Source organism: Paenibacillus woosongensis (genome assembly GCF_009725165.1).
In the GTDB taxonomy this organism is placed as follows: domain Bacteria; phylum Bacillota; class Bacilli; order Paenibacillales; family Paenibacillaceae; genus Fontibacillus; species Fontibacillus woosongensis.
Map to the genome: position 1 here is coordinate 1 of NZ_WNZW01000007.1, position 56489 is coordinate 56489.

Here is a 56489-nt window from a genome sequence, read left to right on the forward strand (position 1 = left end):
TTTTGAATCTGACGAGATCAGATTTGCATCTGACTCTATTATTTAGATTTCACTTGCGTGAAACCCGCTCACTCGTTGTTCAGTTTTCAAAGATCAACCTTGCTTTGCGTGTCGCCGTTGTTTCAGCAGCGACTCTTATAATATATCACATTCACCCGGATTAAGTCAACAAGTTTTTTTAAAAAACTTTTTAGGCTGTTGCCTGTATATGTTTATTCAAAACTTGCTGCCTTGAAGGGGCGAGATTTAATTTAACACAGATTATACAGAAGAGTCAATCTCTATTTATATTTATTTTATTGGAAATGAATGACTTCATAATTTGCTTGCTAAATACTTGATCTCACGGTCCTCGCCGCCGCATCCTTTCGGATCTCTTGTAATCTCTTTCGCTAAGGAATGGTGTACCAGCTTGCGCAGTATCATGGGAACTTCCTCACGGACATGAACTAGCTCGGGCAATTGCCTAAGCTCTTGAATGCTCCAACCCTCTTTACGGCTTGATAATATGCGAAGCAGCACCGCACAGCAGTCAGCCATTTTAGATATAATTGTGAACTCACAGGCCAGAAGCACCAGCTGAATGCGCTGCTCCAACGTCTCCTTATTATCCGTCAATTCGTCAAACAATTTATAAACGACGGAATTAAGCGGACGCACCTGTTCCCACACGCTATTCTCCGGCAGCATTCCCTGTTCGATCAATTCGATCCTAGCATAATGCTTCAAAGCCTGAAGAACATGATAATAAGCATCGAGGAAATCAAGATCCTGGGTATAACGCTTCGCTTCTATATACACTTTCAGAAACTTGGCAAATTCAATAAACTTGCGTTGTTCCTTCATATCCTCCCCAAAATCAATTATTTTCTTGCGCAATCGAGCCAATTCCCCTTCAACATCCCAAATAATTTCTCCATGTAAAAAACACTGTACAATTTCCCGGTTCTCACCGGTCATTACCCAGCGTTTTAAATCATTGTTACCGATATAGAGCAACTGGTATTGAATATCTCCGTTCGTGCAATGTTCAATTTCGATGCCAGCTTCATTTCGCCCTTCACATACCGTAATAACAACCAGTTCAAAATCGTATACTAGCGAACTGCGATGCTCCCCTTTGTCATGACGGTATCCGATAGCGCCTAAAGCTTGCCGGCCGACGCTGTCTTCATCAACCAATGAAAAAATAGTTGGTTCCACGATATCCCCCTACCTTGGCGTTACTCAACCAATTCGTTATAATATAGTTCTACGCTATATTAAAGTTTCCTGCTTTTTTTAAGGCAGCGTCCTAAAAAAAACATGAATTGAGGTTTGCTCAAATGTTCTTCAAGTCAAGCAAAATCAATGAATTCAGACTATGGGGCCTACTCCTTACTATGATGGGTATGGGGCTTATGGTCCTCGGAACAGCCGGCATCGTCTTCTGGGGACAATCCGGTAAAGTCATTGCCGGGATCGGCCTTGTCATCGGACTTATCGCCATGCTCGGAAGCTTGGCCATTTATTTCATCGCCGGGATGTTGTCCACCTCTGCCGTACAGCTGGAATGCCCGGAATGCCATAAATTAACCAAAATGCTGGGTAAAACGGATCGCTGCATGTTCTGCAAAACCATGCTAACGTTAGATCCAGAACGGGCAAACATCACAGCGGATCAATTGCAGCAACAAAAAGCTGCGGCACAATCAGCCGACTGATGATAACACAAAGAAAGGCGGGAACCTCCAAAGGTTCCCGCCTTTCTTTGTGTTAAACCTATTCCGCGATTTTGCTCAGCACGTCCCAGGCATCGCTCGATGCAAAACTCCGATTCCACGTTGCTATCCCTCCGAGCTGCAGCGACTTCGCTAATTCTACCCGGCGAGCCAGTGAATCTTTGTCTTCCAGCCAAATTCGCTGGAGAACTCCATTTTCCCGATACTCAACGTAATTCTGCCCGGTTTCTTCCGAAAACTCAGGCTTCAGGGACTTCTCCTTGATGATCTCCTGGGCTTTTTTCATGCCAATGGCTTTGGACTTTACCTTGGTTGCCCCTTCTTCTACGGTTTCAGTCCATACCCGCATATATAACGGAATGCCGAGAATCAGCTTGCTTGGGGGTACATCATCCTCATCGATAATCCGCGTCATCGATGAACGGACCCACGGCAAGGATGCTACAGAACCAGCAACCGGACTTGCCGCCCAATGTTCATCGTAAGCCATCACGATCAAATAGTCCGTAACCTTCGCCAAAGCCCTGCGATCTAAAAACGCAGACCACATTTCGCTATTCGACTTCGGAGTCACATCTATGGAAACAACCAATCCCTGCTCCTGCGCCAGCGGCCATAATTCCCTCATGAATTGGGTCAAATTGGCCCCGTCCTTCGTATAAACATTTTCATAATCGATATTAATGCCGTCTAAATCGTACAATTTTGCATAATGCAGCATTTGCAAGATCGTCGTTATGCGCCGTTCAAATGTGGATAAGGATTCTGACGTAATTTCAGGCTCGAAGCTGTTGCTGAACAACCCCCACACCTGCATACCCCGGCCGTGGGCCCATTTCACATAAGCTTGATCGGCCTTACTTTGCACATTTCCCTTGCCGTCCACAAGCGAGAACCAAGTCGGACTGACTACGTTCACGCCAGGCATTTCACCGATGGATGAAGGCTTTGGCGCTACGTTATATACGGCCTCCCATGTCAAATTGACGACTTTGGACTGCCATTTCTGCTTGGCCGGCGGAACCTCCTGCTCCTCTATGGGCGGAACTACTTTCTGCTCTTCCAGAGCGACATTTTTTTTCTTCACATATCCGGCATAGCCGTTATTCAGCTGGACATAATACCAGTTATCCGTCTCGTCCAAAATCCGCAGCTGCTCTCCCGGCTTCATCTCCGCTAAAATCGGGGTATGAATGCTATCGCTCTGCCTTAAAGCCACCGTGGCATCCTTCCTCCGGCTGGTACTGTGAACTTGAGCCATCCGTACCGTCTCCCCGGCCTGATATACCAGCACTGCACCGGAAACGGTATCTTCATGTACCTCGATGCCATATAACTCCTTCAGTAAATAGACCGGCAGGTATAAATTCCCTTCCTTTTCGACCGGAGCAAACAGCAGTTGAACCGGCTTGTTGTTGATTTTTCCGTTCATATCGTCCGTCTTCATCAATACAAGCTTGCGCTGCGTTGTCAAAATTACTGACTTCGTCTCTTCTTCATATCTTACATTGGGGTCAATTTCCGACTTAATCACGGAAAAAGGCAGCTTAAGTCCCTCCCCGCTATCCAAGGCGGGCAAATCCATCACTTCGCCTGCTACGAATATCGGCTTATCGAATTTTCCCTTCCAGTCTGGGTCGGCATGCTCCCAGCTCGGCAAAAGCTCAGACACGGCCCAATACGCCCCGGCCACAAACAGCACAAGCACGATGAACCACTTGAATCGGCCCCCGCGCTTACGCCTCATGCGAGCCGTTCTTCTATTCTTCAATCCTCAGTACCTCCATTAGCAAAAAATTAATAATTGCGATATAGCACCACCGTACGGGGCTAAAAAACAAAAACGTGAAGAATTCACGAAGGAATCCGTCACGTTCTTCCAAACCCGCAGGTCAAATGATTATTGTTTCCGGCAATCGCCGCAAACCCCGTAAAGTTCCAATCGGTGACCGTGCACCTGGAAGCCGGTCATCTCCTCGGCCTTTTGTTCCACATCCTCCAGCGAGGAGTAAGTGAAGTCTTTTATTTTTCCACACTTCTCACATATTACATGATAATGATTCGAGACGTCCGCGTCAAAACGGCTGGAGTTATCCCCGTAGGTCAGCTCCCGAACCATGCCAGCTTCTATAAACATCTTAAGATTATTATAAACTGTTGCCACGCTCATATTCGGAAAACGGGGCGCTAAAGCACGGTAGATTTCATCTGCCGTCGGATGGCCCATCGATTCCATAAGAAACGTTAAAATGGCATGACGCTGCGGCGTAATTCGAACCCCGCTCTGTTTCAATTGATCCAGAGCATGCTGTACCCGCGTAGTCATTATGTCCACCGCCTTTAAGAGGTCGTTTACAGTCCCTCTTCTTCTTCTTACAACTTTATTGTACTTTTACAATAATTCTTTTGTCAACGGAGTGCAGATTCATCGCTTATTCGCTGGTTCACATATAAATTACTGTTTCCTTCGACCTTGACCAAATATTCCCCGGAACCGACAATGCCATGGATGGTTTTATTATCAACGGCAAAAGGCAGCTCTGTTATAATATCGCCATATCCGCTCGAACCTTCCAGCGTGTAGCCTCCTTCCTCCGGAATGGTTATTGTCATTTCACCTACCGCACTGTACACATTCCAATCCCCTTCAATCTGCGGCGATTCAATCTGAATTTTGCCATTTAAGGACTCGGCTTTTAATGCCGCGGCAACGCCATGGATAACGATGTTTCCATTTTTCGTCACAACATGGATGTCGTCATCCACATTCATTAGTGCAATATTGCCGACTAGCGTGGACATCGACACCTGTCCCGTGATCATATTTCCCATCATGTTTCCGCCTTGAGTATCAACGCTGACATTGCCGAATATCCGGTACATTTCCGCATCGCCGTTTAGCGTCTTTGCCGTCACATCGCCATTGACGTCCCAAAGCTTCAAATCCCCGTTGCCCGTCTGCAGCTTGATTTGCTTCAAGGCACGAACCCCGCTCATTTTGATTTTACCGTTAGAAGTGCTTATATCGATATCCAAAAAACGGTTTTCTGGCAAAAATACAGTCATATTCATGCGAGGATGCCTTTTCCCAGATGCGCCGTAGACTTTATCCTTCACATTCAGGGTCAACGTCTTCCCTTCGGTTACCTGAAGCTCGGTTTCCTCCGCCACTAACTTGGCTTCCTCAGCCGGCAATTGATCCACCCATACCGTGCTCTCTATGCGAATCCCTTCAATTTCCGCTCTCCTGACGTCAATATTTCCATTAATGCCATTAAGGACAATCTGCTCCGTGCTTAAACCAATGGGGATTTCCAGTTGATCCTTGATCAGGGAGTAGCCTTCCTCTGCGCTGAAATCCGTGCCGGCCGCCGTTAAATCGAGACTGACCCTGTTCCATAAATGCATATAATGATCCTGCTGGGTTACCGCAAAAACGGAGAACGCCACAAACAGCGATAGCAAAAGCCCCTTGAGATCAACGCGAAGCAGCCGCAAAGGATAAGCGGTTCTTCGGCGATTCCACAGGAACACATAGATTTGCTCTAATCCGGCGACAACGAACAGCAGCGGCCACCATTTCAGCAAATGAAGCATAAAGTTACTTCCCGTGGTGACATCAACCAGAAGAATGATTCCTACCCCTATAAGCAGCAGTGAGGCGGTCATCCGACCGGTTCTAAACCTGCGGCGGCGGCCTTCCCGAACCATCAATGCCGCACCGCTTAGAATAAGCAGCACCGCTGCCGCATAACCCGCATTTGCCTGAATGACAGCAGCAAGCCATGGAGGCTTCTGGCTAAGCAGAAAAATCAGACCGCCGCCCGCCATCAGCAAAAGTCCCGACAGAATCCCTTTCCAAACATGCTCTTTTTCCCCGGCTGCCTCTTCTCTCTGAGTACTTTCGCTTCTTACCCTCGCATTGACGACATCCGTAGATTGCAGTACATCATAGATGCTATAGAAATACATCATAGGGATTAATATTCCAAGCAGGAACAGAAAAGGAATATTAATAGTCATGCGCACAGACGAGAAATAAATCAATGCCGAAGCATCCAGGATTAGAAAATATATAATAGCTATGCCGCGCCAGAACATTCTTAAATATAGGTGGCCCAGACCCGGAAGCAAAGCCGAGAGCATACAGGCCATGAATTTCCGCTTGAGGCGTCTAGGTCTGTAACGTCTGATCTTTCCCTTTGGCACGGATTTTTTGTTGTGCCGCGCTGTGTCGCTTGCGGTCATTTGATCCGGTGTCATATCCAACCTCCTCTTTTGACTAATAATAACCGATTTGGGCACTGTTCGTAACTTGGAAGGTACTGGCGTAGGCCTGGTACCTAACACTATGGGCTGGCCAGGGAAGCAAAAGAAACTCTCCTATAAAGAGGAGAGTTTCAGAGGTTCTAGCTGGTATATCGTTAATTCTACATTCGGTATCGCCATTAATGTGCCAGCGGCAACGAAGCCCTGCTGCTCATACAGCGAGACGGCCGGAGTGTTTAACTTGCCAGCCTTTACCTCAAATAGCGCCGTATTGGGATATTTTCCGATGACATGGCGCAATAATGATCTGCCTATGCCCTGCCGGAGATGCTGAGGGTGTACCATAAGTCGCGTAATCTCGACCGCCTCGTCCTTCTTAAAGGTAACAGCGATCGCACCGAAAACTTCACCCTCTGGGGTTACTTCCCCGTAGAAAGTATCAGGGCTGTTCCTCAAAGACTCAAAGGTGTCCGGAAGCGGGGGCAGATGCTTAACTCCTACCGCTTGCGCCTCAAGCCGGTACGCCGCATGCTGTAAGCTCCAAATTTGTTCTGCGATTTCCGGATCACGCAGCGATAGAAGTGTAATCATGCTTCCGTGCCCCCTTCTTCATTTAGACATGTAGGATCCGCACACCTCTAGCCTTTCAAAACGTCGACAAGCAGCTTATTAACAAGCCCTGGATTGGCCTTTCCTTTACTGCGCTTCATCACTTGACCTACAAGGAAGCCGATCGCTTTCTCTTTACCGGCCTTGTAATCCTCGACAGAAGCCGGATTGTCGGCAATGACTTCATTAACGATAGCCAAAATAGCTCCTTCGTCGCTAATTTGGACAAGCCCCTGCTCCTCGACGATTTGCTGAGGCAGCTTCCCGCTCTGCAGCATTTCTTTGAACACCGTTTTGGCGATCTTGGAGCTGATCGTTCCTTTCTCGATCAAGCCGATCATTTCGCCCAGACCTTGGCCAGTCAGCTTCACGTCGGACAGCTCTTGCCCGTTCGTATTCAAGTATCCGAGCAAATCGCCCATAATCCAGTTGGACACCGATTTGGCATCCTTCGTAAATTCTAGGCTGCTCTCGAACAAATCGGCCAGCGCTTTGGATGAGGTAATGACTTCTGCATCATAGCTAGGAAGGCCAAACTGCTCGGTATAACGCGCCTTACGGGCGTCTGGAAGCTCAGGAATGGATGCCCGGATGCGATCCTTCCATGCTTGGTCGATATAGAGCGTAACCAAATCCGGGTCCGGGAAGTAGCGGTAGTCATGCGCTTCTTCCTTGCCGCGCATAGAGAACGTCTTGCCCTGAGTTTCGTCCCAGCGCCGCGTCTCTTGAACAACCTCTCCGCCTTCATCCAATATTTCAGCCTGACGGTATTGTTCATATTCCAGTCCGCGCTGCACGCCGCGGAACGAGTTCATGTTCTTAAGTTCAGCCCGGGTGCCCAGTTCCTTCTGGCCTACCGGACGAAGGCTGATATTCGCATCACAGCGCATCGAGCCCTCTTCCATCTTTACGTCGGAGACGTCGCAGTACTGCATAATCGCACGCAGCTTCTCCAAATAAGCCTTCGCCTCCTCCGGCGAAGAAATATCCGGCTCAGAAACGATCTCCACCAGCGGAGTACCAACGCGGTTGAAGTCGACAAGCGAGGCATAACCTCCATCAATATGGGTCAGCTTGCCCGCGTCCTCCTCTAAATGGAGACGGGTAATGCCGATGCGCTTCGTCTTGCCGTCAACCTCAATGTCGATATATCCATTTTCCCCGATTGGCTGGTCGTATTGGGAAATTTGATAAGCCTTCGGGGAGTCGGGATAGAAATAATTCTTCCGGTCAAACTTGCTGACGTCCGCAATTTCGCAATTGAGAGCCATCGCAGCTTTCATCGCGTAATCCACAGCCTGGCGGTTAAGCACAGGCAGCACGCCGGGATGTCCAAGACATACCGGACATGTATGACTGTTAGGCGGAGCACCGAATTCAGTAGAGCAGCCGCAGAAAATTTTCGATTTCGTATGCAGCTCCACGTGCACTTCCAGCCCAATTACTGTTTCATATTTGGATGTTGACATATTGATCCTCCTGAACACTTTAGTGAAACAATCCTGCTATCCCTTACAACGCCGGGCGGCGCTTGTGATGGTCGCTATTAGCTTCAAAGGCGTGAGCAAGCCGCAATATCGTGCTTTCGTCGAATGCCTTGCCGATAAATTGCAGACCGATCGGAAGCCCGTCCGCAAAGCCGCATGGCACGCTCAGCGCTGGCACTCCGGCAAGACTGACCGGAATCGTCAATATATCATTCAAATACATCGTCAGCGGATCATCCACCTGGGAGCCTAACTGGAACGCTGTCGTTGGCGTCGTCGGTCCGACGATGACATCATATTTCTCAAAGGTCTGATCGAAATCACGCTTGATCAAAGTGCGCACTTTCTGTGCTTTTAAATAGTAAGCATCATAGTATCCGGAGCTAAGTGCGTAAGTTCCGAGCATAATACGCCGCTTCACCTCCGGCCCGAAACCTTGGCTGCGGGACTCGTGGTAAAGATCAAGCAGCCCGCCGGCATGGTCGGCCCTAACCCCGTAGCGTACGCCGTCAAAGCGCGACAGGTTCGAAGACGCCTCTGAAGAAGCCAGCAAATAATACGCAGCCACGGCATATTCGGTATGCGGAAGCGAAACTTCCTCCCACACGGCGCCCAGGCTTTCGAGCAGACGTAATGCCTCCATCACGGATGCCTTGATTTGCGGATCAACACCCTCCAGGTATTCCTTCGGCACGGCGATGCGAAGCCCGGCGATATCCCCGGTCAGCGCGCTGGCATAATTCGGAATATCCACCTGGGCCGATGTAGAATCCTTTGGATCGTATCCGGCGATCGCCTGCAGCAGATAAGCGGCGTCCTCCACATTTTTGGTAATCGGCCCGATCTGGTCGAGCGACGATGCAAAGGCCACCAGACCATATCTGGAGACGAGGCCATAGGTTGGCTTCAAGCCAACAACCCCGCAATACGAGGCCGGCTGGCGGATGGAGCCGCCGGTATCCGAGCCTAAAGCAAAATAAGCTTCGCCCGCAGCCACGGCAGCAGCTGAACCGCCGCTGGAGCCGCCCGGTACCCGATTCAAATCCCAAGGATTGCGTACCGGATGGAAGCTTGAATTCTCATTGGAGCCGCCCATTGCGAACTCGTCCATATTCAATTTGCCGATCATTACGGACTCTGCCTGCTTCAGCTTGGAAATCACCGTACCGTCGTAAACCGGATCGTAATTGGACAGGAATTGGCTTGCGCAGGTTGTACGCAGTCCCTCCGTCACCATATTGTCCTTCACGCCGATCGGCAGTCCGAACAGAAGCCCCAGATCCTCTCCACGAGCTAGTTTGTCATCCAGCCGCGCTGCTTCCGCGCGCGCGCCTGCTTCATTCAGCGTTAAATAAGCGCCGATCCGTTCCTCTCTTTCCCCGATCTTGGCAAAAGCTTCATTAACGAGGTCCGTAACCGATAACTCCTTGCTGCGGAGCTGGTTATGTATATCCTGTAAACGTAAATCAAAAAGCGTCACAACCGCTTCCTCCTTCCGTAATTTAGCAGCGTGTCCCTTGGGACAGCACATTTGTTGGCAGCACTTTCAAAGGCGCATGCCTCTTCGTCTGCAGAACTAAACCTGGGCATAAGCTCCGCTTACTCCAGAACGGCTGGCACCTTGAACTGCCCATCCTCTTCCTCAGGAGCATTGCGGAATACTTGCTCTTGCGTCAAGCTGTCCTGGACGACATCATCACGCATGACATTGCTGAGGCGCAGCACGTGAGTCGTCGGCTCGACGCCCTCCGTATCCAGCTCGTTCAGCTTCTCCGCATATTGTAAAATAGCGTTCAACTGTTCTGTGAACATATCCCGCTCTTCATCCGTTAAATTCAAACGGGCCAGCTTGGCCACATGTTCAACATCTTTAGTCTCGATGCTCATACTGTAATCCTCCTCGTACCTTCCCTGACGGGACTTGATTTGTCCATTCTAACATGTCCGCATAGATGATTAAAATTATATTGTAGATTATCCGACAATTCAATCGGTTAACGCGAAGCATGAATAAACTCAAACAGCGGCCGCAAAGCACAACAAAACTCAAAAAAGACCGGCATAGCCGGCCTTTTTCTCTAAATCCAAGCTCGCAAATTCACCTGTTTGATGAATTCCGCCTGAGACATAACTTCCTTTGTTGGTTCTTCTTGCTCCTCCGCTTGAGAATCTTCTCCATTGATGATCTGATGAAACAGCTTCTCGTTGTACGTAGCCAGTGCGTAGTCGATCAACGCTTCCTGGGTGGTGCGCTCTACTTCTTGCTCAATCAGCCGCTCTTCAGATTCCACATCCTGGGATGGGACAAAATAATTCCGCCCCGTCTTTGGAGACCGCACAACGTAATCAAACACATTGTCCGGATTACGGTCATAAGCAATAATATAGCCATATTCCCCAACAGGAAGATTCTGCTCAAAAGCATCGCCGACGATAACAACCTTCTCTCCCAATTGCAGCATCGTCTACCTCCCTGATATTTACTCTCAGTTATTTTACTATCCTACTAAAAATAAGCGAGATTGGTCAAGCGTTTCAAGGATTTAATAGACTTCCGCGGCAAATTGTGAAATTCAAGCTTCAGTCTCCTCTAAGATCAGGTATGGATTGCCGGCGCAGACTCCATACAGCACAAATTATGCAAAGAAGGCTTAGTAATGCGGTCACTATACTAGGGGAAATTGCCGGTTTAAGCGGCGAAGCCCCGAATGCGGCAGTCCCTTCCACGAGCAATCGGCCCGGACTCCAGGAAAACCAAGCGGGGGCTAGGCTATATCCTAGCGATAGCGCGCCCATGAGCAGCAGCGAAATCACGGCGGCTGCGCTGCCTCGCATTAAAGTGCTAAGCAGTACGGTCAAGGATACCGCAAACGTCAGCCACAGAATATAGAGCCCTCCGGCAATCAATCCCTGCCGCCAGGACACCGGACCAAGCAGCAGCACGGTATAATACCAGGAAGCCGCGTAACTTGCCGTAAAGGAGAGAAGCATCAGAGTCATCTGCCCAGCCCACTTCGCAGAAATGAAGGAAGCCGAGCTTACGGGCCGGACAAGCACCAAGGCAGCAGTTCCCCCGTAACGCTCGCCGGCTACAACCTGCATTCCGGCAATAACCAGAATAAGCACACCAATCGTGCTGTACTGTCCAAGCACGCCCGCCATTACCTCGGCAGATCCGGGAATCGGCAAGCCAGCAATCAGTTCCTCGGGCATGCTGCCTGAAGCAGCCAATATCTCCGGCAAGTAATACGAAGTGACCGGCTGCATGACGACGAGCAGCATCAGTACGACGGGAACCCACAGCAGCTGATAGCTGCGAGCCATGCCGAGCAGTTCCTTGCGATATATTAACCACGCCTGCCTCATGCTGTCACCACCTTCATGAACATCTCTTCCAGCGAGGTTGCTCCCGTTTCAAAGTTTAGCAAGGGAATATTCCGCGAAACGACTTCGCCCAAAATAAGACGTCTGGCATCCTCCATATTGTTGACCGTTAACTGGGCAGTGCTGCCTTGAATCTGCGCATTCTGGACAAACGGCCGGCTCCGGAGCGACTGGAGCCATTCATTTGCGGCATTATTCCGCTCTACCTGAATGATAAGCTGCGGTTTGCGATATTTATCGGCAAGCACCTGCAGCTCTCCATTCTCCACGATCTCTCCGTCCCGCATCATCATGATCCGGTCACAGACCTCCTCTGCGTCAGGCAGCACATGCGTCGAGAATAAGATTGTCGTCTCCGTCCGGAGCGACTGCAGCAAATTCATGACCTCGCGGCGACCGATCGGATCAAGCGCGGATACCGGCTCATCGAGCAGCAGCAGCTGCGGCTGATGGACCAGCGCCTGGGCCAAGCCAAGCCGCTGCTTCATTCCCCCGGAATATCCCGCGATCCGCCGTTTTGCCGCCTGGTGCAAACCGACCCGCTCCAGCACCGCGAGCGTCCGCTTCCGGGCATCTTGGCGGCTCAGACCGCTTAAGCCTGCTGCATACATTACGAATTCCTCCCCGGTCATCCAGCCGTAAAATGCAGGATGCTGCGGCAGGTATCCGATCAACGAGCGGTATTCCCCGCTGGAGTGCAGCCGTCCCTGAACGGCAATCCTTCCCTCGGACGGTGAGATCAATCCGGCAATCATGCGCATCGTCGTCGTCTTGCCGGCTCCGTTCGGCCCGAGCAGCGCGGTGCAGCTTCCGCGTTCCAGTTGAAAGGAAATCCCTTTGACCGGAATGCGCGAACCGAACTTCTTTGTCAATTGGTCAACTTGAAGAAATGACATCTAGGTCTCCTTCCTTCCGAGTATAAAATAAACGATGCTTCCGATCATATTTCCGAAAATAATGACCAGAGCCCAGATCCATTTTGTCCCCCGTACCGTTTGTGCCCTGAGCAGTGAAAGCAGGGCCGTAATCATTAGAATGAGCTGCAGCGCGATAACGGGTGCAAGCAAACCCCAATTGATATCGATATCCATATTTCTATTCCCCCGTATTCCTTTTGGCTTTGCGATAATCGCCCCACACGACAACAAGCAAATATACAATCAGCGGGCTGGGAAGATTGACAACCCCCCATAACCCCCAGAACCAGGCTTTTCTCCCCCGTTTGCGGGCATCGATAAACATCCACGTTCCTTGAACCAGCAGCAGCAGGGCAGATAACACGAACACCCACCACGGAGGCAGCGGCTCAGATGTAACGATTAACGACCAGTTCATTCCGCCCGCCCCCTTCTGGCTGGACGCAGCGCCACGGCAACCACTACCGCCGCGATGACTCCAAAGCCTTGAAGCAGCCCATAGATGACCGGCGTCGACAGCGCGAACAGAAACCCGCCGCTAATCATCAGCAGGGCGACGAGACAGAACAGCATTACTTCCCATCTTTTCATCCAGGTCATGGTGCGCCAGCGCTCTTTCACAATCAGCTCCCAAGATTCCGCTGAAGGCCCGCGCTTCTCGGGAACAACGCGGTCCAGCGTCTGCAAGTCCTTTAGCAGCTCATGAATAAGCTCGTCCTCGAACTCCCGGTCTTGTCCATTATGATTCATGGGGATTCAACTCCTTTCGCAATTCTCGCAATCCATAAGCGACTCGGGATTTGACCGTCCCTGCGGGAATATTCAGCATGCTTCCGATTTCATCATAGCTATATCCGTAATAATGCTTCAGCAGGATAGCGATCCGGTGCTCCGCAGACAGCCTGGAGAGCATCTCAAGCAAATCGCTCCATTCCTCCTGATTGGCCTCGAAATGCCATTTCAGCCGATCGGGTCGGCCTTCCTGCTCCAGCCACTGCCTTTCCCTCTTACGGCGGCGGGTCACATCGATGAACAACCGCGTCGCGATCGTCATCAGCCATGAGGAGAAAGCAGAGGTCCCATCGTATCTCTGTATATTTTCCATGCATTTCAGCATCGTGTCCTGGGTCAAATCCTCGGCCGTTTTAGGCTCCATGGTTACCTTCACCAAATATTTATACACATACGAATAATGATGTTGTATTAGTGAGGCGAGAGCGGCGGCATCTCCTTGTTTAGCACGTTTGATCCATTCCCTCTCCTGAGGCATCGCGTCACCCCTTTTGTCGATAACACCTATAATACGCCCAGGCGGCACAAATCGTTCAATCCTGACAATAAAAAAATGATTTCCAAAAAAATAGAGCTAAATGATGGTATACCGCACCTCTCATTCAGCTCCTCCGAGCATGGCTATTCATATCGTTCCTTGCGTATTTGCCTCAGCTTATGATGCCAAGGCTGGTTAATCAGCCCCGCAGCAATGACAACCTGGCGCCATGAACGGAAAATGTCGGATGCCGAAGACTCTGCTATCGCTATGTCCTCCTTATTCTTTCCCATTTCATAGCCAAAGCCTTCATCCGTAATATAGGATACACTGCGCTTCACCTTGCCCTCTCCTTCCTGATTCTGCCGGCTCGCCTGCTTCTCTGCATTGCTGCACAACCCGAAAAAGACAAAAAAAGAACGCAAACCGGGACTTATTCCACAGCTTGCGTGCTTCGCAAAGGTTACAAACATTTAATTAATATACATCCTAGCAAAGGAATGTAGTTTTGTCTAGTATTTTTGTACTTTTTGTAGCAAATTCTCACTAATTTGCGTCACCTGGTCAGGAAACGTACGGATTATTGGCTTTTTCGAACCCAATCGTCGTTTTTGGACCATGACCTGGATATACCGTCACCTCGTCCGGCAGACGGTACAGCTTGCCGCGGATGGAATTATACAGGTCGGCCTCCCGGCCTCCCGGCAAATCCGTGCGGCCTACGCTCATGCGAAACAGCACATCTCCGGAGAAAAGGTCGTTTCCGCACAGGAAGCTGACGCTTCCCGGAGAATGACCTGGCGTATGGAATACAGTAAACTCATGACCGATCAACTTCAGCTTCTGACCCTCGGCAAGCTCATACTCTGCGGCATCACTCTGGATGGGCGGCGATACCTCGGCCCAGCGAAGTGAACCGTTAAGCGCCGGCGTTGTGAGCCAATCGCTTTCCAGAGAATGCAGGTAAACGGGGCACTGCTTCAAGCGGCGAATCTCATCCACTCCGCCGATATGGTCGAAATGGGCGTGCGTTAGCAGAATCGCTTCGATTTCAAGCCCTTCAATTCTGCGGATCAAGGGAGCAGGATTCATTCCGGGATCGACAATAATCGCTTTCCCTTCCTCTTCCCCGCGAATTAAATAAGCGTTGGTCTCCAGCGGTCCCAGGGAGAATGTCTCGATGTTCAGCATTTTAAAATTTCGAGAGCAGCGCGCGCAGTTCAGATACGACCTTGCCGTTAACTCCCGCTCCTTCTTCGTATTTCACGGCCATTTCCTTGCGAACAACGGCGATTTTCTCCTCATAGTCCGCTGCTTCACGATCCGGGTTCTCCTGCTTGAAACGGATCATCAGCTCCTGTACGTCAGCCGGGCGCGGCCCCCAATGTCCATGCACATGCCCTTCCGCGTCCGCCACGATTACAATGGGAACGGCGCGGCCGCCCATGGTCAGAAAATGGTCCATGACGTCCTGATGCTCCTCCAGGATAAGGACTTCCGTAGGGATTCCCGCTGTCTCGAGTGCACGGATAATGACCGGGACGCTGCGAATGACATCGCCGCACCAGTCTGCCGCAAGAATTAGCACGCGGAGATCATCCCGTTTCTGCAAGCCTTCAAAAAACACGCGGTCATCCTCGTTCACCCATTTGAAGCCATCATAACCGGATTGGAACGCTTCTTGATTACGCTGCATTCCTTCCATGAATTGCTGCGGCGAAATGCCTTTGCCCAACTTAGCCTTTAAATTTACGCTCATATTACTTTTCTCCTTTCTTCTTGTTCGCTCCATACCATTTTACGATAAAATACCCGATCAAAAGCGCAAGAGCAACGAGCAGAATCGGCATGATGTACGGCCCGGCCTTCTCATCAATCGCTTGCCACTGTTCTCCCAGCACCATGCCTAAGTAGACAAACAATATCGACCAAGGAATGACGGCAAGCGTCGTCAGCCATAGAAACTTGCTTACGGGCATTTTAGCCATGCCTGCCGGAATAGAAATGGCGTGCCTAACCACCGGGATAAAGCGGGCGGTAAAAATAACGCCTGAGCCATACTTCAGAAACCATGCCTCGGATAAGTCGATATGTTTTTTTTGGATCAGAATGTACTTGCCATACCGTTCCAGAATCGGCCGGCCGCCATAGCGTCCAATCCAATATACGAACAACTGGGCGATGACGCCGCCGATAACGCCGAAGATGACTGCGCCGGTAAAGCTGATCCGCCCTGCATACACGAGATACCCCCCGTATGCCAGCACGATTTCACTTGGGATGACCTCGATCATGAGCCCCAGCATAATGCCGAAATACCCAAGCTGCTGTATCCACTCAAACAGTGCTCCGACTATATTTGACAACCATTCCAATACTCGTCCTCTCCTCAAAATCTTCTTAATACCAAGTCTATTCTATCATAGCCTGAGACATGCCTTCTAGTTGGGTCAAGTGCGGCGGCCCGGGCTTGCAAACCCTTAGTGTCCCGCCCGAATCGGGGCGCATATGCTGTAACAAAGGAGGCGATCATTCTGAACAAGCTGCATGGCAAGCACCAAACCGCCCTCCCGACGCCGCGCAAAATCCGCCGTGGATGCAGCAAAGAGCTGTACCGAACAATCAAACGGCTCGGTGTATACATTCCCGAGGATCTGCTCAAGGAAGGTGAAGCGCTGTACTATAAAAAGGTCATTGCCGACCTCCTCTGGATCGGCGAAAACAACAGCAACCGCAAGCTTCTGGCGGACTGGTGGGATAAGGAGGTCGGCCCCGAGCTCGCCGAGCTGTGGGGCCTGGATACCGAAGCGCTATGCAAGGCGTTCCGGGCTGCCTTCGGCGGCTAGCGATGAACGGGAGAGTAGCGAAGCACGTACTCTCCCAGCTCACGCCCCCGGTCTTTCGCTTCCGCCGTCACGGTAAAGCGCCGGTCATTGCGCAGGTTAGCGGTGCTCGTCAGCCGCCTGGCGAGCTCTTCGTACCGGACGTACAGCTTGTATCCAGCCGCGGCGGCAGCGGCAGCTTCCTGCGGGTGATGCTCCCGCAGCCTGCCGGCGAGGGAAGCAAGAGCGCTTAGCGCCTCCGTCTGCCTTTTCCGGCTGTAAGGATCGAGCTGCACGGCCTGCTTCCAGGCGGCAACGGCCCCCATCGGCTGCGAGGCCGAAAGCGCCTGCCCCAAGGCGGCCCACAGCTCGGGATCGGCCCGGTCATAGGCGAGCCCCTGCCGCAGTATGCCAGCCTGCGCTGCAGCACCGGACAGGCTGGCGAGGTGCAGCCGGGCCGAGGTCCGGGCAGGGTACAGCGATAGAGCCTGCTCTAACAGAACCGTGGCCTGCCCGATATTGCCCGAGGCGGCGGCCGCCAGCGCTTGCCGTTCGCGGGACAGGCTGACGGCCTGGCGCGCACCCGTCGCGCTCGCGAACAGAAGCAGCCCGGCCAGGGCGATAAGGGAGCCGCGGGGCAGCAAGCGCAGTTCTGACGGGCAGGCAGGCTGCGCAGCGCAGCCTGGCGTGCGGGTGATGCCAGCGGCGGCCATCCAAATGATGAGCAGCCACGTCAGGCCGTAGCTCATATCGAAGTCGGCCGCGCTATGCAGAAGCACCGCTAGGAAGGGCGGCAGCATTCTGCTGCGCGCACGGGCCAATGCAGCGCCGATCGCCCCAAGCCAGAGCAGTGTAATAGCCAGCCCGAGCAGCCCCGTATCCAGCGCGATGTTCAAATAGCCGCTATGCACTTCCTCCCCGACGTAAGGAGAACTCTGTATGCTCCGGAACGACGCTTCCCATGTCTTTCCCCCTTGTCCGAACCACGGCGAGAGAAGAAACAAGCTCCCTCCATCGCGATACATGTGGATACGGGCGGAAGCGGTCGCCAGCCGGCTTGACCGCTCAACCAGTCCCGGGCTCAGCGCTGCGCCAAGAAAGGCAGCTGTGAGCAGCATGCCGCCTGCTGGAAGAATACGGGGGCGATTTCGATATCCGTGTCCACGCTTATGTATATTTCCTTGCTTTTTGCGCCGTCCCAGGCCTGCCAAATACTTCGGCGCAACGATGGCCGCGCCTGCTGTGCCCCCGAGCAGAACCAGTCCGGGGAGCAGCGGCGGCGCAAGCGACGAGGCGGCCAATGGACCTGCGGCAAGCGCACCGCAAAGCAGCAGCAATCCGCTTTGCCCCGCAAAGCGGAGCCGGTCAGCAGGCCGCAGCCGGCACAGCCCGGCAATCCCCGCAGCAGCGGTCGCCAGGCTAGCTCCCCGCGACTCTGTCAACAGCAGGCATAGCACATAAATAAATGCGCTGCCTGAAACAATATACCCTCTCCAGCGGCACCCGCGGGTAAAGTCCGCCGTTCTCAGCCGGGCCAGGAGCATCAGGCGCTCCAGGAGAAAGACTCCCATCACCGCCCCGAAGACGTTCGGGTACTGCAGCAGTCCGCCTAACCGCGCGCCGCCTGCAGCAAGGTCCGTCTCATCCGTACGAAAAATGGCACCCGGGTACGGAAATAGCCCGTGAACCGATGCAAGCCCGGTTACGCCGAGCAACAAGCCGATGATACTCCAGCCTGCCCTAAGCAATTCCCTGCCATTGGAGCTTCTCGCAGCATAATAAGCTGATATTCCGAAGCAGCCGCAGAAACTCCACCCGAGCACTGCTTCCCCGGTGCTCTGCGCGGATAACGGGCCGGCAGCCAGATGTGCGGCATAAAGCAAAGCGATCATAAACGGAGCAGCGGCAAGCAAAGCAGCATGCCGCGACTCAATGGGATGATGCGCCATGGAGAACGAGCCGAACCGCTCCGCCTTTCTTCCGCCGCCTCTGATCAGCGCAGTAATGTCACGTCCCGTCCGCCGTCCCCTTGCCGCCCGTACCGCCACGATAATGGCCATTATGGCCGTCCCCCACGTCATCAGCCCCAGAGCCGTCATCGTATCCCTAAAATATAGTCCCTGGCTCATACAAGCAGCGCAACCCCCAGCGATGCAGGCGATTCCCGCCAGCACTCCGATTCTGTCCTTAACGGCTTCTTCTCCCTTCAGTCCGCCTGCATCCATACCGTCTTTGCCGCCCCCCTTCCCCATCGATGCCAAGCACTCTAATCTCGCCTGCGCCGTAATACAAAAAGGCCAACACCTCAAGTGTTGACCTTAGAAGACGGCTTCAAACCAGGAAAGCCGGGGTATGCCTGACTATATTTCCGGGCAGATTCTCAGCTGCCGGGCAGCAGTTCCCTGCAGGCTCTCTCCAGATAAGGATCGGCTTGTACAAAATCACGAAAAGCGGTGTATTCCCGCCACAGCCGCTCCGTATCGCCGCCAGACGACTTAACTGCCCGAATCAAAATATTCTTGGGCGTATGCTCCATATCGATGAATTCGAGCAGCTGCGTCTTATAACCGAGTATATCCAGCAGCTTGGCGCGAATGGCATCCGTCGCCAGCGCCGAGAAGCGCTCCTTCAGGATACCGTGCGACAGCAGCGGCTCAAGCACGGGGCTCTTGATCTGATTGAACAGCTCATGCTGGCAGCAAGGGACGGACAAGATCACCGACGCTCCCCAGCGCACCGCCTTCTCCAGCGCGGCATCCGTCGCCGTATCGCACGCATGTAAAGTGACGACCATATCCACTTGGCTGAGCTCGTCGTAATCCGCGATATCCCCTACGAGGAAGCGCAGCTGATCGTATTGCAAATTCTGGGCGAGCGTTCCGCAATGCTCGATGACGTCCGCCTTCAGGTCCAGCCCGACGATATTCAGCTCCCGTCGCTGCTGTACGGATAGATAGTGATATAGCGCAAACGTCAAATACGATTTGCCGCAGCCGAAATCGACGATCGTGAGCGGACGGTCTTCGGGTAGATGGGGAATAACATCCTGCACCATCTCCAGGAAACGATTGATCTGCCGGAACTTGTCGTATTTCTTGGCGTACACTTTTCCGTCCGGATTCATAATGCCCAGCTCAATTAGGAACGGTACTGGCGTCCCCTCCTCCAGAATGTACTGCTTCTGCCGATTATGCGTCAGTGCGCCGGGCTTCTTGGAAGGAGATTTCTTCAGGATCGATACTTTGTATTTTTTGCTGATCAGCACTTGATAATCGGCCTGTGGGGTACAGAGCAGCCCCTGCCGGAACCTGTTTTCGAACAGCTCCATGATCTTCGCCTCGAACAGCGGAGCTTCAATATTCTCATGGGTGACCTTATTGGCATAATGATACGCCAGCTGGTAATGAAGGCTCTTCTTCAATTCCACGGGTTTGACGACCACTTTGGTATAGCTGGCGTCTCCTGCCTTGCGTACCTGGCTGAGCGTAGCGGAGATCAAGGTGCCTTCTTCCGCCAGTTGATGAACAAGATTCCGCAAAGACTCCATAGTTAGACAACTCTCTTTCGCTTCTCAAATAATTGTTCCTCATCGCTAACTAAGCCATTTTACAAGCGATGGCGCAGTTCGGCAAGCCCCTCCTGGACTTCGGCTGCAGACAGACCGCCCTCCTCCAGTTGATCTGGAGCAACGCCAGCTAGGCGTTCGTAAAAAGCAATCCCTTCATGCACGTTCATTTCCTGCTGATCCAATAAGCGGTACAAAGCATTTTCGGCCAAATCATACCTGCCCTTGTCCTCAGCAAAGCCAAATACCATCCGCTCTGTATCCGGATCAAGGGGACAGCCCTTAAGCTTCGCCATAAGGCCGAATATTTCCTCGTCCAGCTGCCACAGAGATGGATCGGCGCCGTGCTGCCTGGCCTCAAGAAATAAATGGAGCGCCTTCAGCTGCCTCATCCTGCCTTCATCGGTTTTCCCGCTATCCAGGAGCAGATCGCCTTCCTCCCGCAGCAGCCGGGCCAATGTTTGCAGCCGATCCGCCTCGATAATTCCGCCGCTGCGGAATAATTCAGCGATATCCTTGGAAGATAGCGTTCCAAGCAGCAAAGAGTTCAGTCGAAAATGGTTCCGATACAGTTCATCCAGCTTTTGAAGAGCTTCGGGATGCTTCTTCTGCTGCTTCAAGCCAAAAATCGTCCCCAGCATCTCGGTCATTTCTTCGATGGCTCGGACGAGGTAATCTTTTCGTAACATGCAAAAGACTCCTTTCCTGCTCTAAATGGATAATATTCTATAGTATTTCAACCTGTATTTCCAGCGATCCCCCTCGAATGCAGAGTACGCAAATAAACCGGAGCCTGCTTAAGCAGACATCCGGTCGCTTGCTCCGATGCTCAGAGAGCCCGGAAGCCAGATCAGCTCTATTCCTTCACTTCATGGATTTGGCGCAGAAAATCGTTGATGACAACCGCCAGCTGTTCCGGGGCTTCGTACATGCTCATATGCCCGGCCCCTTTGATGACAGCCTTGGTGACATTACTGCCCTCAGTTGTGAATGTCCGCTCGATCGGAATAAGCCTGTCATCCTCTCCTGCGACTAACAGGACAGGCAAAGTCGTAGCCGACAGCACGTCGCGGCGATCGATCCGTTCGCGCATCGCAAGCGCGGCGCCCGACGCTCCCTGTGGAGGCGTCTTGTAGCCGATCTCCTTCACCCGATCCAAGGCCGTTTCATGCGAAGCAGCGTTCGCCGGAGCGAACAGGCCGGGCACGAGTCCGTCCACGAACGGCGTAATTCCTTCAGTGCCAATCACCGACACCGCCTGCAGCCTCTTCTCTTTAGCTTCCTCACTGTCTGGGTAAGCTGTCGAATGGATCAAGCCGAAGCCGTTCAAGCGGCCCGCATACCGCTGTGCCAGCGACAGCGTGACATAACCGCCCATCGAGTGGCCCAGCAGCGTATACCGGTCAACCGCTAAGTCCTTCAGCAGGCCGGCAACATCATCAGCCATCTGCTCTATCGTATAGGCTCCAAGCGGGGCATCAGACAAGCCATGTCCCCGCAAATCGGGAGCGATGACGCGATATTGCTTGGATAACAGCGGCATCACATGCTCCCAGTATGCGGAACTGCCGCAAAAGCCGTGCAATAGCACGAGAACGTCTCCTTCACCCTGATCCTCGTATGCAATCATTGCCCCGTTTATCGTTAGCTTTTCCATCGTTCATCCTTCTTTCTTGTCTATGTATTGAATATATATAATTAAGCTAATATCGCCCTTCTGAAACGCCTCTTGACCATGATATACAGAACCTGCCGCCCTTATTCGTCTCCAGAGCCAAAACCGTAAGCCGCCGCCCGGACGATTTCATCCGCCATTTGCATAACCTTGTACAACGAAGTCATCCCCAGCGTCCAATAAGGCTTCGGCCCGTTTACGTTTACGACGGCAGCAATGCTGTAATGGCCAGCCTCCGGCAATCCGCCGCCTACCGATTGGGCGGGAAGCAGCGGCTTTCCCGATACGATATAACTGCCTACTGAGGCTGGAACGCCTAAACAAGCATCAATCGCGATGATGACATGTTCCTTAGGGATCGCATTCATCCGGTGCACCAAATTATCGGCATCGCAGGGATGCTGCAGCGAACCGACAACCGAGGAAAAACCCAGCTCCTCCAGCTGGGTGCCGACAAGGGGGCCAAGCGCATCCCCAGTGGAGCGATCCGTTCCGATGCATAGAAACGTAACCAGATCCTGCGGATGCTTCTGGCGAATGCTGCGCATAAATTGCGGCAATTCCTTGCCTGTGAGCTTCCTTTGGCTAAATGCAGAGTCATAAGGAAGCCTGCGGCCTTCCAACCTCATCTTCATCCCCCCTCTAGAACGTATTTTGATTGTACCCTAACCGTCCTTTCACCGCAAAACATAGAACCGGACGGACGGCCGTGATACAATACAATGAGGTCAGAACGAGCATTTTAAAGAGAGGATGAGCGATCATGGTAGATTTGACGCAGAAAACCCAGGAGAACGTGGAATATATGATCGAAGCGATTAAAGCGAAATTAAGAATGGCAACAGGGGCAGCCATGTCGGCTTCGGCCTTCCATGTCGACCGCTACGACGACATTCTGGAAGTATATGAAATCGTGATGAACAAAGAACGGCTGAGCATCTCGGAAGTAGAAGCACTCGCTAAGGAGCTCGGCCAGCTTAGAGGCAATTAATATTCCTGCTGACTTTTACCACAGAACATGTCAGAACTAAAGAAAAGTCCGGCATCCGCTTTCGCGCTATCGCGCCAGCGGGTACCGGACTCTTCTGTCTTTGTGCAAATACGTCCGTAGACGCTGTTCCTAAACATTAAGGCAGATCGATCAAGATGAATTCGGCGGCCTCTTCGCTGCCGGTGCTGCATACGGAGAGCTCCTCCGCATTCCGTATGCGGGCTGCATCCCCGGGGCGCAGCGAGAACTTTTGCTTCCCGCAGTACAAATCAATATGGCCAGCGAGCATGAATAAATGCGTTCGGCGCTCGCTGCTGAACGGGAGCGCCAGCTCCTCTCCTGTCTGCAGCTTCGGTATATACAGCCGCACATCCTGATTGATGCGCAGGCTGCCGCTCCCCTCCTCCGGCGCAATCACAGGCTTCAGCAGACCCTTCCGCTCCTGCCCTGGAAACCACTGGCAGGCCCAGGCCGGCTTCAAATTCCTCTTCGCCGGCAGGAACCACATCTGAATGAACCGCACAGGCTCTGTGGCCGAAGGATTGCTCTCGGAGTGGCGAATGCCTGCTCCGGCGCTCATGACCTGTACACTCCCTGCCGCCAGATCCTGCCTATTGCCGAGATCATCCTCATGCCGCAGCGTCCCTGATACTACATAGGTGACGATCTCCAGGTCATGATGCGGATGGGGCGCCAGCCCTTGGCCAGGCTGAACGACGTTGTCGTTTAAAGCAAGCAGACAGCCGAAATGAGCATTGCTTGGATCATCATAATCGGCAAAGGAGAAGCTGAATTCGCTATGAATGGCTCCCTTGTCTGAAGTATGGCGTTCCTCTGCGGTGACCACTTTGATCATCGTTATCCTCCTCGCTCTCTATCAAGATCAATACTTGGATTCATGGCGTTAAGATGGCGGTTTGAGATGGTTTGAATATTTCTTACCCTTAACGCAAAACCGCTAATCAAAGTACATCTGAAAGAGCCGGAGTCTGGCGAAGAACACTATTTTTTCAGTGTGAATACAGTCTCTGTTTGGCCGACGGCATTCCCCTCGTCATTCAAAATGTGGGCTGGGAATTGTTCCTCCAGCTTGAGCATCAGCTCGCGTTTGCTATAATCGAGCTGCTTCAAGATTTCCAGGATAATCCTTCCCCATTCTTCCTCAGAGCCGTCGGATACCTTAAAGGCGACGCCAAGCCGTTCCCGTCTGAGACTAAAGCCGTATACACCTTTAAAGCCGCCTTTGGCGATAATATTGTCATCTTCCAGCAGAGCGGAGTCGATGCGCCCGCTGCCCCCGACAAGCTCGGGACGGGCATTCATGGCGCGGGTAATTTGCCGTACGGCTTCCGCCGTACGATCATCCTGTATTCGGTCAGGGCAAGCCAGTTTCATATAAGCGGCAGCTAATGCTGACAAGGGCAAAGCGAATACCGGAAAACCGCAGCCGTCCGTCCCCCGTCCGATGTCTTCCGCCGAAATGCCGGCAAGCTGGGCCAGCGTCTCGACAATTTCCTGCTGAACAGGATGATCGGGCTCATGATAGCTTGCCAGGTCAAATCCCTTCATTTTGCAATAAGCGAGCACGCCCAAATGTTTACCCGAACAATTATGGTATAATCTGCGCCGCTGCCCCCCGGACCGAAGAAGCGCTTCCCTGGACTTGCCGTTCAGCGGCAGGCTGGGAGCGCATACCAGGCCCTCTTCTTCTATCCCGATCTTGGAGAGCAGGGATTCCAGCACATCAATATGAACATCCTCTGCGCGATGAGAGGCGGTCATTACCGCTACTTCGGCATCGGTTAATCGATAAGCTTCCTTAATGCCGGCCCGAATGGCCGGAATGGCTTGAAAAGGTTTCGCGGCCGAACGGGTAAATACCCGGGCGTGCGGATCGCCGGCATGCATCAGTACCCGGCCTTCTTCATCCACTACGCATATATTCCCGCGATGACTGCATTCCAGAATGCCTGCGCGATATTCCTCAATCAATAATGTATCTCTCAAGCTGTCCATCGCTCTTATACTCCCCTTTCATGAACCCGTGCCATTCCAGTATAGTACAGCGGCTTCTCTGGTGCCAAATCGGGCAATTTGAGCGGCCCTGCAGGGGGATTTCTTGTTTCACTCCTTCTTCTGACGTTTATATAGGAAGTAAGCTGAACAACTTCTGTCAATGACGACAAACGGACATATAAGGAGCGATGAGACATGAATAAAGAAGAAATGGACTGCCAAGTTCAAAGCGGTTCTACGTTTACTAAAGGCCTTGTCATCGGCGCACTGCTCGGAGCGGCGGCCGCTCTTCTATACGCGCCCAAGCCGGGACGCGAGCTGCGCAGCGATCTGACCGAGAAGCTGAGCGCAGCTACGGATAAATCGAAGGAGGTCGCCGCCGTCGTAAGCGAGAAAGCGACTGACCTCGCGAAGAATGTGACCGAGAAAACGACGGATCTCGCCAAGACGGTCAGCGAAAGTGCGGGAACAATTTTTAACAGCGCCAAAGAAGCATCCGCCGATGTAGCCGAGGATGTCAAACGCGCCTCCGATGATGTGATGAATGAAGCCAAGCAATCATGACGGGGCTGTCCCCTGAAGTAGCCAGCTCTAAGAGCTGGCTACTTATCTTTTTCATCCTATGAAGCACTAATCCATGCCACATTCGAGGAGGGAACGTCATGGCGCGTACTCAACCATTCGATCCTCAGGAGCATCCCTTTGAACTGAGGCACGAAGTCAAACGCTTGAATGGCAGGCTGGACTATATTGCCGATCTGCTGGAAAAAGCGGAGTTCAAAGATATTCTCGAGAACTATACAAGCCCCAAAAAGCGTATACTTACTAATTTCATGGCCGGCATGTCGCGCGGCCTCGGCCTGAGCGTCGGCACCTTTGTCGTGCTTGGTCTGCTGGGCTGGGTGCTGAGTTTGTTCGTAGATATCCCCATGGTAGGCGACTACATCAAAGAGCTGCAGGATTACATTAAATCCAAGCCGTAACGGCACACTGTAATAAGGCGTGATGCCCTATTACGAAAGAGGAGATGATGATGATGGCCCGATTCAGTCCGGAGCAGGAGCAAGAGAAATATGTGAATAAGCAAATCAGGGAAGCGCGCGAAGGCGAGTATCCGGAGCATAAGAGCATCCGTAAAGCCGAGAACGGCTCCATGGTCAACGATATGGAGGACTTGAAGCAGCTTGGCGAGGATATGGATGAAATGTCGACCAACAGCGAGGATGAAGCGCGGGGACTTAACCCCGATCCAGAACAATAGCCCGGGCAAGCCGGTCAGGACGGTAACAGAGACCGGACAAACACAAGAACCTGACGCCTCCGCGCCAGGTTCTTTCACCGTTTTGTTTTATTTACAGATGTGAATCCTCTTTGTCCACCTGCAGCAGATCCCCTGTCCACCCCTTCATGTTCATCCATAAATAAAAGGCGAGGGTACTGAAAATGGTTATCGCACTAATGATTAAAAAACCGGTGATGCCCGTCTTGACCCAAGGCAAAAAGTCGAAATTCATGCCCCAAATGGCTCCAATTACCGTTGCTGGTGTAAAGATCGCCGTCATAATGGTCAGCGTCTTCATAATATCATTCCCGCGAAAAGCGGAAACGGCCTCATCGATTGAAATCAGCGTATCAATCTCCTTCTCGTAATGCTTGAAGAGCACATGCATACGCTCCGTCCGGAACACCAGCCGTTTGAAATATACGCTGTCTTCCAATTCCCCTGCCGAATATGCCTCCCGGGCTGCCGTCACGATTTCCTGAAAGGGAATAAACAGATTAGACCAATATAGCAGCTCAAAACGGGAATTCAGTATTTGGTCCATTAAATGCTTCTTGTTATGCTTCTGCATAATCTCTTCGACCTTGCGGAGATTTTGCTCAAACCGGTCCATGCCGATATGAATATAGTGGAGAATCGTGCGAATCAATACGAACATGCCCTCGACCGGCAGCCTGCAGGCGTGCAGCATTAACATTTTCTCCCGCATATGCATTCTTTCCCGGGTATGGGCGTCCAGATTAAGGGTAATGAAGCAATCCTTGTTCACAAAAAAATGAATATGCACGCAGTCCTTGATTTCCTGCATTTCCTCTTCCACGGAATAGACGAGCGAGCCAAACATGATCGCGTTCTTGCCATCAGGAAACCGCACCGATAAATAATTCGTGTCCACGGAAGGTATAATATCCAGCCATTCCTCTGTATCTGGTATATCCTGACGAAGCTCTTGAATGGCCGCATCGTCCCAGCCGCTAATTTCAAGGTCATGCCATTTCCATCCCTGCCCGCTTGTAATAAGGCGCTGCCCTCGCTTCTCGTGGTTCAAGCTTCGTCCCCCTCTCATCGAAAAGACACGCCGTTCCTTTCGGAAGAAAGCGTGCCTTTATGTCCTATCCCATTCAAACCGCTAATATAAATTAGAGTTTGACATAATTTGCTTCAGTTTCTCAGTCGCTCTTTTTTGGATCCGGGAAACACTCATTTGCGAAACTCCCAGCTGCTGGGCGATGGCACGCTGGGATTGCCCCTCCTGGAAGGCCAGCAGCAATACCTGCTGTTCCTGCTCCTTCAGCTGGCTAAGCGCTTGCTGCAAATCCATCCGCTTCTCTACGGTGTCATAATCATTGGCTTCAGAGCTGATTAGTTCGCCTAGCGTAGCCGCGCTTTCGTCCTGGGATAAAGGAGAATCCAGCGATACATAATGGTAGCATTCCCGCCCAGCGAGTACTTCGACCGTTTCCTCCACCGAAAGATCCAAATATTCGGCGATTTCTTTCACGTCGGGGGAACGTTCCAATTTCACTGTCAGCTCATCGATCGCTTGCTGGACAAGGGCGCCCTTCTCCTTGATACGGCGCGGTACCTGGATATACCAGGACTTGTCCCGCAGAAAGTTCTTCATATGCCCGATCATACTTTTCATGGCATAAGGCTCAAACGGGATGCCCAATTCGATATCATACTGCTGCAGCAGCCGAATCAGCGCCATCTGTCCGACCTGATATAAATCCTCATAGAGGTCAGGGCGGTTGCGGGCGATTTTGCCTGCTGCCATCTTGACCATCGGCTCGTATTTCTGAATGAGAACCGTCGCAATCTCGTTGTCTTTCGTTTGCTGATATTTCCAGATCAGGCTGGTTGATTCATTCAAAGACTCGGGGGGAGTCATTTTATCGCTCATACCTTCTCCTCGCTCTTTACGAGCCGACGCGTAAGAACAACCTTGGTCCCTTGGCCGGCCGCACTTTCCACGCTTACGTCATCCATAAGCGCCTCCATGAGATAAAAGCCCAGCCCGCCAATTTGAGCTTCACTCAATTCCTTGTCGTGTAACGATGCCCGATCTGCAGCAATACCCCAAGAATCAAAGCTTTCCCCTTCGTCTTTAACCGTAATCGATAAAGCATCCTTGTGCACTTCAAAGGTAACTTCCATTATTCCTGGTTCCTGCTTGTACGCATATAATACGGAGTTATTGCAGGCCTCTGAAACTGCAACTTTCATATCCTCAATTTCTTCGTAGGAAAATCCGATCTTAGAGGCTACGCCATAAAGATTCAATCTGACGATATCCACATAATCCGCAGTGGCCGGCAAACTGATAACAACTCTCTGTACTTCGTCTTTCATTCTTACTTCGATCCTTTCCTATTGGGAATTCTCTTGTGCGGCAAAAAACTTAGCAATCCCTGTCATATCGAAGAGCTTTTGGATTTGATCAGGCACTTCTTCTACCAGGAACTCCGCCTTCATGCCATGTCTTGCTTTTAGGATGGACAACAGAATTCCGATACCCGTACTATCGATATATTTCAAGTCTTTCATGTTGATAATCAGATGCAGTTCCCCATCCCCGACAAGCGGCTCCATCACCTGACGGAAATCAGGAGCAACGGACAAATCTAGCTCACCCCGTAAATACACCGTGCAAGTGCCGTTCTCCAGTTGTGACGTAGCTGAAAACTTATCATTCTTATTTGTATTCATAGACCACTCTCTCCTGAAAAAATGTTTTCTCTATTCATAACCCGAAAGGACGAGTTATGAATCAACCACGCTTTCCCGGTACGACTCCTGCAGCTGCTTCATCGATCCCTGAATAGCTCCGCTGCTGTACTTGGCGATCATCTTCCGCACAGAGCTGAGCTTCACCGGCTTGCTGATGTAATCATTCATCCCCGCCTTCAGGCACTTGCTCCTTACGCCCTCCATCACATTCGCCGTCATGGCAATGATGACGGGCGGCTGCCTGTCCGGGTACTGGGCTTCACGAATCCGTTCTGTAGCTTCGAGACCGTCCATGACGGGCATCTGCAAATCCATGAAAATCATTGAATACCCGTCCCCTTCTAGAGCCATACGGACAGCCTCGGCCCCGTCTTCAGCTACGCTGGCTTCATAACCCAGCTTGTTCAGCATACTGACCATGAGGCGCTGATTGATCGGATGGTCATCGACAACAAGCATCCGCTCTGGCTGCAGGAGCTTGCCTTCCACCGGAGGACAGACGCAATAATTCGGCTCTTCATCCTCGTCTACACATTCGCGCACCTGGACCGAAAAGGTAAAGGCAGCCCCTTTCTCCTCCTGGGGCTCCACCCGGATTGCGCCCCCCATCAACTGTACCAGCGTCTGGCATATGGCGAGGCCGAGGCCGGTTCCCCCGTATTTTCTCGTCATGGACGAATCCAATTGCGAGAACGGCTTGAAGAGCTTGTCGACCTTGTCGGGAGCAATGCCGATACCGGTATCCTTCACCGTGAATTCCAGAATGAGCTTATCTGGATCGTCTGTGTCCCGGTTTGAAGATACGACCAAATAAATCCCGCCCTGGTCGGTGAACTTAATGGAATTGGCTATCAAATTAATTAGCACTTGACGTAATCGCCCCATATCCCCATAAAGAACCTGGGGGATGCCATCATCCATAAAGTACACGAGTTCCAAGCCCTTGCGGCTGGCATCGACCGAAAACAGGTTAAACACTTCATGGATGCCGGCTCGAAGCTCAAAGGGGCTCTCCTCCAGCTCCATTTTTCCGGATTCCATTTTCGTAAAGTCGAGTATATCATTAATGATCGTCACTAAGGTATTCGCGCTGTTGCGAATGATCTCGGCATATTCCTTCTGTTCATCCTGCAGCTCGGTTTCCAGCAGCAAATCGATCATGCCGATGACGCCGTTCATCGGGGTACGGATCTCATGGCTCATCATTGCTAAAAATTCCGTCTTGGCCTTCGCGGCAATCTCCGCTGCCTCCTTGGCCTTCACCAATTCATCGTTGATCCGTTCCAGTTCCTGCGTCTTCTGCTGCAGCAGCATGCTCTGTGTCTTATGGCGCTGGTTCGTGATGTACATATCCACGAAGCCGTCAATTTTCGATTTTAGAATTTGCGGAATAAACGGTTTGACCATATAATCGATCGCCCCCGCCGAATAGCCCTCGAATAAATGCTCTGCATCCTTGCTGTTCGCCGAAATAAATATAATCGGTATATCCTTCGTCTTATCACGGGCCTTGATCAGCCTGGCTGTCTCAATGCCATCCATTCCCGGCATCTGCACGTCAAGCACGATCACGGCAAAATTATCTTTGAGCAAATATTTGAGCGCCTCTTGGCCCGATGTGGCCAGTACGAGCTTGTATTGTTCGCTGCCCAGCACGGCTTCCAGGGCCATTAAATTCTCAGGACGGTCGTCTACCAACAAAATGTGAATCGGTTCTTCAACCCCCATGAAATCCTCCTGCCAATTGTGTCGAAAGATCACTTGACCTTTCGATATATTTTCTCTTCACGATCCAACGCTTCGTAGCAGTCCGTGAAGTCCGTAAAATGAATCGATTCCTTAGCACCCAGCACCAGTACGCCAAAGTGGCTTAAGCTTTCGTGAAATAGGGAATGAACGCGGTTTCGCAGCGTTTCGTCAAAATAGATCATCACGTTACGACAAAATATAACATTAAACTCATTGAAGGAGCGGTCTGTCGCGAGGTTATGTTCAGCAAAAATAATGTTTTTGCGCAGAAACGGCTGAAAAATAACCGAGTTATATTTCGCCGTATAGTATTCGGAGAACGAGCGCGTCCCGCCCGCCTCCAAATAATTTTTCGTATATTGCTTCATTTTCTGGATCCCGACGATCCCCTCTTTGGCCATTTGCAGCGATCTGTCGTTCATATCGGTAGCATAAATGCGGGCTTTATCGTAGAGACCTTCCTCATGAAGCAATATGGCCATGGAGTACACTTCTTCTCCCGTAGAGCAGCCCGCATGCCAAATGCGAATATAAGGATAAGTTCGCAGCAGGGGGATAACCTTCTCCCTGAATACCCGAAACAGATTCGGGTCGCGAAACATTTCCGTCACCGGAATCGACAGGTTGTTCACAAAACGCTCAAAACACTCCCGGTCATGGAAAATTTTCTCCTGCAGTCCGGAAATCGTCTGCAGCTGCTCGGAATGCACATGATGCCAAATCCTTCTGCGCAGAGAGGGAGCGGCATAATTTCGAAAATCATAACCGTACAGACGATGGACTCCCTCCAGCAGCAGCTCAATCTCGATATTCTCACGCTCGCTTTGGTTAGGGTCATAAGGAATATCATCTTCAAAGTCTATAAAATCACTGGATGACATGAATTCAACTCCACTTTCTCAATAAAATACAGCTTGCTGCCTGAACAGCCTTCTAAAATATTATTACCCCGTTATTCTGCTTACGAATACAACCATACACGCATCAATGAGAGTAATTGATCCGTTTGGATCGGCTTCTTCACATAATCCGAGGCCCCTGCTTCGATACATTTCGAGCGATCCTCCTTCATCGCCTTGGCAGTCAAAGCAATGATTGGAAGCTTCGCGAACTCCGGCTTCTCCCGAATGCGGCGCATCGCTTCATAGCCGTCCATTTCAGGCATCATCATATCCATCAGAATAAGATCGAAATCGCTTTGCTCCTCCAATATATCGAGCGCCTCCCGGCCATTCTCGGCATAAACCACGTTCATCCGATAGCCTTCAAGCACGCTGGATAACGCAAATACGTTCCGGACGTCATCGTCTACGAGCAGAATCTTCTTACCTTCGAACAGCTCCTCCTTGTTGTGCAGCTTCTGAAGTATTTTCCGTTTGTCCTCCGGCAGGTTCGCTTCTACGCGATGCAGGAACAGTGTCGTCTCGTCGAGCAGCCGCTCCGGCGATTTAACGTCCTTGATAATGATCGACTCGGCGTACTTGCGAAGTCTCGTCTCTTCCTTCTTATCCAAATCCTTGCCGGTATAAATAATGATCGGCAGATCGTTCAAATTCTCGTCATCACGGATTTGATCGAGCAATTCAAAGCCGGTCATGTCCGTCAGCATCAGATCAAGCACCATGCAATCGTAATGCTTCGTCCGCAGTTCTTCGAGAGCGTCGGCTCCCGTTGCCACAGCTGTGATAGCCACGTCGTCATGGCCGATCAATTCGATAATCGATTTCTGCTGAATTTCATCATCCTCCACGATCAGCAGATGCTTCAGGCTTTTCTCCGTATAGGACTCAATATAAGTGAAGGCTCGTTCGAGATGCTCTCTTGAGGATGGTTTGCGCAAGTAGGCGATCGCTCCCATCATTAAACCCTGCTTCACGTCATCGACGACGGAAATGACATGTACCGGAATATGCCTTGTCTTGGCATCGCTCTTTAGCTCGTTCAGAATCGACCAGCCATCCATGACAGGCAGCTGAATATCCAAAATGATCGCATCCGGCAAATATTTATGAACGAGACGCAGTCCCTCGTCGCCTTGAACGGCAACGAGTCCTTTGAAGCCGTGATTCCGAGACATTTCCAGCAGAATTTTAGCAAATACGACGTCATCCTCGATAATAAGCAGAACTTTGTCCTCGCTTGCGATCAGTTCCCGGTCATCCTCAATCGGATGGGGCGCAGCTGCCTGCTCTTCTGCCGGCGCAGGTAGCGCGAAGGCCTCCTGACTCAGCCTCGAAGATCCAATGACGGCAGCTGCAGCCGCCTCTTTCGATGCCCCAAACAGCTTGGATCCCGGTTCCTTGGGCAAATACAGTGTGAAGCTGCTGCCTTCCCCTTCCTTGGTAACAAGGCCGATTCCGCCGCCAAGCAGCGCGGACAATCCCCGGCTAATCGAGAGACCGAGGCCGGTTCCGCCGTATTTGCGGCTCGTCGTCCCGTCCACCTGCTGGAAGGCCTCAAAGATCAAGTCTGTCTTATCCTCCGGCACACCGATTCCGGTATCCCTGACCGTCAACGCCAAGTACTCGCGGTTGTCCTCAAGGTAGCTAGGCAATTGTTCCGGGGAGGCCATATTAACCAGAAATGCAACCTCGCCCTCATTTGTAAATTTAAATGCATTCGAGAGCAGGTTTCGCAAAATCTGTTTTACGCGGTGGCCGTCGGTCATAATTCGTTCCGGCACTTCGGGGCTTACTTCCAGCCGCAGCTGGATGCCTTTGCTTTCCGCAACGGGACGGAAATTATGCTCGACGAACCGCTCAAGCTCCTCCATGCTGACCGACTCCTGATTTACTTCCATTTTGCCGGCATCCACCTTCGATAGATCGAGGATCTCATCGATCATCTTCAGCAGATCCGTTCCAGACATATGAATCGTCTGGGCATATTCAACCTGCTTTGGCGTCAAATTATTGTCTTTATTCTCCGACAGCAGCTGTGACAAAATAAGCAGGCTGTTCAGGGGAGTACGCAGCTCATGCGACATATTCGCCAGAAACTCCGACTTGTATTTGCTCGTAACAGCAAGCTGGGAGGCATGGCGCTCCAGTTCTTCCTTCGTTTTCTCGATTTCCTCGTTCTTCTCCTTAACTTCCTGAACCTGCTCCTCGAGGGCGCGGGTCTTGGCGATCAGCTCCGTATTGTAGTGCTCCAGCTCCTCCTGTTGCCGCTGCAGCAGTTCCTCAGAGCGCTTCAATGCCGCTGTCTGCTTCTCCATGCTTTCATTGGAGCGGCGAAGCTCCTCCTGCTGCGTCTGCAGTTCTTCCGACTGCACCTGCAATTCCTCAGTCAGAGCCTGCGATTCGCGCAGCAGCTCTTCGACACGCAGCCTGCGGTTGACGTTATTTAATACGACGCCCAAATTCACCGTCAGTTCCCCAAGCAATTGCTCCTCAAGTGACGTAAATTGATCCAGGCAGGCCAACTCGACGACGCCCAGCAGCTCGTCTTCAAACATGATTGGATAAATAAGCACATGGGCAGGCTTCGCTTCACCCAATGCCGAGCGGACGGACAAGTAATTGGCCGGCGTTTCGCTAAGGGATATCGGCTTCTGATCAAGGGCAACCTGGCCGATGAGGCCCTCGCCGACCTTAAACATGGCCGGTGAGTTCAATTCTCCTTCCTTGGCATAACTTCCCGCCAGATACAGCTCGTCCGGGTTTTCGCTCTCCTTCCGGATATAAATGGCGCCGACTGTTCCGCCAAGAACCGGGGTAAACTCATTGATGAACATCTGCGATATCTGTTCCAGCGAATTGATGCCATGCAGCAGCTCGGTTATTCGCGCCAGGTTCGAGTTAATCCAGTTCAAATCTTTCTGCTGCTGCACGAACCTCCTCTCAAGCTCCTGCTTCTCCCGCAGATCCTCGCTCAGCTCCTGGAAGACACGAGCTACGCTGCCTATCTCGTCTCTAGATTCGAACGATATGTTTCGGATCTCTTCGAACTGCTCCTTGCCGAAATGCTTGATCATGGCATTAACGACGTTCAGCCCCTTGGTAATACTTGGCAGCACCCACAGCACGATACCAAGCCCCAAGAGCAGGCCGAACGCCATCGTAGCGACCGTAATCTGGATCGAGCTCTCATACGCATCATTTGCCTCCTTGATTTCGGCCTCAATCTGAATATCAAGGTAATCCTTTAGATCATTCAGCGTATCCAGCAAACGATCCTGGATATCCTGTCCGGAGGAAATCCGGTATTCGTTGGCACGATCGTACTGCTCATTGCTCAGAAGCGCTATAATGCGCGCTTGGTAGTTTGTAAAGTCCAGGCTTGCTTCTTCAATCTTCTTGATGAGCTGACGCTCGTCCCCGCTCGTCATGCTATTACGGAGCAGCTGCATATTCTGCTGCGCCGACTCTGCTCTTTTCTCGAGCTTGCCGCTCTCTTGCACGAAATAATCCTGGTTTTTCACCTGAACCATATTCGTTAGGATCCGGGCCATATCGTTCACATCGCCGCGCATTCCCGTAGAAGCCTTCACTTTCATATAACCGTCCTGATATACGTGGTCCAGCTGAGTATTCATAAAATGCAGCCGTTCGTAGCTGGCGAAAGTCAATACCAGCATGATGATCAGAAGTGAGCTGAAGCCGATAATTAACTTGCTCCTGATTTTCATTCGCTAACCTCTCCTTCTTTAAGCGTGATCCAGACCAGGCACTTATCATCTTCCCTCTCCTGCTGGTGTCCTTCGTCAAAAAATAACCGCTGCATCAAATCCTTGTTCAGCCTGCGGTTCCCGTCCAAGGTTCGTTCCAGGTATCCGATCTGCTCTTCCTGCGTCCCTTCCACCACTTCCATTAAACCATCGGTATACAGGACGAGATGGCCTTCTCCTTCATACGCAATCGTATGAGTCTCGGTCTCCATCTTGTCAAACAATCCCACAGGCGGACATACCGTTTCCAGCCTGACCACCTCTCTCCCCTTCTGGAAGAACAGCGCTGGAGGATGCCCGGCGTTGACGTAATCAATCTTCTTATGCTTCGTATCGACGACAAGGTAAATGGCCGTAAAGTAATATTGCACAAGCTGATTTTCGATATGAAGCTGATTAAAGCGCCGATTCAGCTCCTGCACGACCTTCTCGGGTTCAACGTAAGTGCTGACCGTATCTTTGAGCACCGAAGCGATGAACATGCAGAACAAAGATGAAGATATTCCATGCCCCATCATATCCAGAAGTATTACACCGTACCGCCCTTCACCGAGCGGATACCAGGAATACAAATCCCCGGCCAGCTCAAAGGACGGCTTGTACATGGCATCAATTGCGAACTGCGGATCGTCGATAGCGGAGCTTAGAACGGCATGCTGCACCAGCGCGGCTAGCTTCAATTCCTCCTGAATTCGCTGGTCTCTTTCCTTATGCCAGTCCTTCTCCTGCTTTAGCCTAAGCGCCAGGCGGATTCTCGCCATGAGCTCTACTTTATTGATCGGCTTCGTCACATAGTCGACCGCCCCGGCGTCAAGAGCTTCAGCCAGTTTCTTGGAGTCGCCGACTGCGGTAACCATAATGATGGGGATATCCTTTAGCCTCTCATATGTCTGAATAATGCGGCAGGCCGTAATACCATCCATTTCCGGCATCATCATATCCAGCAATATCAAATCAATATCTGAAAACCCAGGCATCAGCTCGCCTCCTGGTTCTTCGATTCCCAGCCGTTGGAACATTTCCGCTGCGGAAGAAGCCGCTACCGTATTTCTGTAATTTTCTTTTTTCAATATCTCTCGAATAATAATTATGTTAGTCGGATTGTCATCCACGATTAATATTTTCACTTGAATTCTCCTCACAACAAAAAATAGGCCCTAAACTCCTCGTTTTGCGTAAAAAAACATAGATAAGGAATGGGGGAGAGCGGTTCCCCATTCCTTATCCATGTTTTGATCCTATAGCTTCAGGGCGAGAGTTCCTCTTCATTAAGCCGTATATCTTGCTATAACTAGTACTTTTCCCAAATCCAGCTCCTTCTCGTAAAAGGCAGCCTCTGACTTCGTGAATCCCAAGGATTCGATCTTGGCGCGAAGTTCGTCGCCGCGCGAACGGAAAAGGTTGGCGATGGCATCGAAGACGCCTTCCTCCTTAATACCGATCTCATTTGCATCGGATGTGTCTGCAATTCGTTCCGTACGGTCCTGCTCATGGGCGAGCACAAAGATATCGTCCTTCGCGTATCCGGCCGAACGCAGTTCATTTACGGCTTCTACCGCCTGAACTCCGTTCTGAACCACCTTGGCATAAGACTTCTTGTCCGTCATACTCATTGTCAGCACTCTCCTTTGTCTATAATGAATCCTATCCTTCTCCGTCGCCACGGGCTGTTATTACCCTTTTCCGCATCGTTTGAAACAGTATATTTCATATTTTTATTTAAACATTGTTAAAATGCGATCGTATCGAACAAGTCGACGCCTACGATGGCTTTTGTCGCAGGATGGCGATATATTTTTATCGCCGCCAAATCACGGATATATACATCTCCGTCTTCCGCCTTGAAGTCAGGCTCCCCGAGCGCCTGCGCAAGCTCCTGCTTCTGCAGCGGGAGCCAATGTCCGTTCAATTGGATTTTTGCGGGATAGCCCTCCGCACTTGCGTCCACGTCCACATGGACATAGTACACCAAATCCTCACTTAATCCGACAGTAAGGTCCTTGTACTCATATTCAGTATAGCCCGAATAAACATCTTTGTTGATCGACAGCGGCTTGCCTTTCTTCCGGACGACGCTGTCGCGGTCGTCGAATAGGCTCACCTCGCCCATCGACTCAAATTCCGTAATCGGCATGAGATTGGATTGCTGCACCTGGGCAAGTTTCACAGGAAGCCGCGGAACACTGTCCACAGTTGCTGGAGTATGGTCTGGAGAAGCTGTTAAGAGCCCGAGCAGCAATAACATCATGTTCAGCATCGTTCTCACCTCTTCTTGGAAACTTGCCGATCCGTTCCTATCCTATGTTCACGAGCGGTATTTTTGCCAAACGCCAGAAGCGATATCCACCCATTTCATCCAGCCGGGGTCCGGCTTGGAATTGGCCGGACCATCGTAGGCCGAGCCATAAGTATGCATAGAACGGTCGATCGGATGTTCTTCATTTGTTCCCTGCTCCGGTCCAGCCGTGCTTTTCGGTTTATGCGCGGTTTTCTTCACCCTCCCGATGAGCGAAGAGGATACCTGCTTAGCCGCAAGGGTCACCTCGTTTAATACATCTCCAACGTTCTTCACGGATTCCAGCACGGGATCGAGCTGCTTCATCTTATGCTCGACATCCTCCGTAATGCTATTAGCCTGCCTAACGACCTGCTTGACTTCATAGCTGAGTTCATCCACCGTCTTCTGGATTTCCTGCAGCGTCTGGGTCGTTTTATCCAGAGACTTCTCCGCAGCCTGCAAAGTTTTTACTAGAAAAACGACTAGTACCGCAAATGCTGCGGCAATGATTGCAACACTAATCTGCCAAATCATACCATTCCCTCTCTTTCCTGTCCTGACTTCCGTCGATATTTCTTAGTTACCCTTGGCCTTTCGGGACGAAACAACGTCTGTCTTAAGGGGGCTTTCTGCATAAACGCCCTCTGTTTCATCCAGATTTCACCCGGTTAATGACAACTACAAGCGACGGAACAGCAATTTTGGAATCACTTCTCATAGGACATTTTACACATCCAGCCTGTGTCGCTTTAAGCCTCATACTACACTATTTTACTATGAAGGAAAGGTGATTATCATGTTGAAATGGTCAGTTATTTTTCTGATGATAGCGATTATTGCAGGAATTTTCGGATTTTTTAACATTGTAGCGGCAGCTGCTTCGATCGCTAAAGTGCTTTTCTTCATTTTCCTCGTCTTGTTCGTGATTTCTCTCTTCACCGGACGGAGCCGTTCACTTTAAATAGATAAGATCATCATCCGGCTTAGTCCATCAACAAAAAGGCGGCGCTTCATGACGAAGCAGCCGCCTTTTTGTTGCATTAGTAGGAAGACAAGTACCGTGCGATTTCAAGCCAATCCAGTGTGAGCTTAACCGTTATTTGCTGATCGTGGAAGACTATGTCCCGGATGACAACCGGATCAGGCATAAAGGGACCGGGATCCACTTCCACCTTCCCCAGCCCGAAGATTTGCGGTGGCAGTGACAGACTTCTGACCCTGACTTCTTCCGGGATCAAAACTAACCGGTCACGCGAATATTCCATGACATACCGGGCCTCCCCCCCGAACTCCAAAGCCCCCCAGGCGCCGTTCAAATAGACCGTAAGCCGATGGCCGGCAAGCTCGAACTGCGTGCCCGTGATCTTAACGGGGAGTTCGCCCCGGCTCTGCAGGGCGCGGATCAAATTTTGCTTGGCCAGATCATTCAATTCCTTCTCCGTCAGCTCCACTTCCGGCCTGCGGGTTTCGATCATCCTTTCCAGCTTGTCCTTCCAGCGTATTTCCGAGTAATTTAAATCAAGGCTGCGCTCCGGGCGGATATACCAGACTACAGCAGCCGCAAGCAATGCAAATACTAGCAGAAGCAAGAGCAGCCGCCGCCCCCTTGACCGTCTTTTTTTCACGCCAAATCGCTCCTTTAACAACCCATTTATTAAAATCTATCATTTATCATGATTCTGAAGTTGCTTGATTGTTTATTACATAAGTACGACATAGAATACAACCAAATATATTCAAGGAGGAGTTTCAATTGAAAAAATTTGCAGCCATTACCGCTTCTGTCATTATTTCCGCCGCCCTGGCTACCGGAGCCTCAGCAGCTGAAGCCGATCCTGCCGTGCCGGTTCTCGACGAACCTATCATTCAAGCTGAACACACGGTGATCGCCCCGAACCCGATTGAATTGTTAAGCATTACTAGCTTCTATAGCGCTCCGAACGGCGATATGCTAAGCGCCCTTGCCCCGCAATCGGTACATCCGACTGGCCAAATCATCGACGATTGGGTGGAAATATACACTTGGCTCGGCAAAGCCTGGATTTACGTTCCAAACTATGTGCCGGACTATAGCTAATATATAACATAGAATCAGGCCTTAATGCACGAATCGCTCCGCAGAGTCAGGGATTTCCCGGGTTCTGCGGAGCGATTTTTAGTTTGGGGCTAAACTATTTCAGCACGCTGCCCCCGTATAGAAAACGATGTTCCCACGCACCATCGAACTTATCAATCCGGACGCCGCCCGATTTGACAGAATAAGTATGCAGCAATTGGCCGTTGCCGATATACATGGCAACATGCGTAATCCGTTCCTTATCCCTGTTGATCCCCTTGTAAGCCGAAGCAGACGAGCCTTTATAGCTCATGAAAAAGACCAGATCCCCGGCCTTCAGATCGCTAATCCGATATACTGGCTGGCTGTTCTCCTTGATCCACGCTCCTTGCTTCCGGGAGTCGGACGGGAGCGTAATGCCAAGGGCTTTCTTATAAATATGTTTTACGAAATCGGAGCAGTCGAAGGTCGCCGTCGTATTTCGGTTGGATCCGAATTCGTAAGGCGTACCCATATACTGCTTGCCCGTTTGGATCACTTTATCCACCTGCTGTTTGATATTCGCCGGAATGGATGGCTGAGGAGCAGGGGCAGATGAACCGCCGTTCCCTTGGGAGGCACCTCCCTTGGTGATCTCAATATATTTGCTCGATGAGCTGACATAACCAGTCAAGCCACTATCGCTCTTTACCTTGTAAAATGATTTGTTGGTTTGTTCCAAAATAGTAACGCCAGTGCCTTTCTTCAGCATCGTAATGATTTTCCCCGACGTCGATGGCGCTGTGCGCAGATTCACCCCGTAGATAACGCGGCCGCTTTGCTTCGTCTCCGCTGAGCCCGGTGCAGAAGCCGTACCATTAACCGTGATATATTTTGGCGCCGCGCTCACATATCCGACATTCCCTCCGGCATCCTTCACCTTATAGAAATAGCTGTTGCTTTGTTCCAGAATTTGCACCGGCGTCCCCTTCTTCAAAGAGCCGATGACCTTTCCTGACAGAGACGGCTTGTCTCGCAAATTAACGCCTGCTACGATCTGGCCCGTAGACTGCACCGCACTCTGGGATGAAGCCGCCGCCGAAGTCAACGCCGGCATGGAAGAATAAATGGATAATGCCATGGCACTCGATAATAAAATCGCCACACTCCGTTTCATTGATGAAAACCTCCTAGATGTAGTTGGAAATATGGGGTATTCTGTTAATTCCTCCTTTCTTTTTAACTTCTAACCATTATATCCTTTGTCGATAAATGTCTAAATAAGTCGATTTTCGTGTTATGTATTTGACCAAGCTACGAAATACCTAGTATAAATTCCGAAAATAGGTCTTAGTACCTTTTCACCCCAATATAAAAAACCGTCAGAGCATGTACACTCTAACGGTTCTTTTCTACGTCCCTGTCTTTGGTTCAACATGGACGTGAACATGCATGACGTTGCGGATGCGCCGCATCTGCTCCTCAACGCGATCGCTGATTTCGTGGCTCTCCATCACGGTAAGCAGCGGGTCAACTTCGATGACGACGTCCACCAGCACATGATTGCCGTGAACGCGCGCCTTCACGTCCCGTATCCCCTCTACGCCTTGAATTCTTGAAATGGAGCTCCGCAAATCTCCCAGCTCGCTCTCGTCGAAGCCGTCGGTCAACCGATGCGTCGAGTCCCTGAATATATCCCAGGCCGTCTTGCAAATTAACAGGCCGACTGCAAAGGCGGCAACGGTATCCAGCCATGGAAGCCCGAATTGCGCGCCGATAATTCCGATGGCCGCCCCGATACTCACCAATGCATCAGAAAAATTATCCTTGGCCGCTGCCATTAGCGCCTGATTGTTAATCTGCTTCGCCAGCCTGCGATTATAGGCATAAACGAGCCACATCGCCGCCGCACAGATCAATGCAACCCCTGCCGAGCGAATATCCGGCTCAGTCTCTGTTCCAGACACAAGCGAACGAATCGAACCGTAAATGACTTGAATTCCTACCATCGCCATAATAAAAGAGGCCACTAAAGCAGCAATTGTCTCCGCTCGCATATGCCCGTACGCGTGATCGGAATCAGGCGGTTTCTGGGATATGCGCAATCCTATCAATACCGCAAGCGAAGCCACGATATCGGTTACGTTGTTGAAGCCATCTGCCAAAAGGGCGCTCGATGCAAAGAGATATCCGCAAATCAGTTTGAATGCAGATAGAACCAGGTAAGCGGAAATGCTGATCCAGGCTCCCCGCTCTCCTTTGCGTATATCTTTATAAATGTCCAAATCTGCACCTCCAGCTCCTTCTCTATTTGAAAAACAAAATATGGTTATATCATCGTAGCAAATGAACTTCGTGTGAGTCTAGAGAAACAGTGTTGCCCCGGGCTAAAGCAAACGTTATTCATTATTCCCGTTGTCCAATAATTTAAAAACGTATAGAATAAGAGCAACCCCTTTCCCTATAGGAGATGATTGACATGTCAGAAAGCAACGAACCGCGGAAAATCGACTTGGCCGAAGCGATGCGCCAGAAGCTGCAGCAAAAAAAACAGCAGCAGGCTGCGGCGAACAAGCCAGGATTCTCCGGAAACCAACAGACAAAAACGTTGAAGAGCCAGAACAATAAAAAGCCGAATAACCAGCGTCGCCGTACAGGCGGGTCATAGGAGAAGCTGCTCCAAGACGCAAAAGAGGGTGTCCCAAAAATAAACCTTGGAGCACTCTCACCAGCAAAATAGGATAGAAATCGTAAAAAAACCAAGGAACTAAGCCGTTTGTTCTCGCTCAGCTCCTTGGTTTTTGGCATCGACGGCGGCGCTCTTAAGCAGATTGTGGGCAAGGGAAAGCCACCCGATCTCCAGATTTACTGTTGATAAGCCTCGAGGCAGGAATCTTTTGAAGTCCCGGTCGTTCTTCATATCGTCAAACACCGGCTCCGGCTCGAGCATTCGCGCTCTCTATCACCGGTTGCCCTTGATGAGACCAATTACACTCCCCCCCTCACGCCGAGCATGAATCGCGGATTTCACGTTTTAAATGGAATTATAGTAGTTAGTGTTCGCGGTAAAGAATGAAAAGTAAATTTAAATGGATTTTATGTCTTTGGAAAAAGGAAATTGTCCATTATGGGCGGAATTCTTGATTTTAGGTGCATAAAATCCATTTAATCCATTAAACCATTCGTTTAGGGCATAATAGATACATGAATTCCATTTAGTCCGGACTGCTTATGTTTAACAGTTATATGAGATGAACTAGAGAAGAAATGCAGGTAAGGGAGAAATTGATTCACAGAAGTTGATTCCAGTTCCACTGAAACGGAGAAAGGGGCGCCCCTCAGTCACCTATGTGACTTATGGGACAGCCCCTTCTGCATTTAGCGCCAGGTTGGCGATTATTTCTCTTCAGGATACATTTGCTTGCGCAGATTTTGAATTTCTTCGCTCTCCAGGTATTCATCGTAGGTCATAACGCGGTCGATGATGCCGTTTGGCGTAATTTCAATGATCCGGTTAGCAATCGTCTGGATGAACTGATGGTCATGTGACGTGAACAGAATCGTGCCGTCGAAATCGATCAAGCCGTTATTCAGTGCCGTAATGGACTCCAAGTCCAAGTGGTTCGTCGGCTCGTCGAACAGAAGCACGTTCGCGCCGTTCAGCATCATTTTCGCCAGCATACACCGAACCTTCTCGCCCCCGGACAGCACGCTCGCCTTCTTCAGCGCCTCTTCCCCGGAGAACAGCATCCGGCCCAGGAAGCCGCGGAGGAAGGTCTCATCCTGGTCGTGCGAATATTCACGCAGCCATTCAACCAGATTGAGGTTGACGCCGTCGAAATATTTAGAGTTATCCTTAGGGAAATACGCCTGTGACGTCGTTACGCCCCAGCTGTACTCTCCAGCGTCCGCTTCCAGTTCGCCCATTACGATTTGGAAGAAGGTCGTCTTCGCCAGGCCGTTCGGCCCAACAAAGGCAATTTTGTCGCCTTTATTAACAACGAAGCTGACGTTATCCAGCACTTTCTCGCTTTCCACCGTCTTGGTCAAGCCCTCGACGCTCAGAAGCTGCTTGCCCGCCTCGCGTTCGGACTTAAAGTGCAGGAACGGATATTTCCGGTTCGAAGGACGGATATCATCGAGCGTGATTTTGTCCAGCTGCTTCTTCCGGGATGTAGCCTGCTTCGATTTCGAAGCATTTGCGGAGAAACGCTGAATAAACGCTTGAAGCTCTTTGATCTTCTCTTCCTTCTTCTTGTTCGCATCACGCTGCAGCTGCAGCGCCAATTGACTAGATTCATACCAGAAGTCATAGTTTCCGACATAGAGCTGTATTTTGCCGAAGTCGATGTCCGCGATATGCGTACAAACCTTGTTCAAGAAGTGACGGTCGTGAGATACGACGATAACTGTTCCCTCATAGTCCATGAGGAAGTTCTCGAGCCATTGGATCGATTCCAAATCCAAATGGTTCGTCGGCTCATCCAGCAGCAGGTTGTTCGGGCGGCCGAACAAAGCCTGGGCCAGTAACACCCGCACCTTCTCGTTGCCGCTTAGCTCAGCCATCTTCTTGTCATGAAGCTCACGCGGAATTCCGAGCCCGATCAGGAGCGCAGCAGCATCCGGCTCCGCATCCCAGCCGTTCAGCTCCGCGAACTCCCCTTCCAGTTCCCCGGCCCGCATGCCGTCCTCTTCGGAGAAATCCGCCTTGGCATACAGAGCGTCCTTCTCCTTCATGATGGAATACAGACGGGTATGCCCCATGATCACCGTCTCCAGGACAGGGTACTCGTCATATTCGTAATGGTTCTGCTTCAGCACCGCCAGGCGCTCGTTCGGCGTCATATGCACTTCGCCCTGGTTCGGCTCGATCTCTCCGGACAGAATTTTGAGGAAGGTTGATTTCCCCGCCCCGTTCGCACCGATGAGGCCGTAGCAGTTCCCCGGCGTAAATTTTATATTCACATCTTCAAAAAGTGCTCGTTTTCCATAGCGGAGCGTTACACCAGTAGTACTTATCATTTCGGCATTACCATCCTTTATTAATAATACACACTGGTCAACATTATAGCATAAATCATGGCCGCTCGCCCCAGTTGAAAACGATTTGCCCGCAAAAAAAGACGCACGTCATGTGCGTCTTTGCAGTCATGCATATCCTTCGTACGGTCTTGGCTGGAATCCGCTATCCGCTTCCTGGATAACGGAGCGTCTCGCCATGAAGCAGGATCTTGATAGCCTCTTCCGCGATTCCCCTGCGCTTCCGGTCCTCCTCTAAGCGATCAAGCGCCTCCCGCGCGGTATCGTCGGCAAGCCGGAACGTCCCGTAATGCATCGGAATCATCAGCTTCGCCTTCACGTCGAGAAATGCCTGCAGCGCCTCCTCCGGAGTCGTATGCTGCGAGGTCATGAACCATTCCGGTTCATAGGCGCCAATCGGCAATAAGGCAATATCGATCTTATAGCGCTTGCCAATCTCCTCAAAGCCGCGGAAATAACCGCTGTCGCCGGCGAAATAAACGACATGCTCCTGCTGCCCTTCCGTTGTCCCCGCCGGTTCCAGAACATATCCGCCCCAATGCGACGTATTCGTATCAAACAGCGTCCGCCGCGTCCAATGCTGGGTCGGCACAAACGAAATTTTGGCATCGCCGATCTCCATATGCTCCCACCAGCTCATCTCGTGAACGCGTTTAAACCCTTTGCGCCGCAGCTTGCGTCCTAAGCCGATGGGCACGATGAGCTGGGTGTTTGCCCCATACAGCCTGCGGATGGAAGAAATATGCATATGGTCATAGTGGGAATGAGAAATGAGAATAACATCAAGCTCAGGTACGTCGGTAATAGGTATTCCCGGCGTTCCAAGCCTGCGCTGAAATCCCATTCGCCCGGCCCAGACGGGATCGGTCACGATATTCAGGCCCTTGTATTGAATCAGAAATGTAGCGTGGCCTATCCAGGTCACAGTAAGCTCGGTTGTATTGGCCTGCAAAAAATCAAGCTGCGGCGTAGAGTTTGGAATGATGTAGGAGTAGTCTTTCTTCTTGCTGCGCCGCTCCTCCCGCCATTGTCTGAACTGCTTTAAGGTTTTGTCAGTGTTGACATTGTCGATGTTCGTATAGCGTTTCTTGGCCATGCTTGAGGATACCCTCCTTCTATCTCCCCTCCAGTTTGTTCTTTGCGTTTTTTATTTTACTATATTTAGAACATATACACCCGTAAAAGCAAAGGATTGAATCAAATTAATCGATAGGATCTTTATAACGGTAGGCGTACACGAACAAAAACACGACCGCGGCGATCAGGACCAGCTGTGGCGCCCTCATCATCAAAAAATGTTCCATGGCTTAGCTCACCCCTTCTTCGGCGATCCTCCCCGAATGTATTTGGCATCAAATAGGAATAAACGCATCAGCAGCACAAGCGAAGGGATCAGGATGAACAGCCCGGCAATAAACGCCGTAATGAGCGCCACCGCCATCGTTTCGTTCGTGAAGCCTTCGTAAATGCTTACCTGTTTGTAGAGAATATAGGGCAAATGGGATCGGCCGTATCCGTACCAGGCAAAGCCGAATTGCAGCATTACGAGCAGAAAGGACCAGCCCAGGCGGATTCTCTTCCAAACGAAATAGACGGCGAGCAAAAAGCACAGAAACGATGCGATAAACATCCAAGCCATACTGAGCATATTTTGGAAATGCTCGGGATTATGCCGATTGATCTGAAAAAAAGCCAGCACAGAAGCGGCAATCGTGGGTGCGCTCCACAAGAGCGCATATCCTCGCAGCACTTCGAAGGCCACGCGGTCTCCCGCTTTTTTTGCGTAATAGGTCAAGAACATGGCGGAAATGTACAGCACGGAGACGAGCGCCAGCACAATGACGGACCAGGTGTAGGGACTAGCGAAGAAACTCGCCCAATCCAGGACAACATGGCCGCGCTCTTCCCGGATGATGCCGCCTTCCGATATGGCCAGCACCGTCGATAGCGCCGCTGGAATCAGCAGTCCCGTCGCCCCGTAGATCGCCATATATACCTTGTTGTCTTCCCTGCTGCTTCCGTAGGTGTTATAGGCGTAATAAGCGCCGCGAAGCCCCAGCAGCACCGTGGCCAGGCTGCCCGGAACGAGCAGCGCCGTGCCGTAGTAGTACGCTGAAATCGGAAAGAAACCGACAAGGCCGACGACGAAGAAGATCAGGAATACGTTCGTCACTTCCCAGACGGGGGAAAGATAACGCTGAATGATATGGTGGACTCGGTTCTTCTGCCCGGTTATGACGCTGTAATAGCTGAAAAAACCGGCTCCGAAATCGATCGATGCCACGATCAAATAGCCGAATAGAAACGTCCAGAGCACCGTAATTCCGATAATTTCGTAGCTCATCCCTGACCTCCTTCCTCGATTCCCCGCTCTCTCATTTCCGTAAACACGTCTTTATTGCGGAATAGCTTGGCTAATACGTAAACGCACGATACGCAAAGGACGAGATACAAAATAATGAACAGCAGGAGCATCGAGCCGACATGCGGGGAAGTCGTCGCAGCATCAACGACTCTCATGTAGCCGCGAACGATCCAGGGCTGCCGCCCGATTTCGGCGAACATCCATCCTAGCTCAATCGACACCATCGCAAACGGCCCCAGCGTAAGTATGCCGATCAACAGCCATTTCGGATAGCCCTTGTTGCGGCCAGGCAGCCAGCGGCGCAGCAGAAACAGGAACGGAATGAGAACGAGCAGCATGCCGATCGTCACCTTCATATCGAACATGTAGTGAATAAGCAGCGGCGGCCAGTCGTCCTGGGGATATTCTTCGAGGCCAATCACTTTGGTGTTCGGGGTGCTCCCCGCCAGGATGCTGAGCGCGTAAGGAATCCGCAGCGCATATTTCACCTCATGATTCTCATTCAGAATCCCTCCATAAATGAGGGGAGCCTTCTCCATCGTCTCGAAGTGCCACTCCGCTGCCGCCAGCTTCTCCGGCTGGTACTTCGCCAGAAATTTGCCGGAGAAATCCCCAATGACCGCCGTGGATACCGCAAAGACGAACGCGCATGTCACCGTGAGCTTGAGTGCTTTTTTGAAATAAGGGTGATTTCGCCCCTTAAGCAAGCTATAGGCGGCAATGCCCGCCAGCAGCCCCGAGCTCATCGTCAGCGAAGACGCCAGCACGTGCGATACCTTGGTCGGCGTAGCCGGGTTAAACATGGCTCTTAGCGGGTCGATATTCGTAAATACACCGTTCTCCAGCGTAAATCCCTGGGGCGTATTCATGAAGGCATTGACCGTGGTAATAAAAAATGCCGAAGAAAATGCCCCAAGCACGACCGGGATCAGCAGCAGCAGGTGCAGGATCGGCCGTCTGAACCGCTCCCATGTATACAAGTATATGCCGAGAAAAATCGCTTCGACAAAGAAAGCAAACGTCTCCATAAAAAGCGGAAGAGCGATCGCCTGCCCGGCTACGCGCATGAAGCTGGGCCACAGCAAGCTGAGCTGCAGGCCAATCGATGTGCCCGTGACAACGCCAACTGCAACGGAAATAACAAATCCGCGGGCCCATCTGCGGGCGAGCAGGGAATAATGGGGGTCCTTATGCGTAATCCCCCTCCATTCAGCCAAAGCGATAATGAGCGGAACGCCTACTCCGATTGAAGCGAAGTTAATATGTACAAACAAGGTGAGGCCGGTTAGAATCCGGCTCAATGTGACTGGATCCATAGAGAACATGGGTCTGGCTCGGCTCCCTTCTCGTCATAATCCAGCGTCCGGGTTCCGGCTCCGCTGGCGCGCCCAAATACCGGAGGGCACTCTTGATGGTGGCATACAGCATAATGACTGCTACGATGAAGCAGACGAGGATAAGTATCCGTTCCTGCCGCTGGTACATAATAAACGATGCGCCTCCCCTTTGATTCGATTCGTCTACCTGTAGTGTGCCGCCCGGGTTCCTTTTTATTCCTGACCGGTCCTGGGCATGCCGTTCTTCCGGGCTTGCTTCCGAGACTTGGGTTAACCCTTTCCTTGATGTACAATAAATTGAAAGGAGTGTGAACAAATGATGAAAATTGTATTTATCGAACCGACGCCGAGCCCGAATACGATGAAGCTCCATCTGAGTGAAAGTCTGGAGCCGGGCATCCGCAAAACATATACGCTAGACAACGAACGCTCAGCCCCGTCATGGATTGCAAGAATGCTGCATATTCCGGGGGTGAAGAGTGTCTTTCATACCGCCGACTTCGTTGCTCTTGACCGGAAGGGCAATGCCGATTGGTCGGCGATCTTGACCGAGGTTCAATCGCAGTTCGGCCAGGAGGGCATTGCTTCCGCGTGGGAGCAAAGCGATTCAGAGGCTGCGCAAGGCTACGGCGAAGCGCAGGTCTTCGTGCAATTTTTTCGCAGCATCCCGATGCAGATCCGCGTGAAATCCGGCAGCCAGGAGGAGCGGATCGGCCTCAGCGAGCGCTTCGTGGCCGCGGTGACCGAGGTGTCCAGCGCGACGCTGATCAAAGAGCGTAAGCTGACCGACTACGGCGTGCGTTACGGCGAGCTGGCGGATATCGCCCGCGAGGTGGAGCAGGAGCTGGAGGCGGCCTACCCGCCGGAACGGCTGCGGGCGCTCGTGGCGCAGGCGATCGAGCACGGGAGCAGCGAAGGCGAATTCGTCGAGCAGCGCCGCGAGCTTAGCCTGGACGAGGTGCGCGAGCGGATGCAGAGCGACGATTGGCGCGTTCGCTACGCAGGCCTGGAGGCGCTGAAGCCGGATGCCGAAGCGCTGCCGCTGCTTGCCGAGGCGCTTGGCGACAAGCAAATGCAGGTGCGCCGCCTGGCCGTCGTCTACCTCGGCGATATCGGCAAGCCGGCCATGGACCTGCTCTATGAAGCGCTGCGCGATAAGTCCCCAGCGGTGCGCCGCACGGCAGGCGATACGCTGTCGGACATCGGCGATCCGGGGGCAACGAAGGCGATGATTGCCGCGCTTCAGGATTCGAGCAAGCTTGTTCGCTGGCGGGCGGCCCGCTTCCTCTACGAGGTCGGCACAGATGAGGCGCGCGACGCGCTCCGCGCTGCCTCGGATGACCCGGAATTCGAGGTTGGCCTTCAGGCGCGGATGGCGCTTGAGCGAATCGAATCTGGAGAGCAGGCCGCAGGCACGATCTGGCAGCAGATGGCGCAGCACCGGCAGAACAGCGCGAAGGATGCTTGATTCCAGCTAGTCTGCCTGATCCATCAGCCTGGATGTCAATATTTGATCATTGTCCTTGGCAGGCTGCTGTTATATACTTTGTAATCAGTTCATCTGACATTTTAATAAGAGCCTCATCGGCATTTCGGATGAGGTAGAGGTCGCGATGTTGATCAGTACGTCCGGGGAGGCTTGGAAGCCGCCGATGAACCGGATGGAAAGGCAGCATCGCCGAAGTGTGAACGTCCTGCTTCCCATGGACGGACATGCTGGGGCTGTTGCCGAAAGGGACAGAACTGTCACGGCTGACTCCTGCAGAAAGCTGTGTTGTGCTATCTTGAGGATTGTTTATGGGGATCACGGTATAGTGATAAGACCGCGGAACCTTTCCGGCGGTCTTTTTCTTTTTCGCTTTATTTTAACTGAGAGGATGCAGACCATGAATAGCAACAATACAAACACATCTCAATTGAACCGGGGGCTCAAAGCCCGCCATATGACGATGATCGCCCTCGGCGGGTCGATCGGAACAGGGCTTTTCCTCGCCAGTGGAGGAGCGATCGCTTCGGCGGGCCCTGGAGGCGCCCTTCTTGCTTACGCCGCCGTCGGAATCATGGTGTATTTCCTGATGACGAGCCTAGGCGAGCTGGCTACGTATATGCCGGATTCAGGTTCGTTCGAGACTTACGCCTCGCGTTTTGTCGATCCATCTCTGGGCTTCGCCATGGGCTGGAATTTCTGGTATAACTGGGCGATTACGATTGCGGCCGAGCTGTCAGCGGCAACGCTGATTATCAAGTACTGGTTTCCGGACAGCTCATCCCTATTGTGGAGCGTTCTATTCCTTGCCCTCATCTTGGGTCTCAATCTTCTATCCGTTAAGGGATACGGCGAATCGGAATATTGGTTTGCCACCATTAAGGTTGCGGTAGTTATTATATTTCTAGCGGTCGGTGTGCTGATGATCTTTGGCATTATCGGCGGCGAGGCCGTCGGCTTCAAAAATTTCACGATCGGCGATGCGCCGTTCCACGGCGGATTCTTCGCTTTCCTCGGCGTATTTATGGCCGCGGGTTTCTCCTTCCAAGGGACGGAAATGGTCGGCGTCGCCGCAGGCGAAAGCGACAACCCGCGGGAACACGTTCCCCGGGCGATCCGTCAGGTATTCTGGCGCATCCTTATTTTTTACATTTTGGCGATTTTCGTCATCAGCTTGCTCATTCCTTACACGAATCCTAATTTGCTGAAGGAAGGCATCGAGAGCATTGGCGTCAGCCCGTTCACGCTCGTCTTCGAAAAAGCCGGACTGGCTTTCGCCGCCTCGGTGATGAACGCGGTTATTCTCTCCTCCGTTCTGTCCGCGGGCAATTCCGGCATGTATGCGTCCTCCCGCGTTCTGTACTCGCTAGCCAAGCGGGGCAAAGCGCCGAAGTTCCTTGCCCGGCTCAGCCGCCGGGGATTGCCGATCAATGCGCTGCTGCTGACGACGCTGGTTGGAATGACCGCCTTCCTGGCCTCCCTGTTCGGAGACGGGATCGTGTATACGTGGCTGCTTAACGCCTCGGGGATGTGCGGATTTATTACCTGGCTCGGCATCGCGATCAGCCATTACCGCTTCCGGCGGGCCTATATTGCCCAAGGCCGGGACCTGAACGATCTTCCCTACAAGGCTAAATGGTTCCCGTTTGGTCCGATCTTTGCCTTTGTACTATGCATTGTCGTCATACTGGGGCAAAATTTGTCGGCCTTCACCGGAGGGCAGATCGATTGGTACGGCCTCGTCGTTTCATATATTAGCGTTCCCTTGTTCCTAATTATCTGGCTCGGGTACAAATGGATTAAACGCACCAAAGTGGTTCCCCTGCAGGAATGTGAGCTGGAGCCGCCGGCACGAAATTAAAATCAAGATCATTCTATACGTAAAAAAAGGAGCTGCCCCGAAGTAGATGACTCTACTCAGGGACAGCTCCTTTCTAATGTAGGCATATGAACTCGAAAATAGCTAACTCAATTATTCTTCCAATGAATTTCGACCCGCAGATCATGAGTGCCTTCCAGCGGTTCGGCCAGATAAGAAATATGGCTGAGGCCAAGATCATACAGGCTTCCTAAATGATCGACGAGCTGCCGCTCTGAGCCGGCATAGCGGATCGTTACCGTCTGCTGTTTGCTGGCGTTTGCCTGCTTGACCTGAGCTTGAATTCCCTGGGCCGTGCTAAGGGCAGCATCCGGGCGGTACAGCGTATATTCCAGCTGCTTCTCCAGCTCCTGCAGTCCGGCAGCCGCTTGGCCGCCTGCTGCAATTAGCGATCCGAGCGTCTGACGATAGGATTGCTTTGCAGCCGGATATATGTTATTCCAGGTATGCGTCTTTCTCATTTGCTCGTCCGTCCGCATATAGTAACCATATTTAACGACACCCGGCATATCCGGGGCAGGATCATCCCATGTCGTATCAAGATGGTACCAATGTCCTCCCAAATATACGAGGTTCCAGGCGTGCAATTGGCCGCCCGCACTGCCTTCGACGATTCGATTGTTGATTCCCGCCTGCTGCAGGAGCTTGTACGTTAGCAGCGTATATCCCTGGCATACCGCTTCGCCTGTTTTCAAGCCTTCATATGCGGTATATTTCTGCAGCTTCTCGTCATATTTCATATTTAACACGACATAGTCGTGAATCACTTTTATTTTCTGATGGTCATTCATGCCAGGCTTCAATATTTCCTTCAAAATCGCCTTTACCCTCTCGTCAACGTAAGCCGACTGCTCTGCCGTCTCCCGGTAGTATACTTGAAAGGTGATCTTGGCCGAACCGGAGGTTCCTTTCCACGAATATGTATAACGGTCAACGACATACTTGGTGTAAGGATCGCTCTCCAGCGCCCCGTTTACAGCTTCCTTCAAAATATCCTTCAGGTTGCTCGTCGCGCCCTGATATTTCAAAGTGATGCTCGTTTTCCTGGCTCCCATAAGCTCGGCTAAGACGGATTGAAGCTCCGTTGAAGAGGTTACGGCTACGTTATCTGCAGCGATTTCCGATTGAGCGTATACTTCACTATAACCGACGACCGGCGGTACGGCACCAAACACAATTGCACTTGCAATTCCAGCCGTAATCCATCGTTTTGCGATTTGCTGCTTCATCATATCCCAACCCTTCTGTATAAAAATATAGCTTTTCCCGTTAGTTCAAGCCCATTGTAACATAACCTAATATGAAAAGGGCTTCTAGTTTTGTCGAATCCCCAGTCTCCTGCCGCTGCCTTCAACTTTGTGTCCACATGACAAAAAAGACGCTAAAATGCCTTAATTTCCTAAACGATTTCCTTTTAAATGGATGGCAGTTTAGGTATAATATAAAACATATTAAATAGTGTGATAAATATCATTGCGCGACCAGCCATATTAGGAACGGAGAGACAAGTATATGACTATAGTAAATATATCGGACATTTCCGTTGAACTTTTTATTACTGTGATGTTTTTTATCCTGATCATTGCCCCGCTAGGCAGCTTAGGTTTGCTGCGCCTGTTCCAAGGGCGGAAGAAGAGCGGGCTCATTCTGATCGGCAGCGGAATTGTTAGTTATGTCGTATTCCAGTTTGTTGCCGGCTTGATCATCTAACACAACGTACACAACTTTGTCTTCGCATCTATGGAATATAAGAGGAGAACGGGCTAACCGTTCTCCTCTTCTTGTTCTTATTTAGATTCGGCATCCTTGAATTGGAAGCCATGGTTTTCAGCCTTAGGCTTGAAGCAATGCATGCTCGGCTAATGCCTTATCAAATTGAAGCTTGTTTAATCCAGGAATGCGCTGCTCGCCTATAACTGTGACCGGAACGACTTGTATTCCCATATCCAATACCTGCTGAGCGAACTCCTTGTTTCTCTGCACGTTGCGCTCCTCGTATGAAACGCCACGCTCCGCAAGGTAGTTCTTAACCCGATGGCAGTTCGGACAGTTCGTGCTCGTATATACGATAACTTGACTCATATGATTTCTCCTATTCCCTACCCGGGTTTATCTATTCTATATATCTATTATCAAATAGTTATCTGTTATTTCGCAGCTGCAGCTGTAGCTGCCTCATGCTCCAGGCTTTCTATGAATTTCTCGCAATCGATCGCTGCCATACAGCCGCTTCCCGCAGCCGTAATAGCCTGGCGGTAACGGGTATCCTGGACGTCGCCGCAAGCGAACACACCCGGCACGTTCGTCTCGGACGTTCCCGGCTTCACAATGATATAGCCATTCTCATCCGTATCGATTTGACCACCCAAGAAGCCGGTGTTCGGGTGATGCCCAATCGCTACGAATACACCGCTGGCCGGGATAACTTCCTCTTCCCCGGTCGCATTATTGCGTACTTTAAGCCCGGTTACGCCCATTTCGTTCGTCAGGACTTCAATCGGCGTCCGGTTCAGCGCCCATTCTACCTTCTCATTGGCGCGCACGCGGTCCTGCATAATCTTCGAGCCGCGCAGTTCGTCCCGGCGGTGAACCAGCGTTACCTTGGAGGCGAATCTTGTCAAGAAGCCTGCTTCTTCCAACGCAGAGTCGCCCCCGCCGATGACGATGATTTCCTTCCCGCGGAAGAAAAATCCATCGCAGGTCGCGCAGGTGCTTACGCCGCGGCCCACATTGTCCTGCTCGCCCGGAATTCCAAGATATTTGGCGGTAGCTCCCGTCGAAATTACTAGTGTTTCGGACACCAGCTCCCCAATGCCCTCCACTTGAAGTTTGAACGGACGGCTGCTCATATCGACCGAGTTCACCCATCCCATGCGGAATTCAGCGCCGAAACGCTCCGCTTGCTTGCGCATATTATCCATCAGCTCAGGCCCCATGATTCCTTCCGGGAAGCCGGGGAAGTTCTCTACATCCGTCGTCGTCGTCAGCTGGCCTCCAGGCTGAGGCCCTTCAATAACGAGCGGCTTCAGGTTCGCGCGGGCCAGGTAAATCGCCGCGGTCAGCCCTGCCGGGCCCGTTCCGATAATAATGGATTTATACATCTTATTACATCCTCCTTCAAGGCAATAATTTAATATGAGTGCCGCATATCTATTTATTCATTTTGATTACAGTTCCTAATCTTTATTATCAAGTAATGATTAATTAAGGTCAATATTTGCGTTAGCCGTGTTCCGTGAAGGTTGCATGAAGGATCTATGAATCCGGGAAGGAACTGCCCTGCTTCAACGAAGCAGGCGCAGCCCGTTCAAAATGACGAGAAGCGTGCTGCCCTCATGCCCAATCACGCCGAGCGGAAGCGATATGCCTTGAACAAAGTTGCCTATGATTAACGTCAGAATGACGGCCGCGGCAAACACGAGATTTTGCTTCACGATTCTGCGGGCGCGGCGAGCCAATGCTACGGTCTCCGCAACCATTTCCAAATTATCGTTCATCAGCACGACATCCGCCACCTCAAGCGCGGCTCCTGTTCCGCCCGTGCCCATGGCCATGCCGACCGTGGCGGATGCAAGGGCTGGGGCATCGTTGACGCCGTCGCCGACCATCACGATATGTCCGTGCTTTTCCCGGAGGCTTCGAACATGATCTACCTTATCCTCCGGCAGTAAATCGCCAAACACCTGATCCACGCCAGCCTCTCTCGCTATAGCCTCAGCCGTCCCGCTACGGTCTCCCGTCAGCATCACCGTGGCAATCCCCATCTCGCGCAGCCTGGAGATTGCGGCAACCGCCTGAGGGCGAATGACGTCCTGCAGAGCAACCAGGCCCACATAATCATTGTCCTGCATAATCAGCGAGACGGTATTGCCCTCTCCTACCAACATCTTCAGCCGCTCCATCAATGCGGCCGGCATGGCGGCGTCCTGCTCACTAGCCTTGCCAATGCGCCACATCCGTCCATTCACTCTGGCCTCGATGCCCCAGCCAGTAATGGCTCTCATATCCTCAGCCTCCTTGATCTGCAGACCTTCGCTGATTGCCTTGTTTACGATCGCCTTGGCAAGCGGATGCTCAGACAAGCTTTCAGCGGAAGCGCAAGCCGCAAGCACATCCAAGCGGTCATAGCCGTCAGCAACGAACAATTCGGTGACGACCGGCTGCCCGGCCGTTAACGTGCCCGTCTTGTCGAAAGCCACTACCTTCGTGTTGCCCAAATTGTCCATATGCGCTCCCCCCTTGAAGAGGACGCCCTTTCTAGCGCTCTTGGACATCGCCGATAGCATGGCTGGCATCACAGATGAGACCAGAGCGCAAGGCGAAGCCACGACGAGGAAGACCATCGCTTTATAAAAAGTAAACGACCAGCTCCAGCCAAGCATAAGTGGAGCAAGCAGAATAAGCGCTGCTGTCGCTGCCACGATAGTTTTGGCATAAATGCCTTCCAGCCGTTTGATGAAGCGTTGAGACTCCGGCGTCTCATTCTGTGCCTGCTCGACGAGTGCGATAATTTTGGCAAAGAGAGTTCCTTCTGCCGGACTCGTTACTTCAACATACAGAGCTCCTTCTCCGTTCAATGTTCCGGCAAACACGCTGTCGCCCAGCGCTTTATCCACCGGTATCGATTCCCCGGTAATGGCAGCTTGGTTGACGGCCGAACTGCCGCTTTGCACTACTCCGTCCGCGGGAATTACCTCGCCCGGCTTCACGAGCAGAAGGTCGCCGATCGCCAATTCTTCCACAGGAACGACCTTCATCCCGTCCTGGCTCACCTTTACCGCAGTTTCCGGTTTTAAGGAGATCAGCTCGGAGATATCCTTATGGCTGCGTTCGCTGGCAAAGGACTCCAGCGCGCCGCTCAAGGCGAAAATGAAGATGAGCATCGCGCCTTCATTCCAGTAGCCAATAGAGGC

At 51.6% G+C, this 56489-nt stretch carries 62 protein-coding genes, 1 pseudogene and 1 riboswitch (1 of these 64 running past the window's edge); of the genes and pseudogenes, 13 read left to right on the top strand and 50 right to left on the bottom strand.

What is annotated here, in order from left to right:
• Positions 1-315 precede the first annotated feature (315 nt).
• The gene (locus GNP95_RS16505) at positions 316-1203 is read right to left on the bottom strand and encodes a nucleotidyltransferase-like protein (protein WP_330163477.1); all 888 of its coding nucleotides are present in this window, start codon (positions 1201-1203) and stop codon (positions 316-318) included.
• A 122-nt stretch (positions 1204-1325) separates the two neighbouring features.
• Here GNP95_RS16505 and GNP95_RS16510 point away from each other — a divergent pair, with 122 nt between their 5' ends.
• Entirely contained in the window at positions 1326-1703 is a 378-nt protein-coding gene (locus GNP95_RS16510) for a DUF2614 family zinc ribbon-containing protein (RefSeq protein WP_155611971.1), read from the top strand.
• Positions 1704-1761: 58 nt separating this feature from the next.
• Here GNP95_RS16510 and GNP95_RS16515 read toward each other — a convergent pair whose 3' ends face one another.
• From GNP95_RS16515 to uptA, 18 genes are all read right to left on the bottom strand, one after another.
• Positions 1762-3468, bottom strand: coding sequence for a glycosyl hydrolase family 18 protein (locus tag GNP95_RS16515; protein ID WP_155612141.1), 1707 nt, complete (start codon positions 3466-3468; stop codon positions 1762-1764).
• 153 nt (positions 3469-3621) lie between these two features.
• Positions 3622-4047, bottom strand: a complete 426-nt coding sequence (locus GNP95_RS16520) for a Fur family transcriptional regulator (protein ID WP_155611972.1) — start codon at positions 4045-4047, stop codon at positions 3622-3624.
• 83 nt (positions 4048-4130) lie between these two features.
• Positions 4131-5984 carry a DUF4097 family beta strand repeat-containing protein gene (locus GNP95_RS16525; protein WP_230873872.1) on the bottom strand — a complete coding sequence of 618 codons (1854 nt, stop codon included), beginning with the start codon at positions 5982-5984 and terminating at the stop codon, positions 4131-4133.
• A 120-nt stretch (positions 5985-6104) separates the two neighbouring features.
• Positions 6105-6581, bottom strand: a complete 477-nt coding sequence (locus GNP95_RS16530) for a GNAT family N-acetyltransferase (protein WP_155611973.1) — start codon at positions 6579-6581, stop codon at positions 6105-6107.
• A 47-nt stretch (positions 6582-6628) separates the two neighbouring features.
• Positions 6629-8068 carry an Asp-tRNA(Asn)/Glu-tRNA(Gln) amidotransferase subunit GatB gene (gatB, locus tag GNP95_RS16535; protein ID WP_155611974.1) on the bottom strand — a complete coding sequence of 480 codons (1440 nt, stop codon included), beginning with the start codon at positions 8066-8068 and terminating at the stop codon, positions 6629-6631.
• Between the two features lie 43 nt (positions 8069-8111).
• On the bottom strand, positions 8112-9566 hold the full coding sequence (gatA, locus tag GNP95_RS16540; RefSeq protein ID WP_330163478.1) for an Asp-tRNA(Asn)/Glu-tRNA(Gln) amidotransferase subunit GatA: 1455 nt from the start codon (positions 9564-9566) through the stop codon (positions 8112-8114).
• Between the two features lie 119 nt (positions 9567-9685).
• Positions 9686-9973 carry an Asp-tRNA(Asn)/Glu-tRNA(Gln) amidotransferase subunit GatC gene (gene gatC / locus GNP95_RS16545; protein WP_155611976.1) on the bottom strand — a complete coding sequence of 96 codons (288 nt, stop codon included), beginning with the start codon at positions 9971-9973 and terminating at the stop codon, positions 9686-9688.
• A gap of 191 nt (positions 9974-10164) precedes the next feature.
• On the bottom strand, positions 10165-10548 hold the full coding sequence (locus GNP95_RS16550) for an ATPase (RefSeq protein WP_155611977.1): 384 nt from the start codon (positions 10546-10548) through the stop codon (positions 10165-10167).
• Positions 10549-10666: 118 nt separating this feature from the next.
• On the bottom strand, positions 10667-11452 hold the full coding sequence (locus tag GNP95_RS16555; RefSeq protein ID WP_155611978.1) for an ABC transporter permease: 786 nt from the start codon (positions 11450-11452) through the stop codon (positions 10667-10669).
• On the bottom strand, positions 11449-12366 hold the full coding sequence (locus tag GNP95_RS16560) for an ABC transporter ATP-binding protein (protein ID WP_155611979.1): 918 nt from the start codon (positions 12364-12366) through the stop codon (positions 11449-11451). Before GNP95_RS16560 ends, GNP95_RS16555 begins: the two co-directional genes overlap by 4 nt.
• Positions 12367-12561, bottom strand: coding sequence for a PLD nuclease N-terminal domain-containing protein (locus GNP95_RS16565; RefSeq protein ID WP_155611980.1), 195 nt, complete (start codon positions 12559-12561; stop codon positions 12367-12369).
• 4 nt (positions 12562-12565) lie between these two features.
• Complete coding sequence (locus tag GNP95_RS16570; RefSeq protein WP_155611981.1) at positions 12566-12805, bottom strand: hypothetical protein; 240 nt, start codon at positions 12803-12805, stop codon at positions 12566-12568.
• Complete coding sequence (locus GNP95_RS16575) at positions 12802-13137, bottom strand: DUF5345 family protein (RefSeq protein WP_155611982.1); 336 nt, start codon at positions 13135-13137, stop codon at positions 12802-12804. Before GNP95_RS16575 ends, GNP95_RS16570 begins: the two co-directional genes overlap by 4 nt.
• Positions 13127-13657 carry an RNA polymerase sigma factor SigY gene (sigY, locus tag GNP95_RS16580; protein WP_155611983.1) on the bottom strand — a complete coding sequence of 177 codons (531 nt, stop codon included), beginning with the start codon at positions 13655-13657 and terminating at the stop codon, positions 13127-13129. The genes GNP95_RS16575 and sigY overlap by 11 nt, the downstream gene beginning before the upstream one ends.
• A gap of 143 nt (positions 13658-13800) precedes the next feature.
• Entirely contained in the window at positions 13801-14130 is a 330-nt protein-coding gene (locus tag GNP95_RS16585) for a hypothetical protein (protein WP_155611984.1), read from the bottom strand.
• 91 nt (positions 14131-14221) lie between these two features.
• Positions 14222-14848: an MBL fold metallo-hydrolase gene (locus tag GNP95_RS16590; RefSeq protein ID WP_155611985.1), complete on the bottom strand. Its 627-nt coding sequence runs from the start codon at positions 14846-14848 to the stop codon at positions 14222-14224.
• A 1-nt stretch (position 14849) separates the two neighbouring features.
• Entirely contained in the window at positions 14850-15416 is a 567-nt protein-coding gene (locus GNP95_RS16595) for a thioredoxin family protein (protein ID WP_155611986.1), read from the bottom strand.
• A 1-nt stretch (position 15417) separates the two neighbouring features.
• Complete coding sequence (uptA, locus tag GNP95_RS16600) at positions 15418-16032, bottom strand: undecaprenyl phosphate transporter UptA (protein ID WP_155611987.1); 615 nt, start codon at positions 16030-16032, stop codon at positions 15418-15420.
• Positions 16033-16200: 168 nt separating this feature from the next.
• Between uptA and GNP95_RS16605 the strand changes: the two genes are divergently transcribed.
• Entirely contained in the window at positions 16201-16503 is a 303-nt protein-coding gene (locus GNP95_RS16605) for a dehydrogenase (protein ID WP_155612143.1), read from the top strand.
• Here GNP95_RS16605 and GNP95_RS16610 read toward each other — a convergent pair.
• The 5 genes from GNP95_RS16610 to yyaC form a co-directional block, all read right to left on the bottom strand.
• Positions 16500-18731: an O-antigen ligase family protein gene (locus GNP95_RS16610; RefSeq protein ID WP_196427214.1), complete on the bottom strand. Its 2232-nt coding sequence runs from the start codon at positions 18729-18731 to the stop codon at positions 16500-16502. The genes GNP95_RS16605 and GNP95_RS16610 overlap by 4 nt on opposite strands.
• 128 nt (positions 18732-18859) lie before the next feature.
• Positions 18860-20026 (bottom strand): class I SAM-dependent methyltransferase, encoded by a 1167-nt coding sequence (locus tag GNP95_RS16615; protein ID WP_155611989.1) that lies wholly within the window; start codon positions 20024-20026, stop codon positions 18860-18862.
• A 59-nt stretch (positions 20027-20085) separates the two neighbouring features.
• Complete coding sequence (locus GNP95_RS16620; RefSeq protein WP_155611990.1) at positions 20086-20733, bottom strand: DUF6483 family protein; 648 nt, start codon at positions 20731-20733, stop codon at positions 20086-20088.
• A 167-nt stretch (positions 20734-20900) separates the two neighbouring features.
• Positions 20901-21701 carry an alpha/beta fold hydrolase gene (locus GNP95_RS16625; RefSeq protein ID WP_155611991.1) on the bottom strand — a complete coding sequence of 267 codons (801 nt, stop codon included), beginning with the start codon at positions 21699-21701 and terminating at the stop codon, positions 20901-20903.
• A 101-nt stretch (positions 21702-21802) separates the two neighbouring features.
• Positions 21803-22348 (bottom strand): spore protease YyaC, encoded by a 546-nt coding sequence (gene yyaC, locus GNP95_RS16630; RefSeq protein WP_155611992.1) that lies wholly within the window; start codon positions 22346-22348, stop codon positions 21803-21805.
• Positions 22349-22482: 134 nt separating this feature from the next.
• On the opposite strand from yyaC, the gene GNP95_RS16635 reads away from it, so the two are divergent.
• Entirely contained in the window at positions 22483-22710 is a 228-nt protein-coding gene (locus GNP95_RS16635) for a DUF1128 domain-containing protein (RefSeq protein ID WP_155611993.1), read from the top strand.
• Positions 22711-22846: 136 nt separating this feature from the next.
• On the opposite strand, the gene GNP95_RS16640 is transcribed toward GNP95_RS16635, so the two are convergent.
• Together GNP95_RS16640 and GNP95_RS16645 are read right to left on the bottom strand one after the other, a co-directional pair.
• The gene (locus GNP95_RS16640; protein WP_155611994.1) at positions 22847-23566 is read right to left on the bottom strand and encodes a pirin family protein; all 720 of its coding nucleotides are present in this window, start codon (positions 23564-23566) and stop codon (positions 22847-22849) included.
• A 146-nt stretch (positions 23567-23712) separates the two neighbouring features.
• Positions 23713-24726, bottom strand: a complete 1014-nt coding sequence (locus tag GNP95_RS16645; protein ID WP_155611995.1) for an asparaginase — start codon at positions 24724-24726, stop codon at positions 23713-23715.
• A 195-nt stretch (positions 24727-24921) separates the two neighbouring features.
• On the opposite strand from GNP95_RS16645, the gene GNP95_RS16650 reads away from it, so the two are divergent.
• From GNP95_RS16650 to GNP95_RS16660, 3 genes are all read left to right on the top strand, one after another.
• Positions 24922-25290: a YtxH domain-containing protein gene (locus GNP95_RS16650; protein ID WP_155611996.1), complete on the top strand. Its 369-nt coding sequence runs from the start codon at positions 24922-24924 to the stop codon at positions 25288-25290.
• 98 nt (positions 25291-25388) lie between these two features.
• Positions 25389-25709, top strand: a complete 321-nt coding sequence (locus GNP95_RS16655) for a DUF5665 domain-containing protein (RefSeq protein WP_155611997.1) — start codon at positions 25389-25391, stop codon at positions 25707-25709.
• 53 nt (positions 25710-25762) lie between these two features.
• On the top strand, positions 25763-25987 hold the full coding sequence (locus GNP95_RS16660) for a hypothetical protein (RefSeq protein WP_155611998.1): 225 nt from the start codon (positions 25763-25765) through the stop codon (positions 25985-25987).
• A 91-nt stretch (positions 25988-26078) separates the two neighbouring features.
• Here the strand turns inward: GNP95_RS16660 and GNP95_RS16665 are convergent, their stop codons facing one another.
• The 11 genes from GNP95_RS16665 to GNP95_RS16715 all read right to left on the bottom strand — a co-directional run bounded on the left by GNP95_RS16665 (position 26079) and on the right by GNP95_RS16715 (position 37968).
• Positions 26079-27056: a magnesium transporter CorA family protein gene (locus tag GNP95_RS16665; RefSeq protein ID WP_230873873.1), complete on the bottom strand. Its 978-nt coding sequence runs from the start codon at positions 27054-27056 to the stop codon at positions 26079-26081.
• 81 nt (positions 27057-27137) lie between these two features.
• Entirely contained in the window at positions 27138-27911 is a 774-nt protein-coding gene (locus GNP95_RS16670; protein ID WP_155612000.1) for a sigma-70 family RNA polymerase sigma factor, read from the bottom strand.
• Positions 27908-28360 (bottom strand): anti-sigma B factor RsbW, encoded by a 453-nt coding sequence (gene rsbW / locus GNP95_RS16675; protein ID WP_155612001.1) that lies wholly within the window; start codon positions 28358-28360, stop codon positions 27908-27910. Before rsbW ends, GNP95_RS16670 begins: the two co-directional genes overlap by 4 nt.
• Before the next feature lie 18 nt (positions 28361-28378).
• On the bottom strand, positions 28379-28717 hold the full coding sequence (locus GNP95_RS16680; protein ID WP_155612002.1) for an STAS domain-containing protein: 339 nt from the start codon (positions 28715-28717) through the stop codon (positions 28379-28381).
• A gap of 54 nt (positions 28718-28771) precedes the next feature.
• Positions 28772-30466, bottom strand: coding sequence for a response regulator (locus tag GNP95_RS16685; RefSeq protein ID WP_155612003.1), 1695 nt, complete (start codon positions 30464-30466; stop codon positions 28772-28774).
• A 29-nt stretch (positions 30467-30495) separates the two neighbouring features.
• Positions 30496-31368, bottom strand: coding sequence for a CheR family methyltransferase (locus GNP95_RS16690; protein ID WP_155612004.1), 873 nt, complete (start codon positions 31366-31368; stop codon positions 30496-30498).
• A gap of 80 nt (positions 31369-31448) precedes the next feature.
• The gene (locus GNP95_RS16695; RefSeq protein ID WP_155612005.1) at positions 31449-35117 is read right to left on the bottom strand and encodes a response regulator; all 3669 of its coding nucleotides are present in this window, start codon (positions 35115-35117) and stop codon (positions 31449-31451) included.
• Positions 35114-36283, bottom strand: coding sequence for a PP2C family protein-serine/threonine phosphatase (locus GNP95_RS16700; RefSeq protein WP_330163479.1), 1170 nt, complete (start codon positions 36281-36283; stop codon positions 35114-35116). Before GNP95_RS16700 ends, GNP95_RS16695 begins: the two co-directional genes overlap by 4 nt.
• 141 nt (positions 36284-36424) lie before the next feature.
• Positions 36425-36769, bottom strand: coding sequence for a YflT domain-containing protein (locus tag GNP95_RS16705; protein WP_155612006.1), 345 nt, complete (start codon positions 36767-36769; stop codon positions 36425-36427).
• A 116-nt stretch (positions 36770-36885) separates the two neighbouring features.
• A complete protein-coding gene (locus GNP95_RS16710) occupies positions 36886-37413 on the bottom strand; it encodes a hypothetical protein (RefSeq protein ID WP_155612007.1) in 528 nt (175 codons plus the stop codon).
• 48 nt (positions 37414-37461) lie between these two features.
• Positions 37462-37968: a DUF948 domain-containing protein gene (locus tag GNP95_RS16715; protein WP_155612008.1), complete on the bottom strand. Its 507-nt coding sequence runs from the start codon at positions 37966-37968 to the stop codon at positions 37462-37464.
• A gap of 262 nt (positions 37969-38230) precedes the next feature.
• Between GNP95_RS16715 and GNP95_RS16720 the strand changes: the two genes are divergently transcribed.
• The gene (locus GNP95_RS16720) at positions 38231-38395 is read left to right on the top strand and encodes a DUF1328 domain-containing protein (protein WP_155612009.1); all 165 of its coding nucleotides are present in this window, start codon (positions 38231-38233) and stop codon (positions 38393-38395) included.
• Between the two features lie 79 nt (positions 38396-38474).
• Here the strand turns inward: GNP95_RS16720 and GNP95_RS16725 are convergent, their stop codons facing one another.
• A complete protein-coding gene (locus tag GNP95_RS16725; RefSeq protein ID WP_155612010.1) occupies positions 38475-39059 on the bottom strand; it encodes a hypothetical protein in 585 nt (194 codons plus the stop codon).
• A 128-nt stretch (positions 39060-39187) separates the two neighbouring features.
• Between GNP95_RS16725 and GNP95_RS16730 the strand changes: the two genes are divergently transcribed.
• Positions 39188-39511, top strand: coding sequence for a hypothetical protein (locus GNP95_RS16730; RefSeq protein ID WP_155612011.1), 324 nt, complete (start codon positions 39188-39190; stop codon positions 39509-39511).
• A gap of 94 nt (positions 39512-39605) precedes the next feature.
• On the opposite strand, the gene GNP95_RS16735 is transcribed toward GNP95_RS16730, so the two are convergent.
• Positions 39606-40646 carry a C40 family peptidase gene (locus tag GNP95_RS16735; RefSeq protein ID WP_155612012.1) on the bottom strand — a complete coding sequence of 347 codons (1041 nt, stop codon included), beginning with the start codon at positions 40644-40646 and terminating at the stop codon, positions 39606-39608.
• 235 nt (positions 40647-40881) lie between these two features.
• Entirely contained in the window at positions 40882-41754 is an 873-nt protein-coding gene (locus GNP95_RS16740; RefSeq protein ID WP_155612013.1) for a cation diffusion facilitator family transporter, read from the bottom strand.
• 194 nt (positions 41755-41948) lie between these two features.
• Between GNP95_RS16740 and GNP95_RS16745 the strand changes: the two genes are divergently transcribed.
• A complete protein-coding gene (locus tag GNP95_RS16745) occupies positions 41949-42137 on the top strand; it encodes a hypothetical protein (protein ID WP_155612014.1) in 189 nt (62 codons plus the stop codon).
• A 99-nt stretch (positions 42138-42236) separates the two neighbouring features.
• Here the strand turns inward: GNP95_RS16745 and GNP95_RS16750 are convergent.
• From GNP95_RS16750 to GNP95_RS16770, 6 genes and pseudogenes are all read right to left on the bottom strand, one after another.
• Positions 42237-42422: pseudogene (locus GNP95_RS16750) on the bottom strand (transposase); the annotation flags it as partial.
• A gap of 443 nt (positions 42423-42865) precedes the next feature.
• Positions 42866-44491: an ABC-F family ATP-binding cassette domain-containing protein gene (locus GNP95_RS16755; RefSeq protein ID WP_155612015.1), complete on the bottom strand. Its 1626-nt coding sequence runs from the start codon at positions 44489-44491 to the stop codon at positions 42866-42868.
• Positions 44492-44654: 163 nt separating this feature from the next.
• Positions 44655-45605, bottom strand: coding sequence for an MBL fold metallo-hydrolase (locus GNP95_RS16760; RefSeq protein WP_155612016.1), 951 nt, complete (start codon positions 45603-45605; stop codon positions 44655-44657).
• Positions 45606-45711: 106 nt separating this feature from the next.
• Positions 45712-45813, bottom strand: coding sequence for a cytochrome bd oxidase small subunit CydS (gene cydS / locus GNP95_RS26785; RefSeq protein WP_413773754.1), 102 nt, complete (start codon positions 45811-45813; stop codon positions 45712-45714).
• A gap of 8 nt (positions 45814-45821) precedes the next feature.
• Positions 45822-46853, bottom strand: coding sequence for a cytochrome d ubiquinol oxidase subunit II (locus GNP95_RS16765; RefSeq protein ID WP_155612017.1), 1032 nt, complete (start codon positions 46851-46853; stop codon positions 45822-45824).
• Positions 46850-48199 (bottom strand): cytochrome ubiquinol oxidase subunit I, encoded by a 1350-nt coding sequence (locus GNP95_RS16770; protein WP_155612018.1) that lies wholly within the window; start codon positions 48197-48199, stop codon positions 46850-46852. The genes GNP95_RS16765 and GNP95_RS16770 overlap by 4 nt, the downstream gene beginning before the upstream one ends.
• On the opposite strand from GNP95_RS16770, the gene GNP95_RS25820 reads away from it, so the two are divergent.
• The 3 genes from GNP95_RS25820 to GNP95_RS16780 all read left to right on the top strand — a co-directional run bounded on the left by GNP95_RS25820 (position 48177) and on the right by GNP95_RS16780 (position 51558).
• A complete protein-coding gene (locus GNP95_RS25820) occupies positions 48177-48404 on the top strand; it encodes a hypothetical protein (protein WP_196427229.1) in 228 nt (75 codons plus the stop codon). The two genes, GNP95_RS16770 and GNP95_RS25820, sit on opposite strands and share 23 nt — an antisense overlap.
• A gap of 126 nt (positions 48405-48530) precedes the next feature.
• Entirely contained in the window at positions 48531-49679 is a 1149-nt protein-coding gene (locus tag GNP95_RS16775; protein WP_155612144.1) for a virulence factor, read from the top strand.
• 126 nt (positions 49680-49805) lie between these two features.
• A riboswitch (Lysine riboswitch) is annotated at positions 49806-50001 on the top strand.
• Between the two features lie 96 nt (positions 50002-50097).
• A complete protein-coding gene (locus GNP95_RS16780) occupies positions 50098-51558 on the top strand; it encodes an amino acid permease (protein WP_155612019.1) in 1461 nt (486 codons plus the stop codon).
• A gap of 107 nt (positions 51559-51665) precedes the next feature.
• Here GNP95_RS16780 and GNP95_RS16785 read toward each other — a convergent pair whose 3' ends face one another.
• Positions 51666-52808 carry a transglutaminase domain-containing protein gene (locus GNP95_RS16785; RefSeq protein ID WP_230873875.1) on the bottom strand — a complete coding sequence of 381 codons (1143 nt, stop codon included), beginning with the start codon at positions 52806-52808 and terminating at the stop codon, positions 51666-51668.
• Between the two features lie 280 nt (positions 52809-53088).
• Between GNP95_RS16785 and GNP95_RS16790 the strand changes: the two genes are divergently transcribed.
• Positions 53089-53286: a hypothetical protein gene (locus tag GNP95_RS16790; RefSeq protein WP_155612020.1), complete on the top strand. Its 198-nt coding sequence runs from the start codon at positions 53089-53091 to the stop codon at positions 53284-53286.
• 123 nt (positions 53287-53409) lie between these two features.
• Here the strand turns inward: GNP95_RS16790 and GNP95_RS16795 are convergent, their stop codons facing one another.
• From GNP95_RS16795 to GNP95_RS16805, 3 genes are all read right to left on the bottom strand, one after another.
• Complete coding sequence (locus GNP95_RS16795) at positions 53410-53658, bottom strand: glutaredoxin family protein (RefSeq protein WP_155612021.1); 249 nt, start codon at positions 53656-53658, stop codon at positions 53410-53412.
• Between the two features lie 65 nt (positions 53659-53723).
• Positions 53724-54677, bottom strand: coding sequence for a thioredoxin-disulfide reductase (gene trxB / locus GNP95_RS16800; protein WP_155612022.1), 954 nt, complete (start codon positions 54675-54677; stop codon positions 53724-53726).
• 183 nt (positions 54678-54860) lie between these two features.
• Positions 54861-56489, bottom strand: the 3' portion of a protein-coding gene (locus GNP95_RS16805; protein WP_155612023.1) for a heavy metal translocating P-type ATPase. It continues 315 nt past the right edge of the window; only the last 1629 of its 1944 coding nucleotides appear in the window; its start codon lies beyond the right edge, outside the window; its stop codon occupies positions 54861-54863.

Coding starts and splice junctions, on each gene's coding strand:
- GNP95_RS16550 (WP_155611977.1), bottom strand. CDS start 10,548: ATGCTGCAATTGGGAGAGAAGGTTGTTATCGTCGGCGATGCTTTTGAG.
- GNP95_RS16770 (WP_155612018.1), bottom strand. CDS start 48,199: ATGTTCTCTATGGATCCAGTCACATTGAGCCGGATTCTAACCGGCCTC.
- GNP95_RS16515 (WP_155612141.1), bottom strand. CDS start 3,468: ATGAGGCGTAAGCGCGGGGGCCGATTCAAGTGGTTCATCGTGCTTGTG.
- GNP95_RS16560 (WP_155611979.1), bottom strand. CDS start 12,366: ATGTCATTTCTTCAAGTTGACCAATTGACAAAGAAGTTCGGTTCGCGC.
- GNP95_RS16565 (WP_155611980.1), bottom strand. CDS start 12,561: ATGGATATCGATATCAATTGGGGTTTGCTTGCACCCGTTATCGCGCTG.
- GNP95_RS16765 (WP_155612017.1), bottom strand. CDS start 46,853: ATGAGCTACGAAATTATCGGAATTACGGTGCTCTGGACGTTTCTATTC.
- GNP95_RS16510 (WP_155611971.1), top strand. CDS start 1,326: ATGTTCTTCAAGTCAAGCAAAATCAATGAATTCAGACTATGGGGCCTA.
- GNP95_RS16655 (WP_155611997.1), top strand. CDS start 25,389: ATGGCGCGTACTCAACCATTCGATCCTCAGGAGCATCCCTTTGAACTG.
- GNP95_RS16640 (WP_155611994.1), bottom strand. CDS start 23,566: ATGATCAAAGTGGTCACCGCAGAGGAACGCCATACTTCAGACAAGGGA.
- GNP95_RS16520 (WP_155611972.1), bottom strand. CDS start 4,047: ATGACTACGCGGGTACAGCATGCTCTGGATCAATTGAAACAGAGCGGG.
- GNP95_RS16710 (WP_155612007.1), bottom strand. CDS start 37,413: ATGCTGAACATGATGTTATTGCTGCTCGGGCTCTTAACAGCTTCTCCA.
- GNP95_RS16775 (WP_155612144.1), top strand. CDS start 48,531: ATGAAAATTGTATTTATCGAACCGACGCCGAGCCCGAATACGATGAAG.
- GNP95_RS16610 (WP_196427214.1), bottom strand. CDS start 18,731: ATGGGGAAGGGGGGCGGCAAAGACGGTATGGATGCAGGCGGACTGAAG.
- GNP95_RS16660 (WP_155611998.1), top strand. CDS start 25,763: ATGGCCCGATTCAGTCCGGAGCAGGAGCAAGAGAAATATGTGAATAAG.
- GNP95_RS16625 (WP_155611991.1), bottom strand. CDS start 21,701: ATGGAAAAGCTAACGATAAACGGGGCAATGATTGCATACGAGGATCAG.
- GNP95_RS16745 (WP_155612014.1), top strand. CDS start 41,949: ATGTCAGAAAGCAACGAACCGCGGAAAATCGACTTGGCCGAAGCGATG.
- GNP95_RS16645 (WP_155611995.1), bottom strand. CDS start 24,726: ATGGACAGCTTGAGAGATACATTATTGATTGAGGAATATCGCGCAGGC.
- GNP95_RS16715 (WP_155612008.1), bottom strand. CDS start 37,968: ATGATTTGGCAGATTAGTGTTGCAATCATTGCCGCAGCATTTGCGGTA.
- GNP95_RS16615 (WP_155611989.1), bottom strand. CDS start 20,026: ATGGAGTCTTTGCGGAATCTTGTTCATCAACTGGCGGAAGAAGGCACC.
- GNP95_RS16690 (WP_155612004.1), bottom strand. CDS start 31,368: ATGTCATCCAGTGATTTTATAGACTTTGAAGATGATATTCCTTATGAC.
- GNP95_RS16760 (WP_155612016.1), bottom strand. CDS start 45,605: ATGGCCAAGAAACGCTATACGAACATCGACAATGTCAACACTGACAAA.
- gatC (WP_155611976.1), bottom strand. CDS start 9,973: ATGAGCATCGAGACTAAAGATGTTGAACATGTGGCCAAGCTGGCCCGT.
- GNP95_RS16575 (WP_155611982.1), bottom strand. CDS start 13,137: ATGAATCATAATGGACAAGACCGGGAGTTCGAGGACGAGCTTATTCAT.
- GNP95_RS16755 (WP_155612015.1), bottom strand. CDS start 44,491: ATGATAAGTACTACTGGTGTAACGCTCCGCTATGGAAAACGAGCACTT.
- GNP95_RS16790 (WP_155612020.1), top strand. CDS start 53,089: ATGACTATAGTAAATATATCGGACATTTCCGTTGAACTTTTTATTACT.
- cydS (WP_413773754.1), bottom strand. CDS start 45,813: ATGGAACATTTTTTGATGATGAGGGCGCCACAGCTGGTCCTGATCGCC.
- GNP95_RS16635 (WP_155611993.1), top strand. CDS start 22,483: ATGGTAGATTTGACGCAGAAAACCCAGGAGAACGTGGAATATATGATC.
- yyaC (WP_155611992.1), bottom strand. CDS start 22,348: ATGAGGTTGGAAGGCCGCAGGCTTCCTTATGACTCTGCATTTAGCCAA.
- GNP95_RS16780 (WP_155612019.1), top strand. CDS start 50,098: ATGAATAGCAACAATACAAACACATCTCAATTGAACCGGGGGCTCAAA.
- GNP95_RS16530 (WP_155611973.1), bottom strand. CDS start 6,581: ATGATTACACTTCTATCGCTGCGTGATCCGGAAATCGCAGAACAAATT.
- GNP95_RS16570 (WP_155611981.1), bottom strand. CDS start 12,805: ATGAACTGGTCGTTAATCGTTACATCTGAGCCGCTGCCTCCGTGGTGG.
- GNP95_RS16795 (WP_155612021.1), bottom strand. CDS start 53,658: ATGAGTCAAGTTATCGTATATACGAGCACGAACTGTCCGAACTGCCAT.
- GNP95_RS16650 (WP_155611996.1), top strand. CDS start 24,922: ATGAATAAAGAAGAAATGGACTGCCAAGTTCAAAGCGGTTCTACGTTT.
- rsbW (WP_155612001.1), bottom strand. CDS start 28,360: ATGAAAGACGAAGTACAGAGAGTTGTTATCAGTTTGCCGGCCACTGCG.
- GNP95_RS16670 (WP_155612000.1), bottom strand. CDS start 27,911: ATGAGCGATAAAATGACTCCCCCCGAGTCTTTGAATGAATCAACCAGC.
- GNP95_RS16785 (WP_230873875.1), bottom strand. CDS start 52,808: ATGATGAAGCAGCAAATCGCAAAACGATGGATTACGGCTGGAATTGCA.
- GNP95_RS16720 (WP_155612009.1), top strand. CDS start 38,231: ATGTTGAAATGGTCAGTTATTTTTCTGATGATAGCGATTATTGCAGGA.
- GNP95_RS16585 (WP_155611984.1), bottom strand. CDS start 14,130: ATGTTTGTAACCTTTGCGAAGCACGCAAGCTGTGGAATAAGTCCCGGT.
- GNP95_RS16705 (WP_155612006.1), bottom strand. CDS start 36,769: ATGAGTATGACGGACAAGAAGTCTTATGCCAAGGTGGTTCAGAACGGA.
- GNP95_RS16620 (WP_155611990.1), bottom strand. CDS start 20,733: ATGTTACGAAAAGATTACCTCGTCCGAGCCATCGAAGAAATGACCGAG.
- GNP95_RS16695 (WP_155612005.1), bottom strand. CDS start 35,117: ATGAAAATCAGGAGCAAGTTAATTATCGGCTTCAGCTCACTTCTGATC.
- GNP95_RS16590 (WP_155611985.1), bottom strand. CDS start 14,848: ATGCTGAACATCGAGACATTCTCCCTGGGACCGCTGGAGACCAACGCT.
- GNP95_RS16735 (WP_155612012.1), bottom strand. CDS start 40,646: ATGAAACGGAGTGTGGCGATTTTATTATCGAGTGCCATGGCATTATCC.
- gatB (WP_155611974.1), bottom strand. CDS start 8,068: ATGTCAACATCCAAATATGAAACAGTAATTGGGCTGGAAGTGCACGTG.
- sigY (WP_155611983.1), bottom strand. CDS start 13,657: ATGCCTCAGGAGAGGGAATGGATCAAACGTGCTAAACAAGGAGATGCC.
- GNP95_RS16685 (WP_155612003.1), bottom strand. CDS start 30,466: ATGGGGGTTGAAGAACCGATTCACATTTTGTTGGTAGACGACCGTCCT.
- GNP95_RS16525 (WP_230873872.1), bottom strand. CDS start 5,984: ATGACACCGGATCAAATGACCGCAAGCGACACAGCGCGGCACAACAAA.
- GNP95_RS16555 (WP_155611978.1), bottom strand. CDS start 11,452: ATGAGGCAGGCGTGGTTAATATATCGCAAGGAACTGCTCGGCATGGCT.
- GNP95_RS16680 (WP_155612002.1), bottom strand. CDS start 28,717: ATGAATACAAATAAGAATGATAAGTTTTCAGCTACGTCACAACTGGAG.
- trxB (WP_155612022.1), bottom strand. CDS start 54,677: ATGTATAAATCCATTATTATCGGAACGGGCCCGGCAGGGCTGACCGCG.
- GNP95_RS16595 (WP_155611986.1), bottom strand. CDS start 15,416: ATGAGCGTAAATTTAAAGGCTAAGTTGGGCAAAGGCATTTCGCCGCAG.